Consider the following 57,671-nt stretch of genomic DNA (forward strand, 5'->3'; position numbering starts at 1 on the left):
AGACTAATTATACCATATTCTTCAGAGCAAAGGGTATAATCGTTTTGCGTAATTTTGTTATTGGTAGTCATGCCTTGATTCCGCCTGAGGGATGTTCCCATATTTAAGTTTGACGGGGAGGGCAGGGGAACACCCGCCCACGGTGCCTTTGGTCATTGGCAATAATTAAATCCATGTCCCACATAGCAAAGGCATTTCACTAACCATGAACGGCCTTGCTTAAATGGCCGTGCCGGTATGGGGCGGCACCTGAAACCTATCCCAATCAAAGAGGAAAGATAGCCATCGGGTCAGGGCCACAAACCACAATCTACCCAAAAAGCTTCTTCCACCAGGATACCTTTTCTTTCTTTTCCTCCAAGGGTTTTTGAGGTTCTTCAGGTTGGATTCCTAAGTATCGGTTCCGTCTCTCTTGGGTCTCTTCATAGAGAGTCTTCCCGGTAAAAGATATCACTACCGAAGGACGTTTCTTAGTGAAAGCTTCCATTCATCACACCCCCTGCCTTACCCCTTGGTTTTTGCTAGGTTTTTTATTGCAACTCTACAACAATTCTTTTACCATAATCAACTAAAAATATGAAATTATTTCATACTTGGCGCTGATCGGGAGCCTGTTGGCCATCTGGAAAGCCGGCTAGTTCGGCAGAGTCCCTCACTCAAAAGAATTAACGACAAAAATTGATCATGCTTAAACTTTGGGCTAATAATTAAAAAGTGTGAAAAATCAAGCAGGAGGAAACCAGTTGTCCAGAATTATTAAGCTTTTGTTAGCGTTAATGGTGATGGTTGGTTGCCTTGCTTATGGCCCTAGGATCCAAAATTGCCTGGCCGGCCCTCCGGCGCACCCCCAAAAGGGACCGCAATGGCACCCGGTAAAGGGGGTGCATGGGGTGGAATATGCTTCTGATTCGGCAGATTTGCCGGGCGATTTATTTCGCTATGGGAAAAAATACTATTATTATCATCAGGGTAACTGGTACCATGGGGAAACCTATCGGGGGCCCTGGAAAAGAGTGCAAAGGATTCCTCCCATTTTTCGCGAGATCGGCCCGGAATATTACAAGACCCCGCCAGGTTGGTCTAAGGGGAAGAAAACCGGCTGGGGCGGAGCCCCCATGCCTCCAGGCCAGATGAAAAAACAGCGGGTTACCCCGTGGCCATGGCGAATAGATAAGAAGCATAAATAAGCGGCTGGTTATTTTATGATGATAACCAATCCGCCTCGAGGAGGATATCGATAGAGTCCGCCGCCCCTCCAATAGCGATTCCAATTAGGACCGTAGTATTGGGGGCCATAGTGGAAATACGGTCTTCGGAGGTGGATGTCGCGGTTAGAGATAACGCCTCGGGGCTGGTAGTAATCAGGGCGTGGCCGGAAATGTCTATGGGGACGGGAATACCCTCTCCACCAGGCGCAAGCCGTCCCGGAGCTGGTCAGGATCAACAGTACGGCCAAAGCCCAAGCCCATTTTTTTGCCCTAATCAATACCCTCATCATGACTCCTGATTTTAAGTTTGATTAAAATATAGTCATGAATACCAGTAATGTCCATGGTACTTGAACGGCTCAGATAAGCAAGGGTTAAACCGCGCCAGACCTCGGTCACTACATGTATTTTACCAAAATTTGCTTGCCAAGGTAAAATAATCTGATAATTTGGAGTTAAGGGCAGGGATAAGTAACTCAGGAGAGCAAGCAATGAATATCCGGGCCTTGGTAGGCATTTTGCTTTGCCTGAGCCTGGGAAGTTGCGGGCCGGTGATCTCCCAGTCGATACTCAGCCAGGCTGACCGCAGCTTGAGTTTTGAAGAACTGCAAAGCCATCCCGATACATGGCGGGGGCAGGTGGTAGTCTTGGGCGGCGAGGTAATGGCGGTGACCTATGCCGATAGCGGCAGTTGGCTATGGGTCAGCCAACAACAATTGGGTCCGAAGTTCAGACCGTTGGATAATTCTCCGTCAGGCGGCCAATTTGTGGTCCATAGCCCCCAATACCTGAATACAAGCTATTACGTCAAGAACCGCAAGGTAACCGTGGCGGGCACGGTGAGCGGTCAGAAGGATAAAGCCCTGCTGCTCATTCCCAAGCAGATTTATCTTTGGGAGTATCCGTTTGAACTGTATACTGTGCCCCCAGAGTGGTTTCGGCCACCTTATAAGCACTGGTATGAGCCGCCATATTTTGATCCATATATTCACAGTTTTTAAGCTATGGTCAGAGGAAGGGTAAACCATGCAGATCGAAGCCTATGATTTTGGGCAGATCATCATTGACGGGCGGACCTACCGCCAGGATGTCCTGATCTTGCCGGACCGGGTCAGAGATGATTGGTGGCGTCAACACAGCCATCTGCTCCAGGTTCAGGATGTGCAGGAGGCCCTTAACGCCGGGATCGAGATCCTGGTGGTAGGCACCGGGATGCCAGGACGGATGCAGGTAGACAAGGCCCTGGAAGACTATTTGCGTAAGCACAAGATTAAATTGGTGACCCTGCCGACCCGGGAGGCTTGTGCCCGATTCAATCAATTGTCCGGCAGCCGCAAGGTGGCAGCCGCCTTTCATCTCACCTGTTGAGCGCTGGTCATGGCCCGCTACCGAATTATTGACAGTCACGTTCATTGTGGCGTGCAGAACGTCTCGTTGCCGTTTGAACAAATCCGCCCTTTGCTGATCAATGCAGGGTTTGCGGGAGTGGGCCTGATCCCGCCGGTGGAGGATATTTACGACCGCTTCGACTATTATTTTGAGGATAATCCGGCCTGGCAAGCCACACGGCGGCAAGCCAATCGTTACCTGCGGGACTTGCAGGATCCGGAACTGAAGTTATATCCTTATTTTTTTGTCTGGAACGACTTCGTCGAGGCCGAGCTGGGGCCAGAATTTTACGCCATCAAGTGGCATCGCCACGCCGATGAACCAGAATACCACTATGAGGATGTTCGCTGCGTCGCCTTTCTTGACCGGGTGCATGAGCTGGGATTGCCGATTTTGCTGGAAGAGACGGCCAGCAACACTATTTTTTTTATAGAGATCCTGGCTCCGGAGGCGACAGTGATTATCCCTCATCTAGGAGCCTTGAACGGCGGTTTCCGTCATTTAGAGCAGGCGGGCATCTGGTCTCATTCCCGCATCTATGCCGACACGGCTTTGGCAACTCTTGCTGACCTCAGGAGTTATCTCGACCGGCATGGCAGCGAACGGTTATTTTTTGGCAGTGATTACCCCTTTGGCCATCCCGCGTACGAACGGGACAAGATTTTGAGTTTGGGCCTGCCGCGGGAAGAGACCCAGGCGATTTTTGCCGATAACTGGCTGCGCCTGATGGATAAACGGAAAATTCCTTCTTAACATCTCCCTAGGTTAGAGAGCGGCCATTTGGGACTTGTATTGTTCCAGTAAGGGCTCGAATTGGCCTATTAAATTAGCCTCAAATTTACGCCACTCCTCCCGAAACTGGGGGGTGTGCTCCACATCAATTTTGACCTTCATGTGCATTTGGGTTTCGAGAGCTCGCTGAATATTATTTAACCCGCTGGCAAAACTGGCCTTGAGCTGCTCAAAGCTTTTTTGTCGGACCTGTTCAAAATTCTTGCATAACTGAGCCACTTCATTCAGCAGGCGTTGCATGGCTTTCTTATTCCGGGCGATTTGTAACATCCCGGCTTGGGCCCGTTGGGCGGTAAACTGAAGGACGTCCTCACGCGGCAGGGTAATATTGCGGAGCAACACCTCTTTTATGGTGGCCACCACCAGGGGGCGGGATTCAGGGGGGATCTTTTTGAGTTCCTCATCCAGTTCCAGTTTTTCCCGCAGAAAATCGGCGGCTAAATGACGGGCCCGCTCCCGGCACTCCGTCTCGTGCATTTCTTGTTCAGTGGCCCGGCCCAGACGCTCCGCCTTTTCCAGGGCCAGTTCCAGAGCGCTCTTGATTTCCGCCACAATAATGGTTTCCTTTTCTTACAATGAACCTCCGGCCTGGGCCGGGAGCAAGGTCCCGATTCAAACCGGGTTGATTATTTAAAATGGATATTTTTGTAAGACCTTAATTTATCAAGCCCTGCAGGGGCCCAATGAGTTGCGCCCCTACGGAAAAGGGAAAATAGTTTTTTGAAAGCAACTGGGCATTAGTCAGATTTTGCCGCCGGCGGTTTCTCGGGGGAATCCGGCGGGCTTGGTTCCGTCGGGGTTTCGCTGCTCTTGGCGCTCCCCGGGTTTTTCTGGTGGTAATCAGTCACATACCAGCCGCTGCCCTTGAGATGAAAGGAACTATGAGAGATGAGCTTGGTCAAAGGCCCGCCACAGCTTGGACAGGTGGTCAACGGTGGGTCAGAAAATTTTTGCCATTCCTCCACTACCTGACCACAAGCGCTGCACTGGTACTCATAGATGGGCATATCAACAAACCTCCTCCTCAACAACTTAAGAAATCACTGGGCTGATAGCGCGCCTTAGTGACTTCTTGATTTTTATAATAATTTAAAATTTCGGGCAGTTGTGGCATCTGCAAAGGAGCCAGGATTTGCTGGGTAAGGCGATGTACCCGGCTTTCCTCCTCAGTCTTCTCAGCCTCGGGAACTTCGAAGAGTTGGCAAAAATGTCCGAAGCGAACCACGTGGACCAATTCATGGGTAACCACATAAACCAACAGCGGCAACAGGCTGAAGTTTTCTCCTTCCGCTAATTTGCGGAGAATATTGTGATCCTGAAGGCAGATGCGGTATAAATCAAAGTAGGCTGATCTGAGCATCTGTCCGGGGCGACAACAATTATATTTTGCCACCAGGGCCAGGGCATGAGCGGATATTTCTGTCTGTCGTAAATTTTCCAAGGTAAGGATATCATAAGGAAATTGCCGCCACTGACTCCGAGACAGTTTATAGAAGTCGCTGGTCACTTCCTCAGCAATGACTACGGCCTCCCGGAGAATCTGTTTGTGCGCGGCATGAAAAGTGTGCCCGACCAATGCCCCTCACCTCCCCAAAGATAAAAGTTAACATTAATCCCTGTTCTGTCAATAGTTTTCCCTTAAATCAACCGAATTCTTTATATAAACGTCGACTTATGGCATAATATAGTTATTACTGGGATCATGTGACAGGTTAATTTGAGGAAAGGGCCGGGGGACCGGCGGCCCCACCTCCCAACCCCCCTTAAGGGATTGGGGGAGAGCCGGTTTTTTTCTGGCACAAACCGGAGCATTTACTAAATTGCCTCTACGGACTAGCCATTCTGGGACAACACCGGTGAATTTAAGGCAGATACAACATGGCGCACTGGTTTATTATCGTTTTGCTCACTATAATGGCTTCCCGGAGCTGGTGCACGGAATTTTTACCCGCCAAGGGGGAGTAAGCCAACCTCCTTACCACAGCCTGAATCTGAGCTTCTCGGTCGGTGATCACCCGCAGCGGGTGTCATACAACCGGCAACTTGTCCGAGAGGCGCTGGGTGTGGCGGAATTGTTGAGTGTGGGCCAGGTGCATGGCAAAAATGCCCTGGTTATTTCCACCCGCAAACGGCAAGTTTGGCAAAAAGAACCGCCGGGCATTGATATTCTCATTACCAATGTCCCCGGGCTGGGTCTGATGGTGAAACAGGCCGATTGTCAGGCAGTGTTATTCTATGATCCCGAGCAGCAGGTGATTGCTAATGTGCATTGCGGCTGGCGAGGCAACGTCCAGAACGTTCTGGGCCAAGCGGTGTATCTGCTTAAAGAAACCTTTGGCTCCCGGCCAGAAGCCCTGCGGGTAAGCATCAGTCCTTCCTTGGGCCCTTGCTGTGCCGAATTCGTCAATTATCGGCGGGAATTGCCCAAAAATTTCTGGGCTTACCAAACCCGGCACCGCTATTTTGATCTCTGGCGTCTCAGCCAGGACCAGCTGCAAGCCGCCGGGGTGTGTCCAGACCACATCCAGTTGGCCGGTCTTTGTAGTCGCTGCCACGCCGCAGAGTTTTTCTCTTACCGGCGCAATCAGAACACCGGTCGAAATGCTACGGTCATCGCCTTAAGGCTGGACCGGAAGTAAAGGGACGGGGCAAAAAACGCCCCGTCGTTTTCAAGCCATATAAGATTTGGCAATTATCGACAAAAGACAAACCAATGATATTAGGGGCGAGGCGGTTCCCCTTTTTTAGAGAATTTTTCTTTGAGATCATTAAAAATCTTCTTGCCTGATCCAACTACATTTTGAACCTGTTGGGGATATTTATAACCAACAAAAACTCCCACCAAAAAAGCAATGATTGCCAGCCACATGTCTGATGAACCCTTCCTTTCCTGATTAATTTACCAGCGCCAGTTTTCAGCTGCTGTTTGAACTGTACTCAAGATTCCAAGCGAGCCAGAGCTTCTCGGGCGATCTCCCCCACCGTGGTTTGCCGCAACTCCCCGTTTTCGTAGAGTTTCACTGGCTCGGCATCGCTGGCGAGCCGGGCCAGCGGTCCCACTCCCTCCCCGGCCCCATTTACTCCCAGGCACCAGGCGGCATGACCTCGCACTTGCGGATCGGCATCATGGAGAAACTCCATGATCTGGGGAATGGCCTCCCGGACTATCTCGGGGTGGGTCTGCCCCATGCGTCCCAGACCCCAGAGCATCGGCGATCTCGAAAACTCCTCATCCAAATAGGAAAACAGCATTTCAACGGTGTCGGCAACCAGACTGTAATTTCTACGGCCGATCTCACCCAGAACGGCCGGCGCCCCCCAGCCGAAACTGCCGGAGTCCTCGTTTAAGAGCCACCAAAGCCGGCCCAAAATGGTTTTTACCCTTTCAGGGTGAGCCTCAGCCAAGTATCCCAATCCTTCCACCGCCCGCCAACTTAAAGGATCATCCAGAGCAAAAGTCAGTTGGAGCAGTATTGAGCTCACCACTGGTTCCCGTCCCGCAAGCTCGACCAAGGAAGCAAAATCACCATTCAGCAGATAGGCAGTTACTTTTTCCCGTTTGATTTTGTGTTTGGTGGTCATAAATTCCTTTACCGGACGGTTTATAGAGATCTCTGGTCAGTGCTGCCAGAAACCCCTGTCTCTCAGAACGGGATGTCGTCTTCGTCCAGCGGCCCTCCCTGGGGAGGTGGGAAGGGCGCTTCCGCCTCCCGTGGTCCCGGGCGGTCCTGGGCGCTGCCCAGCATTTGCATATCCCGAGCCTCGATTTCTGTGGTATATCGCTTAACCCCATCCTGCTCCCAGGAACGTGTCCTTAGCCGGCCCTCGATATAAACCTGTTTGCCCTTCGACAGATACTGCCCGCAGATTTCCGCCAATTTCCGCCAAGCGACGATGCGGTGCCACTCAGTCCATTCCTGGCGGTTGCCATCTTTGTCTATGTAACCTTCGGTAGTGGCCAGGTTGAAGCGGGCTACCGCGGTGCCGTTAGCAGTATAGCGGAGCTCTGGATCAGCTCCCAGGTGGCCGATCAGAATAACCTTATTAATTCCTCTAGCAGCCATCTGGCCTCCAATAATTGTTGGGCCATAAAGAGTAAGTTACATTTATCACAAATACAATCATCTCTACCATAAATTTGTCAAACTGGCAAGAAACTTGTGGCTGAATGCCGATAACTAATTATAAAATTTATTGTAACCGAAAACCGAAAAGAGCATTAAGCCGCAGTGGATATTTTCCCAAAATCCCGTATCCGCAGTTCTTTCAATGGTCTGCCTTGGAAATGGGCCAGACGGGGACTGAAGGCCAGGTCTACCGAACCGCGTAAGGGATGGTAACTGGCTTTATCAAAGGCGATGGTGTCGATTTTCTCCGGCCCGGCCAGTTGCAGTTTGAGATGGCGGTCGCCCACCACCCAGGAATTCAGCACCTCGACTTCCAGGCAGGCTAACACTGGTTCGGGGTTACCCTGGCCGAAGGGACGGAGACGCTCCAGGTGGTGGAAGAATTCGTCATCCAATTCCTCTAAGCTAACCTGGGCATCGACCGGTAAGGTAGGACGTGGTAATTGCAGCCCCAGGGTCTTGATCACTGACTTCTCAAAGGCGGTCCGAAAGGCACCTAACTGGTCAGCCAGCAGGGTAAATCCGGCCGCGGCACTATGGCCGCCGAATTTAAGCAGATAGGGTTGACAGGCCTTGAGACCATGATAAAGGTGGAAAGGAGCAATAGAGCGGGCCGAGCCCTTGCCGACACCGTCCTGGAGTCCGACTAGGGCTACGGGTCGGAAATAGGTTTCGGCCAACCGTGCCGCGACAATGCCAATCACTCCGGGATGCCAACCTTCGCCCGCCAGTATCAAGGCCGGGCTTTTCAGTAACCCCTGTCGCTGAATCTGGGTTTCGGCCTCTTGCAAGATGGCTTCTTCCAGGGCCTGGCGTTGTTGATTGAGGTCGTGCAGATGGCGGGCCAGCCGCCGGGCCTGATCCAGATCATCGGTGAGCAGCAGTTCCAGCGCCAGCCGCGCCTGACCCAGACGTCCGGCGGCATTGATCCGGGGGGCCAGCCGAAAGACCACGTCCCGTAAACCCAGAGGCCGGCCCTCCAGCCCGGCCACCTCTTTCAGAGCTATCAGGCCAGGCCGGGTGGTTTCTTCCAGCACCTTGAGACCCTGGCTGGTCAGAATCCGGTTCTGGCCGATGAGCGGCACCACGTCAGCGGCGGTGCCCAGCGCCACCAGATCGAGATAGGCCCGGAGGTTGGGTTCGGGCCGGTTGGCAAACCAGCCCTGCTCTCTAAGCCGGGTACGGAGACCGATAGCCAGGTTAAGAGCTACTCCGACTCCGGCCAATTCTTTGAAGGGATACGGACAATCAGGACGTTTGGGATTGATCACCGCCGCGGCCGGAGGCAAACAGTCGGGCACTTCATGGTGGTCGGTAATGATTACCTCCAGCCCCAATCTTTGGGCTTGGGCGACCTCCGCGGCATTGCTGCTGCCACAATCCACCGTAATCAGGATCTGGGCCTGGCGGGCCAGATCGGCCAGTACTGTGCCATGCAAACCATAACCCTCAGTCAGTCGATCGGGAATATACCCCGTAGCAGGCAATCCCAGGCCTCGGAAAAATTGCAGCAATAAGGCGGTGGCGGTCAAGCCATCGGCATCGTAGTCGCCATAGACCACTACTGGTTGGCTCTGAAACACTGCTCGGGTCAAACGCTCCAGGGCCGGATCCAGATCACGGAGCTCCAGCGGCGATACCATCCGGTTAAGGGTTGGATCTAAAAAGGCTTCAATATCGTCGGCCTCTTCCAGACCCCGGTTAAGCAGAATCCGGGCCACCAGCTCCGGCAGTTGGTGACGCTCACTCAAAGCCCGGATCTGTTTCGGACAGCAGCTAGAGAATATCCAATCCTGTTGGCGGCGAATCATCTTCTCGTTTTTGAGGTTTGGTTTGCGGCTGCGAGGGGCGGAGCTTTATTCGACCGATTCCCCCGGTTTCAGGACCACCAATTGAACATCAGGCTGATCTTTAAGTAAGCTTCCCAGTTCTTCCGGAGTGCCGGTCAGCACCGGGAAAGTCCCATAGTGCATGGGGATGACAAACTTGGGCTGCAGCATCCGGCAGGCCACCGCGGCCTCTGCCGGACTCATAACGTAATGGCTGCCGATGGGCAGCATCGCCACCTCGGGCCGGTAAAGCTCTCGGATCAGTTCCATGTCTTTGAACACCGCGGTGTCCCCGGCATGATAAGCCCGGAAACCGTTGTTGAACTCTACCACAAAGCCCGCGGGATCTCCAGCGGGCAGGAGCTGGCCGCTCTCTTCCAGACTGGAGGAGTGCAGGGCCTGGGTCATGGTCACTTTCACCCCCGCCGCACTACAGGTTCCCCCTTTATTCATCCCGATGACCTGAGCAACCCCTTTCCCGGCCAGATAATACGCCAATTCGTGGATGGCCACTACCGTCGCTCCGGTCTGCTGGGCAATTTCGATGGTATTGCCCAGATGATCGGCATGAGCATGGGTCACCAGGATCAATTGCACCGCCCCCAACTTAGAAATCGGGGTCTGTAATAAGGGATTGTCTAGCCAGGGATCGATCAGGACCTTGCTTCCGGCTCCCGCCAGTTGAAAGGCGGACTGGCCGTAAAAAGTGATCTTCACCCCTTTGCCAATTACCGCGCTAGTCATGGGTTCCTCCTGTTGCAGAAACTGGAATCATCGGAAAAGGCCGAGCGCTGCCGTTCCAAAACTCAAGGCTTCAAAATCTCGGTCAGACGATCCAGGTTGTTCCGAGGGCCGATGGCAATCAAGGTGTCTCCCAACAGAATGGGGGTATCAGGCCGGGGATTGAACAGCATCTGGCCGTCGGCCCGTTTGATGGCCACAATGATCAGGTCGAGCTTTTGGCGAATGCCAGAATCTCTGAGAGGGAGACCGATGATCTCCGAAGTCCCTCCTACCGGGATTTCCTCCAAAGTCAGGTTCACCCCACCTTTCATGGCAATCTCAATGAAATCGACTACGGTGGGACGCAGAATCGTTTGGGCTAACCGATGGCCGCCGATCGCATGTGGGGCTACCACTTTATCGGCCCCGGCCCGAAACAGCTTCAGCTCCGAGCTTTCCTCTCGGGCCCGGGCGGCGATCAACAGTTGGGGGTTAAGGGTCCGGGCAGTGAGGACGATATAGACATTGTCAGCATCTGAATATACCGCCGCCACCAGCCCCCGGGCCCGATTCAATCCCGCGGTTTGTAAGACCTCCTCGTCCGTGGCATTGCCCGCGATATATAAATAGCCCGCCCGGTCTAATTTGGTGATGATCTCGGGGCGATTGTCTATCACCACCAGGGGAACCCCTGCTTTCCGAAGTTCCCCGACAATCACTTGCCCGAACCGGCCAAAACCGCAGATGATAAAGTGATTTTTTAATTTCTGAATCTCTTTTTCCAATCTTCGCCTTCCCAAGAATTCTCGGAGCTGTCCCTCCACGATCACCTGGGCCAGCGACCCGGTCACATAAACCAAAAAGCCCATACCTAAAAATATGAGCATGATGGTAAAAACCCGACCTGGTTTGGAAAGGGGGCTCACTTCCCCAAAACCCACAGTGGTCAGGGTGATGACCGTCATGTAAAGACCCTCAAAAAAGGCCCAGCCCTCGATTAAGACAAACCCCAGGGTACCCAGTAAGATGATGATGAGCAGAAAGGCAAGGCCGATGAGCGTCCGTTTGAAACTGGTCATCTTCGATTATTTTTTAATGCCCTTCTGCTTTCGAGTTATTCTTTTAACAATGCCTCGGCAACATAGGCGTCGGTAATCAGGACATTTAGGTACTTGCCTTTCAGCACGGCGCGGATAGCCTCTATCTTTTCCTGGCCCCCGGCCACCCCTACCACATACCGATCCGGACGGGCGGCGCGCTCCCGCAATTCCATCGGACTGACCCCGATCATTCGTTGGCTTAGGGTTTGTAAGGCTGGATCCTCAAAGGTGGTCAGGGGTTCGCCATCGGCCCCGATCGGATTATGGTTAATCTCCGCCACTATCCCCAGATCGGCCAACTGCGCCGCGCTCAAACCCAACTCCTGACTGGCCAGGGCAATGAAACCGGGGCTACGGACCTGGACCGAGCCGATGCCCACAAACATGATCTCGGCTTCCCAGATATCTTTATAGATATCAAATGTTTCTGGAGTGGACAGGAGCTGCTGTTCATATTCCTGCCGGGAGGCCACCGGATGAGAAGGTAAGTTATAAGCAGTGGCTTCTGGATATTTGGTCCCCATCATGCTTACCAGGGCATTGGCGGTCAGCCCCGGCATGGTGAAGATGGGGGTCATGGACAGCGGATATAGTTTGATCCCGGAAAATTTTCCAGGTTCCAGGAAGGTGATCATCGAATACAGCGTGCGGCCGCCGGAAATGGCCACCCGGATACCGGATGCAACAATCTTTTCGAGGTAATGGGCCGCTTCCCGGGCAATGCTTTTTTCGATGGCATCATAGTCGCGCAGACCCGGATCAACCACCCGGACTTCCCGAAGTTCCGGGTATTTTTGCTGGATCTGGGCTTCCAGTTCGGCGCGGCGGGGAAGAACTGATTTGGTAAAGATAAAAGCCATCACCTGAGGCAAAGTTGTATATTCCATATCCTGGAGATGGAGGCGATGGGGTTGGAAGGGGCCATGACGCCGCATATAATCGGCCACCAGATTGGCTTGGCGGCGGGCCTCATCAAAACTGGGGTCATCGAAGAGGTCCCGCGGCCCGATCAGTTTCCCGTGGCAGAGCTGGTAACCCGCCGCGATCACCCGGGGCGGTCCGTCAAACCGGGAGGGATTGGCATCTTTAAAGGCCACTGGCATGATCGGCCCATGATGGGAGCCGCGCATCCAACCCTCCACCAGATGAGGGAAGGCAAAGGTTTCCAAAATTTCCCCCAGGGCCGGAAAACCGGACTGTGATCGGACAATCAATACCGGGTCATCCTTACCAATGTAGCGGCCGGCGAGCAGTCCCAATTTCTGGGTAGAGGCAACGGCCCCGATCTCGCCGTCTTTTTTACGATAGATTGCCTCGATCAGATAACGGCCAGGGGCGCCGATCAGAACCAGCAGATCGTACATATCTTCAGGGCAGGAGAGTAGCCAGGTTTTGTGTTCAATAACATCCAACACCTGGAATCGGAAGCCACGATGCATAGAGGGATCAATAACCAGGCCGATGGTATTAAACGGGTCCGCAAAGATTTTAAACAGCGGCAGGTTCCAGGCTCCAGGAGAAGTCTTGTCAGCCATGAAGATGACCACCGGTTCACTGGGACGCTCCACAAAGCTCAGCTCAGCCACCCCCGGGCCCATGCCCTTGATGTTCCCGGAAAAGGTATCGGCTAACAGGTCCTGGCCGGCGCCGTAAAGTTTCATCTCTCTGGCCAGCTCGGTGAGCTGCTCAAAGGTGTTCCAGGCAAAGCGGTGAATTTCCGTGTCCTCGACCCCCCGGCGGTGGGTCATGATCAGCTGGACATCGTCACCGCAATGCAGCGCCTGACCATCGATCAGAAGTCCCCGCGCCACGGCATCTTGTAAAGCGTCCTGGGCGGCCTCCAGGACTCGCGGATGACAACTACTATGTCCAACATAGCCACCGATGTCAGCCTTGATTACCGAGAGAGTAAGTTTATCGCCTTCCATCGCTACCCCCTTCCGATCAGGAACCTAACCCTGTCTCGGCTGAATTGTTATATGTGTTTCCTCTTTTATATAACTTTTTAACAGGCATGGCAAATTCTTAAATCTCATCGATTGGGTTACAAAACTATTGTTGTTCCTGTATTATTCAGGGAATTCCTTGTCAAACTCTGGAATTTTATGATATGGAAAAGGACATGCAGCGAGCAATAATGGTGGTTATGATGTGTTCGGTGGCCTGTTGGGGATGCAGCCGGACCTGGCATCCTCAGATGCTTCAGGGGCTGCCGCTAGCCCCGGGCCGCTATCTGACCTTTTACTATCAGTCGCCCGATTTTAAGGCGGCCCAGGAGAGTTATCGCCTGGAGGATTTTGCGCTGGAAAAAGTGTCCGGGGTGGACAAGTCCCTGGCCGCCCGGATATTTCAGGAGGAATTGGTCTCCGCCCTGGAAAATAATGGCCTTACCCTTAAAGCTGAAGGTGCCGACTGTACGCTCTCCGGTCAGGTAGCACAACTCTACCTGCGGGGGCCGGTGCTCCGTTTGGTGAGTGGCAAGAGCTCCGCGGCTCTGAGCGTCGCCGGCGAGATTCGCCGAGGTCCGGAAGTCGTCTTCGCCTTTGCAGATCAGGTCCAGATCTCCCTGCCGATCAATCCCCGCTACCCAACCTCCATGGAGCCGGAGTTGATGGTGCGCCAAGTGCTACGTCGCTTTGCCGGCAATCTACTCAATGAGATGCTGCTGCCGCCGCCTGCCCCCCGGACAGACTCCATCCAGTCCGATCTGCCGGTGGATCAGGGAGTCTTGGCCGAAGACGGATAAAGATCCGCAAATACCCGCAGGATCAGGCGTGGCCGCTTGTCACTGCTGGTGGTGATGATAATTTTCCCCTTATACCTGCCGATCTGGCGATATTTGTTGCTCACCTGGATCACAAAGCTCTTGCCAGGATTCTCGGCTTCGATGGCAACGTTTATTTTATCGGGGATGTCAGTCTGGTAGCCGATGAGTTCCAACGGCGTCAGCAGGTTGGAAATGAGGCGGATTCGGGCCGTCTGGGGTTCCTCGACGTTCCCCCGGAAGCGGATGATGTGGCCGGGCTGGATCTCGATGAATGGTTTGGCATGGCCACAGAGCTCGATTACGACCACCGGCCGCTGGGGATCGTTGCTGAAGACCTCGGCCTTTTTGCAGAACTGATGGATTACTGAGTATGGCTCAATGGTCAGGGTAATTTTCCCGACTTCTCCCGGAGGCAGACGTTTATCATAATCAGTCGTGGTGCAAGCACAGTCCGGTTCGATGTGTTTGATCACCAAAGTCTCATCACCGGCGTTTTTGAACTCATAGGTATGGCTCAGAGGTTGATCTTCGTATACCTCGCCGATATTAAACCTGGTTTCCGACAGGACTATCTGGGGCCCCGGGTTGGCTGCAGCCGGACTGGCAGTTATTATCCATCCTGCCCAACAGATTCCGCTGATTACCCTTAGAAATGTCGACCTGGGGCTGAAAATCCTGAGCAATGGCATTCCTGATTAACTCCTGCTTTGGTATTTAGAATTATTACTCCGAGCCTTCAAAAGGTTAATTTGATGGGAAAGCCGGGGGACCGTCCCAGGCCAGAGCTGACAAAATATTAGAAATCTGAGTTAAATTTTTATATTATAAAAAGGCTGGGAAGATTACAACTAACTTTCCAAAGGGGAAGGAGACTGGCACCATGTCGCCGAAAGCCCGTGTTTACCGCCAGACCCGAGAGACCGAAATCGATCTGGAGCTGGAACTGGATGGTGAGGGGAAAGCGGAACTTGATTCCGGCATCCCCTTTTTGGATCATATGTTACATCTGTTTGCGGCCCATGGTTTTTTCGACCTGAACCTCAAAGCCCGAGGCGACTTGGAGGTCGATGATCATCACACGGTGGAGGATATTGGCATCTGTTTGGGCCAGGCCCTGCGGCAGGCGACCCAGGAACGTCCTGGCGTCCGCCGTTATGGTCGGGCCGTAGTGCCGATGGATGAAACTCTGGCCCAGGTAACGGTGGATCTGAGCAATCGCCCTTTGCTGGTCTACCAGGTAAACTTTTTGCCCGGCGGCGGCCGTTTTGACCCGCAGCTGGTCAAAGAATTCTGGCGGGCCGTGGCCCAGCATGCCGGCCTGACTCTGCACATCCAGGTGCCTTACGGAGAAAATACGCATCATATAATTGAGGCGATTTTCAAGGCCGCAGGCCGGGCGCTGGATCAGGCAACCTCCCCGGAGCCCAGGCTTGCGGGGGTGCCTTCCACTAAGGGCATGTTATAACTCTGGTTTCAAGCGGTTATAAAGGGGTAAGACCCATGCAGCGTCGGGAGTTCCTCAAAAAATTGGGCCAGGGCCTGGTAGCCGGGTGGCTGGCAAGCCGATTGCCTTATCTTTCCTGGGGGACGCCCCCGGCCTGGGCCAAATCGCCTCTGCGGCTAGCCTATCTATCTGATGCACACCTGGTCGACGGCCAGGCCCAGCGGCCCCAGGCCCGGGCCCTAATTCGGGCCGTTACTGAGATCAACGCCCTGCGGCCGCTGCCGGACCTGGTATTGTTCGGAGGAGACCTGGCCCATACCGGCCACCCTGAAGCCCTGGAATTAGGCCGGAAAATCCTTAGCGACCTCAAGGCCCCGCGGTGGCTGCTGATGGGCGAGCATGACGGCTCTTTTGGGCCTGACCAGCCCTGGGCGGTCCGCTTTGGCAGCCCGCGATTTTCCTTTAATTGCCAGGGCTTTCATTTCTTGGGAATCCATACGGCTTGGGAGGATGGCCCGGACGGAGGCGGGGGATTTCGAGTGGGCCGCGCCCAACAGCAATGGCTGGCGGCCGAACTGGCCCGGATTTCGCCCTCGACGCCGCTGGTAGTGTGCTCCCACGCCCCGCTCTATCTGCTTTATAAACCCTGGCACTACTGGACCGAGGACGGGCAGGAGGTCCAGGACCGGCTTTCCGTCTTTACCCAGGTGACGTTCCTGCATGGCCATGTCCACCATGAGCTGCAGAACCGGCAAAAGAACTGGACCTTCCAGGGAATGCCGGCCCTGGGCTGGCCGGGGCCTGATGTACGGCAAGGAACCCCGGCCCAATGTCCCGAGCCCCAGTTAGAGGTCTCTGATTGGGGTCATGCCGGCTGTGGTTGGGGGTTGCTGACCCTGTTCCCCGAGGGCAGGATAGCCGCCGTCAACCATCTGTGGCGGGTCTGACCAGCAACCTGGTTGATTTTCCCGGAAGCCTGGATAATCCCTTTGGTCCCGACCTAGTGTTATAAAAATGTTTGCCTTGCTAATAAAAGCATAAATAGATATAATCTTAATTTTAATAAAATTTGCGGCTTAACGGTAAAGGATCCAGAGAGTGTTGATTATTCCAGCCGTAGATCTTAAAGGCGGTAAGTGTGTCCGCCTGCGCCAGGGTGTCAGGGATCAAGAGACTGTTTATAGTGATGATCCGGTGGCCATGGGACGGCGCTGGGAGGACGAAGGCGCGGGCTGGCTGCACGTTGTGGACCTGGATGGCGCTTTTAGCCAGCGGCCGGTCAATCAAGCGGTTATCCGGCGGCTGCGGCAGAGCTTGCACATTCCTATCCAGTTGGGCGGCGGGCTGCGCACCATGGAAAGCCTGGCGGTCTACCTGGATCTGGGGATCGACCGGGTCATTTTGGGCACTGCGGTTTTAAAAGACCCGGAACTGGTAGCCCAAGCCTGCGCCCGCTATCCGGGGCAGATCGCCATTGCCCTGGATGCCCGTGAGGGTCGGCTGGCAGTGGAGGGCTGGACCGAAGATAGTGCTCGGGATGCGGTGCAGGTTGCCGTGGAACTGGCGCCTCTTAAACCGGCAGTACTGATTTATACGGATATTCAACGCGATGGCATGCAGACCGGCCCCAATATCGCTGCCACCCAACGTTTGGCCCAAGCCGTGCCCTTGCCGGTAATTGCCTCCGGTGGGGTGTCCACCTTGGAAGATATTAAGAATCTCCTCCCTCTGGAGGCCGATGGGGTCATCGGCGTCATTACCGGGCGGGCGCTGTATGCCGGCACCCTGGATTTCCGGGCCGCCCTGAAGCTGGCCGTCGGTTAATTAATTCCACACGCCAAACCTTTTATGGCATATAATATTCTAAAATTAATTCAAAACTTAGAAATCGAGACTCGAACCTCGAAACTCGACCAGCTGCTCGCCTTGGTACAGCGACCGACCCGCTATCTAGGCAGTGAAATTAATGCCGTCCACAAAGACCCCCGGGCCGTCAGCCTACGGGTCGCCTTGCTTTTCCCTGATCTGTATGAGATCGGCATGTCGCACCTGGGGCTGGGACTGCTCTATCAGATTCTCAACCGTGAGCCAGACATCTGGGCGGAGCGGGCTTATGCTCCTGCCCCGGATCTGGAACAGCAACTCCGCGGTCGGCGTCTGTTGCTGGGCAGCCTGGAATCCGGCACCCCTCTGCGGCAGTTCGATCTGGTCGGGGTCAGCCTGATGTATGAGCTGGGATATACCAACCTTTTGACCTTGCTGGAACTGGGAGGTATCCCCTGGCTGGCCCAGGAACGCCGGGGAAGTGATCCGGTGGTCATCGCCGGCGGACCGGGCTGTTTCAATCCGGAACCGGTGGCCCCGTTTTTCGACGCCATGGTCATTGGCGAGGGCGAAGAAGTCATTCTGGAACTGGCGGCGTTGGTGCGGGCCTGGAAAGAGGCCAGGGCCGGGCGGGCAGAATTATGGGCCGCCCTGGAGGAACTGGAAGGGGTCTATGTCCCAGCCTTTTTCGATATGGATTATGATGCTCAGGGTTACCTGAGGCAGATCGTGCCCCGCGGTCGTCGGGACCGGATCAGCAAGCGTCTGATTACTGATCTCAATCAGTTGCCGCTCTTGACCCGTCCGATAGTCCCTTATAACCAGATTGTCCATGACCGTTTGAGTGTCGAGATTGCCCGAGGCTGTACCCGAGGCTGTCGCTTCTGCCAGGCCGGGATGATTTATCGGCCGGTGCGGGAGCGCACCCCGGAAGCGGTTCTGGAATGGATCGAACAGGCCCTGGCCGCTACCGGTTATGAAGAAGTGTCGTTATTATCTCTTAGCACCGGTGATTATGGCTGTATCAATCCATTGCTGACCACCCTGATGGACCGGCTGGAAAAACGGCGGGTGGCGGTCTCCTTGCCCTCGCTCAGGGCCGATACCTTAACCGCCGAGCTCATGAGCCAGATCAACCGGGTCCGCAAGACTGGCTTCACCATTGCCCCAGAGGCTGGCAGTCAGCGGTTGCGGCAGCAGCTTAACAAAAACCTGACCGACGCCGAGATTATCGATACGGCCCGCCAGGCCTTTGATCTGGGCTGGAATCTGATCAAGCTCTATTTTATGATCGGCTTTCCGATGGAGACCCAAGAGGACCTGGAGGGCATCGCCGCTTTGAGTCGCCAGGTGCTGGCCACCGGCAAGAACAGTAATAAATCCTGTCACCTGCACGTCAGCCTGAACACCATGATCCCCAAACCCCACACCCCGTTGCAATGGGAACGCCAGCTTTCTCTGGCAGAAAGTCGGGACCGTCTCAATCTGACCAAGAACTTGGTGCAAGGCAGGAGCATCGCAGTCAAGTGGAATCCGGCCACCCAGAGCTGGCTGGAGGGGATCATGGCGCGGGGGGACCGTCGCCTGGCCCGGGTGTTGATGCTGGCTCATGGTTTAGGCTGTCGATTAGATGCCTGGACCGAACATTTTCACCTGCCCCGCTGGCAGCAGGCCTTTCAAGCAGCCGGGGTTGACCCGGATTTCTATCTTCGGGAACGCCAGATGAATGAGCTGCTGCCCTGGGATCATATCGACAGCGACCTGCGGCGGGAATTTTTGGTAACAGAGCGCCAGCGCGCCTGGCAGGGCCAGCCAACCCCGGACTGTCGGGGAGACAACTGTCAGGATTGCGGCGTTTGCGACCTGGACCGGATCCGGCCGCGGATTTTTGCCGACGTCGAGGAATGGCCCAAACCAGCATCGGTGCCGAGGTTGGTGGCCAGCCAGCCGGTGCGTTACCGCCTGACCTATGCCAAGCTCCATGAAGCTCGCTGGTTCAGCCATCTGGAGTTGGTAAATATCTTTCATCGCAGCCTGCGGCGCTCTGGTCTGCCAATTAATTTTTCCCAGGGCTTTCACCCGTTGCCCCGGGTCTCTTTCTACAGTGCTTTACCGGTGGGAGTAGAAAGTCTGGAAGAAACTTTAGATCTGGAATTAACACATAACATCCCGGAGGCCACCCTGCTAACCAGGCTTAATGAGGTACTGCCGCCGAATCTGAATATTCTGACCGCGACCCGGTTGCTCCACAAGGCCCCCCGGCCGGACCGAGAGTTGAGTGTTTATAAGGTTACCAGCCCGGAGGCGATGTTTACTTGTCAGAAACTGGAACACTTCCTGGAGCAGCCCCAATGGTTGGTAACCCAGCACAAACCCAAAAAGACCCGCCAGATCGATGTTCGTCCTCTGGTGGCGGGCGTCCGCCTTCAGGATGACAGGCATCTGGAACTGGTGCTCCGGCATCGCGACCAGGGAAATCTTAAGGCTTCCGAGATCATCACGGCTATTTTTGCCCTGCCTGAGGAGACGACACGGCAATTAAGAATAGTTAAACTAAAAAGTTCCTGAGGATGGTCAAACCCTCCTATCTGGCCGCTATCCCAGAAGCTTACTACAATCTTTCAAGATGATAACAATGGCCAACGAACTGGTCATCAACATATCCCCCTTTGAGGGCCGGGCGGCGCTGATCGAAAACGGCAATGTGGTGGAAATCTACATCGAGCGAGATCATGGCGGTCATCTGATCGGCAATGTTTATAAAGGCCGGGTACTGAAGGTATTGCCTGGCATGGGAGCCGCCTTTGTGGATATCGGGCTGGAACGCTCCGCCTTTTTATATGTGGCGGATGTGGTAGAAGAGCGCTACGATGAGCTTTTCCCGGAATGGACCCAAGAGGCCGAAAACGATATCCGGATGTCAATTAATAGTCAGGTAACCTCATCCCCGGCCCATATCGAAGATCTGCTCCAGGAAGGCCAGGATGTTCTGGTCCAGGTGGCCCGACCGCCTCTGAGCGGCAAGGGTGCCCGCCTCACCTCCCACATCACTCTGCCCGGACATTATCTGGTTCTGATGCCCACTGTTAACCATATCGGGGTTTCTCGTCGCATCGGTGACGACGTTGAACGGGCCAGGCTCAAAGAGGTGCTGTTGGCCATTAAGCCTCCGGAATGTGGACTCATCGCCCGGACCGCCAGTGAAGGGGCCAGCCTGGAAAAATTGGCCGGCGAACTGGAGTTCCTCTGGCAATTGTGGAATAATCTCTTGAAGAAAAAGGAGACCGCCCCCACCCCGGCCTTATTACACCGGGAACTGGACATCAGCCTGCGGGTGGTGCGGGATCTATTTACCAAGGAAGTCGACCGCCTGATCGTCGATGATCTGGCGGTCTATGATAAGATTTGCTCTTTTTTGGAGACCTTTAATCCCCGCTTGAAATATTTTGTGGAATTGTATCAGGGAGAAGAGCCGCTATTTGAGGTTTACGGCATTGAGCACGAATTACAGCGGGCCCTTGGAAAAAAAGTCTGGCTCAAATCAGGAGGCTATATCATTATTGAGCCTACCGAGGCCTTGGTGGTCATCGATGTCAACACCGGGCGTTATGTGGGCAAACATAATCTGGAAGAGACTATACTGAAGACAAATCTGGAAGCCGTCAAGGAGATCGCTTATCAATTGCGGCTCCGCAATATCGGTGGCCTTATCGTCATCGACTTCATCGACATGGAGAAGGAAGCTAACCGGGAGAAGGTTTACAATGCCCTGCGGGACGCCCTGAAAAAGGACCGGGCCAAAACCAGCGTGCTGCGCATGTCGGAACTGGGATTGATCGAAATGACCCGGCAACGCACCCGGGAAAGCCTCCACCATCTATTGACTGAACCCTGCCCTTATTGCGATGAACAGGGCTTCATACGTTCTCGGATTACTGTCGCGTATGATATTTTAAGGGAATTAATGTCGGAAGCCGGGAGTCTGCTCGGAGGACATATTATGGTGGAGGTTCACCCTGAGGTGGCCAAGGTATTATTAGACGAGGGTGGCCAGACCCTGGAAAGTCTGGAACAACAATTTAACAAAACCATTACCGTGCGCAGCAATCCGGAATTACATCTGGAACAGTACGGACTTAGTGTACAAGATTCCTGACCAAGTCAATGCCTAACCCTACAGCTACAGATTCGGTCCTTCCCCCCATTATTTTGGGCACCGCCGGACATATTGATCATGGCAAAACCGCGCTGATCAAGGCCCTTACCGGAGTGGATACCGACCGCCTCAAAGAAGAGAAGCTACGCGGCATAACCATTGAGTTGGGATTTGCCTCCTTGACGCTGCCCAATGGTCAACTCCTGGGTATTGTTGATGTGCCCGGGCACGAGCGCTTTGTCCGGCACATGGTGGCCGGGGCCTCCGGCATGGACCTGGTGGCCCTGATTATCGCCGCGGACGAGGGGGTTATGCCCCAGACCCGGGAACACCTGGAGATCTGCCAGCTCCTCAAGGTCAGGCAGGGGCTGGTGGTGGTGACCAAAACCGATTTGGTGGACCAGGACTGGCTGGATCTGGTGGAGGAGGATATCCTTAAATTCCTGCGCGGGACTTTCCTGGAACATGCTCCATTAGTTCGGTTTTCAGCGGTCACCGGCCAGGGGCGGGATGATTTGTTGGCTACCCTGAGCCGCTTGAGTCAAACCGTGGGGTCCAAACCAGCTACCGGGATCTTTCGGTTGCCCATTGATCGAGTGTTCACTATAAAAGGTTTCGGCACCGTGGTGACCGGCACTGCGATTTCCGGAGTGCTTCGGGTCGGAGAAACAGTCATGATTTACCCTCCGGGGCTGAAGGCGCGGGTGCGCAATCTGCAGGTACATGGGGCCAATGTGGAAGAGGCGCGAGCTGGGGCACGTACCGCTATCAATCTCCAGGGGTTAGAAAAATCAATCCTGGAGCGGGGTATGGTGGTGGCTACCCCTGATTCTTTGCAGCCCAGCCGGCGTTTGGATGCTCGTCTAAAAGTTCTCTCCAGTGCTCCCCAGCCTGTGAAAAACCGCCAACGGATCCGGCTGCATACCGGCACCGACGAGCAGACGGCGCAGATAATCATCCTTTCCCAGGAGGAATTGAAACCTGGGGAAGGTGGCTTTGTGCAATTCCGCCTGACCCGGCCACTGGCTCTTAAGCCCGGCGATCGTTTGGTAATTCGCCGCTTATCTCCGGCGCTTACTTTAGGAGGGGGCCAAATTCTGCATGTTCGTCCTCCCCACCATCGGCGGTTTCAGCCCGCGGTGCTGGAGGGCCTGACACTTCTGGAAACCGGCTCGGAGGCCGATCAGCTGCGCTTTTACCTGCAGGAGGCCGGGATCAGCGGCCGTTCTGGCCAGGAACTGGCCCAAGTGATCAATTTTGATCTCCAGGCTCTGAACCGGATGCTTGCTCAACTGGGTCAACAGGGACAGATTATCCCTTATGATGCGGAAAGCCGGCGATATGTTCTGGCCACCTGGGTCCAACAATTAAAGGATCAGATCCAGCAGCAATTGCATGAGTTTCACCAGCGGCAGCCTTTAAAAATGGGTCTGCCCAAGGAAGAGTTGCGCCGCAAACTACCGCCTGCCATGGACGTCCGACTTTTTAATTATATTTTGCAGGAGTTAGAACGCCAGCAACTGGTGGTGGTCGATCGGGAGCTGGTCCGTCAGGCCAGTCATCGCATCGTTTTGGCCGAAGAGCAGGAAAACCTGCTCCAGCTTTTGGAAAACCTCTATCAACAAGGCGGCCTGACTCCGCCCACCCTGAAAGATACCCTGGCTGTTCTCCATACCGACCAGTCTCGGGCCCAGGAGTTAATCAATCTTCTCGTTGCCCAGGCCCGGCTAGTCAAGGTCAAAGAAGGGCTGTTTTTCCATCAACAGACCATGGCTGCCCTCAAACATACCCTGGTGTGCTACCTTAAAGACCGGGGGGAGATCAGCGTGCCCCAGTTCAAGGAACTGACCAGCACCAGCCGCAAGTATACCATTCCCTTGCTGGAATATTTCGACGCAACCAGGATCACGGTTCGGGTCGGGGACTTGCGGCGGCTGCGTGAGGGCGGCTGAATTCTGCCAAATTAGCGCAGACGATAGCTGCGATGCCGGGACCAGGGCACCGAAAACGGGACCAGCGGACTGGTCCGCCGGCGGAGTTGTAAAGATTTTCGGGGCTGTGAGGGCTGAGGGAATGAGTCTTCCTGGGGATGATAATAACGCCGGGCTATCGCAATTGTCCGTTTGATCTGCCGGATGCGATCGGCGTCTGTGGGGTGGGTGGACAGAAATTGCGGCGGCTGGGGTTTTCCTTTCTTAGATTTCAGCATCCGTTGCCAAAACTCCAGGGCCTGGGCCGGGTCATAGCCGGCTTTGGCCATCAGAATTAATCCTACCCGATCCGCTTCGTATTCCTGGGTCCGGCTGTAGGGCAAAAGAACCCCTACGGTGGCCCCCAGGCCATAAGCCTGTAATATGGCGTCAGCTAAATAAGGACTCTGTCCCTGTAGAGCCACGTTCAAGCCTATGCCGCCCAATTGCATCAACAATGATTGGCTTAAACGTTCCCCAGCATGGCGCAGGATGGCATGGGCGGCTTCATGGGCCAGAACCGTGGCCATGCCCCCCTCATCCTTAGTATATTTCAGGATTCCGGTAAACACTCCAACCTTGCCTCCGGGCAGGCAAAAGGCATTGGCCATCTTATCATCCTGATAGACTTTAAAATCCCAGCGAAAATCCGGCCGCGCGGCCGCCCGGGCGATGCGGTGTCCGACCTTTTGGACCAGGGCATTGATCTCCGGGTCTCGGCAAGAGGGATATTTGCGGCTGATATCCTGAAAGGCCCGGTAGCCTAAAGCATTTTCCTGTGATTCGGAGGTCAGCAGCAGTTGCCGTCGTCCGGTAAAGGGAGCTCGGGCGCAGGCTGATAGCAGGAAGAACAACGCTGCCAGTCCGGCAGCCAAGAATATCTTAATATTTACGCGTCTTCGTTCAACCATAAGTTAATTTAAAAATTAAAGCCTTAACCAGGAATTGTCAAGAAAGGGAGCAAAAGACAAAATCCTTGACGGCAAGAGCAGATTATGGTTTGTTTGATTCATGTCGGACTTGGGTTCTAAAATTTATATAGCAGTTATTGGCGGTGGTGAGGTGACATCCGACCTGGCGGGTTTGGCACGCGAGGTGGGCCAGGAGATCGCCCGCCAAGGAGCCATTCTGCTGTGTGGCGGTCTGGGCGGGGTCATGGCTGCCGCGGCCCGCGGGGTCCAGGAAGCCGGGGGAGTCAGCATCGGCATCCTGCCCGGGGCGGATCGACAGGCGGCCAATCCCTACCTGACCTATTCAATCGTCACCAATCTAGGTCACGCCCGCAATGTTTTACTGGCCCATAGCGCCGATGCCTTGATTGCGGTGGACGGCAGTTATGGCACCGTCTCAGAAGCGGCTATCTCCCTTAAATTGCGCAAACCGGTGATCACTCTAAAGGTTAACTGGGAATTACCCGGGTTAATTCCGGCCCGCAACCCCAAGGAAGCGGTATCTCTGGCCTTGCGCTCTATTAAAGTCTGATTGGGCGATTATTACTCCGAGCATTCAAGAGTTTAATTTGAGGGGAGGACTGGGGGACCGCCGGCCCCCTCTCCCAAGAACCGTTTTTTAAATCCCAATTCATTTATTTTATGACCTGAGTAATAACTCAGTCAAAGGCAAATCAATGGAAAGATCATGCCTTGGCGTACTTGGCGTGAAATAGCAAAACCAGGTTATGGGAGAAAGGGCCAAATCCACTGCCCGAGTTTTTGGGGTTAGCCGCCGGAAAGGGCACGATGCTGCCGAATTTTACCACTGTCGCCTTTATTATGATCACCATTGGAGCAGTCCCTCGGTTTGGCGGGAAAACCCCATTCCGCCGAGGTCCTTGAACCGCCGGTTCTGCAAACGGTCTCTGGCGCCGCCCGAGGCTCGCCTTAAAAACGCCCAGCCCCGATTGCCATTTTATACTGAATCATTTTTGAATTGATTTTAACAAAAAAGGGAGGGTTGGACCCTCCCTGGTGGTTCCAGATGGCTGAAGATATTTAAATTTCCAACCAGGAATCGGAAAACAACGACGTGCCCATAATACAACGCACGGTTTTGATGTAATGTTGGATGTCCTGAGGGTAGTCCGCCAATTTTAAAGGCTCTCCATCCATGGCTTTATAAATGGCCTCTACTGCCTCCGGCCGTTGTCCGGAGGTAAGGGCCGCCAACTCATCATCCTCAAAGTCGACAATCGCCGAATACATGCCATAACGCTGCAACATGACGATATAGGTTCGGTTGATGATGGGCCGCAGATGGTCGGGAACGCCATTGCTGGCATTCGACAGACCACAGGTGGATAAGGAGCCGGGGGCTATATCCGGCAGCATTTTCATAAATTCTAGGTTAGCCACCAATTGCTGTTGCTGAATGTTCAAAGGCGCTACAATCGGATCAAACCAAATATCTTCATTTTGGATATCGTATTCGGCGGCTTTGGCCAGGATATCAGCGGTCAACATCCCCCGTTCGTGTTCATCCCGAGGCATGCCCTCCGGGCCCCAGAGCAGGCCGATCATATAGGCGTCATATTTTCTGACCAGCGGCATCATGCCGTCCATGCGCTCCGGGCGAGCCATGATGGAGTTGATCAGAGCTTTCCCCTTGTGAACTTTAAGGCCGGCTTCCATCGCGGCGATGTTAGAAGTATCGAGAGCCAAAGGAATATCGGGAACTACCTCTTGGACCGTCTGGACGATCCAGGTCATTAACTCCTCCCCACCCTTGCGGGCCGGACCGATATTAACATCAATATAATCCACTCCTTTGGCGGCCTCGGCCTCGACCAACTCCTGGATGGGTTTTTTATCCCGATTCTTCATCGCCTCGCCGTATCGTTTGGTCACCACATTAAGGTTCTCACCGATGCGGATCAGACGCTGAGTCATATTTCTCTCCTTTCTTTGGAGAAGGATTGATTGAAGGAGGCCGGAAAGCCTCCTAATTTTAGGGTCTTCTCAAGTTATATTTGGCGGATTACAAATTCTTTAAGAAGGCAGGAATATGGGCCGCTTCCCGCGGTCCGATAAGAATCTTCCAATCCGGCAGTTCCTCTTCCAAATCTCCGCTAATGGCCGCAGCATAACCAGGGATGATCAGGGTGCGGGTCTTGGCCTTTTCGGTGATCCCAGATTTTTTGACAAACATACCGACCGCATCACCGACGAATTTACCCGCGGCCCAAGCGGTCATCACCGACAATCCTTCGGTGTCCATGATCAATAACCAGGTGGGCACCTTGCTGCCTTCGATCTCACCGGAGACAATAAAGTAAGTCAGCGCAAAATTGGTGGTAATGGCAATGGGCGAATTCTCATCCGGATTATTCAGTGGGTAGATTCCCTGAGTGACAATCATCGGCCGCTGCGGATCGGTATAGATGTTGAGCCGCTCCAGCAACAGGGGGAATACCGTATGAGGCGCAAAGTCTTTTAAGACCACAATCCCACCATATTTGGCAATAAACACCGCCGCATAAAGGGTTTCCTTCATAGGATCGTCGGTCATCTCACAGGGCAAGGTCACGGTCGGGAACCCAAAGGGCTTGAATTTGGCGGTCAGGGGAGCCCGTCGGATGACGATTTGGTCTTGTAAGGCCTGTTTCAAGGTCCGACTGCCAGAATCCAGGATCAGATCTTTGAGGCCCATCTCAGTTAGTTTGGAAGTTAAAGCGGCCAGATCATCATAGTTATCAGCCTTGGCAACTAAGGGTAAATCTAGTTCTTTGGCCAAGTTACCAAAGTCTTCGGCATTTTGGGGAGTGGCCGCGTAAAGAACGGGACGGCGTTCCTTTGCTACTTCAGCTCCCGCCTTTAACACCTCGGGCTTGTCGCTCATAAGCATCAGGGCGGCGTCGCTTTTCTCCATTACCTGCTTGACCAGTTCGGCAAACTTACCGGCATCGCCGCTCACATCTTTGACGGCAAACATCTCCGGACGCAGATTGAGGCCGACCCGCTCAAATTGGAGTTTGCTGAATTTGTCAATTTTAGCATCAACATCGCTGCTGCTCATATCGGTGGTAAGCAGTTCGGCCAGAAGAGTCGGGTTATAAAAGGTCTTATCGTGGCGAAACATCACCAGTTCGCCGCCGATGGTTTTTTCTGCGTCCTTCATGCCAATCTTTACCGGCCGGATGGGAGGCGCAGACGCCTCGGCCAGCTTTTCTTTGGCCTCTTCTGATACATAAGGACAGGCCGCCAGCTCCGCCTTACCCGAAGCCAGAGACATGGCAAAGGCTAGGCAGGTGGGGAAGCCACATTCCTTACAATTGGTTTTGGGAAGCATTTTGAAGATTTCAATTCCAGTTAACGCCATATCTTGTTCTCTCCTTATCCATGGCTAACAATTACGTTAAGGTTATTTGAAAAAAAAGTTTTTACCTCGTTCAGAATTGCCATTCTTAAGATAACCGCCCGGCTGGCGCAGTGCCGGGCGGTCATAAATTACAGGTCTAGATTTAGGCCAGGATGGATTCCATCTTCAAGGCCGGGTGGCCCTTTTCTTCCAGGTACGGATAGATTTCGTCTTCGGTGACGCCTACGGTTTCGTCGGCGATCATGTCGATTAGATTGGGGTACCCCAGCTCTTCGCCCCGCTTCCGCAAGCGTTCCCCGATTTCCTCTTTCAGGCTGGTAGGCATCCATACCATCCTTAACAGACCACCGTCACCCAGGATAAACTTGCGCTGGCAGATATTGTACTTGCTGTGGCCCACAAAGCCCGGGGTCACCTGTCCACCGCCAATCACGCCGGCCAGGGTGGTGAACTTCATGCCACAGGGGGTTTCACCGGTATAATCCCGGTTCACCGTCATGATGCCGTTACACATGGGCAGTACCGCGGCGATGCACTCGCAGCAGCCGCAAGTGGTCATGGGCTCATGGACGATGCTATAGAAGTTATAGCGCTCCACCGCCTGCCGGGAGGCCTTGTAAACGAAATCATTGACTCCCTTCCATTGCCCATATTTTTCGTCCAGGGTCTCGCCTTTCTCAATGGGCTGGTTGGGGCCGGTAGGATTGATCTCGTAAGAGGCCTTGCAGTCCATCCAGTTATAAGCGCCACACAGGCCGGTCCGTTCCGGGCTGATGACGCAGACGTGACTGGGCGCAAACGACTGGCACAGGGTGCAGGAGTAATAGATTTCGGTGGTCTCGTCGGTCATACCCTCGATCCGGGCATCACGTTCGGCATAGATTTTCCGGGCCTGTTCGGTGATCTCTTTGACTTTGTCTTCCTCAGTATAGATCTTCACCTGGCATTTATCAAAGATAGCCCCGAAGTCCTGATGGTACTTGGCATGCAGCAGGGCGCCGATATGTTTCAGCTCAAAGCCTTTTTCGATCGCTGCCTTGCCAAAGCGATACCAGGCAATATCCCGCTGGCCGATATGCATGACGCCTTGGGCATAGTTGACCAGGTGGTGAATCTGGCGTTCCAGGATGGGCTCAAAGTCGGGCTGCATGGCACGCCCGGCGACTTCTACCACCACTGCCATAGGCAGACGGGAACCTTCCTTGATATCCTTAACATCCGGGCCGATGACCTCGATTTTGCCGTCCTCGACCTCGTCCATGCGTTTGGAGGTGACCAATTCCACGGCCTGCGTCTTGCCGCCACCGCACTCCAGGTAGAGATCGCCCTTGCGCACCCGCTCACCCTCGAAGGCCGGGCCATAGGACACCGGCACTGGCACCTCGGTAATAGTAACCTTCAGACCGCGCACTTCGATGGACTTGGACGCCAGCTCCTTCATGGGGACGTTGCTGACCACGTGCTCATAGGTACATATTCCGGTAGGTAAAATCTCCGGAATGTCCTGGTTGGTAATGGTGGGGAAACCCCAGTTGATGGCCCCGGCCGCATTGGCGTACCATTCGTCCGGAATTTCCGACACCGCATTGATAAAGGCGAAAATCCGGTCTTTGTTGTATAACAGGTTGCGGAGGGCCTGGCCTTTCTTCAAGCCACCAAAGGACAACGCCGCCCGGCAGGCAAATCCCAGAGCAAAGACCGCGGCGGAGATTTCCGGTCCGAAGGGCACGATCCGGGTGGGCCAGCCGATCTGCACGCCGCCTTCCAGCAGCTGTTCGGCTACCGAGGTCTTGCCCTCGATATCCCGGGCCGCTAAGAAGATGTAGAGGTTTTTGGTCTGGTATTCATGGACCAGGTCAACTGCCTCTTGTACCGAGGGCGCGGCCCCGACAATGGCGGCAAATCCCGGAGCAGAACCATCCACGAATTCGATACCGCGTTTCCGCATGATGACGTCATCCGCAGGGCCGGCCCAGATTTTTTCAGCGCCTTTTTCGATCAGATCTTCACCGAAGTAGTAAAAATCGGGCTGTTCCAGGATGCGAATGGCTTCATAGATTTCCTCGGCAAACAGGGTCGCCAGACCAGCGTCCAGCCCCGGCCCCAGATAGGGCATGTAAAATTTCTCCGCCGGTACGGGGGGCAACAGCTCTTTGCACCGCTTCATGACCGGAAGGGCATCTTTGAGGGTTTTGATTTCGATTCCCATCAAGGAATAAATGATGGGAAGATAATACGCCGTGTTAGGATAAGAGATCTCTTGATTTTCACCATATTTTTGGACCGCTTCGTCTAACTTGGCAGCGCACTTGTCAACGATCTTGTGAGCACCTCGGATAGCTGCAGATAGAATGAACTTCGACACAGCCTAATCCTCCTTTCCTCTTCATAAGGAAGTTTTGATTATCAGACTCCCTGGCCAACAATAGCCAGGAAAGGCCTCTTGGGGCGACCCGATGAGGTCGCCCTTACACTTAATATTAAACGGTTTATTCTTCGCCCGCGGCTGCGGCTTTCTCTTCCATTTCGCGGCGCATGGCCATATCGTAGAGCACCCGCTCCCGAGCCTTGTCGATGCCCAGGGCCTTACGTTTCTTGTCGATGTGGGCGATCATCTTCTGGGCCGCGGCAATCGGATCGGGATCGAAGTCCCACATGCCGCCCAGTTCTTCCTCCAGGCCCTTGAACAAGTAGTCGCACATAAGTTCCGACCCGGTAGTAGGGAAGGTGACCCCAAAGATGGTATAAACCCCAGAGGACACAAAGTAATGGCCGATGGAGATGGCCTTTTCACTCATCCACTCGGGGGCCGCGCCTGCCACGGGCAGATCACTGATGTCGGTTCCCAAACCACCGGCCTTGACACAGGCGGTGGCCGCCATCAGAATGCGGGCGTTGTCCACGCAGGAACCCATGTGCAACACCGGCGGGATACCCACTGTTTCACAGACTTCCGCTAACCCGACGCCGCAATATTTAACCGCCGCTTCCGGAGTTAACAGTCCCTCTTTGGCGCAGGCAATGGCATTGCAGCCGGTTGTCAAGACAATAACATCATTTTTGATCAGTTCCTTGACCATGGTCAGATGGGCATTGTCATGCATCTGGCGCACGTTGTTGCAGCCTACCACCCCGGCTACACCCCGGATGCGGCCGCCAATGACATTATCATTGAGGGTGTAATAGGTGCCCCGGATCGACCCGCCCAGCAGGTAGCGGATGGTTTCGTAACTGAAGCCCACCACACACGGATATTTAATGTCGGGTATAATCACCGGGGCCCGCCGGTTGGGGAAGTTGTCAATCGCCTCCCGCACCACTTGGCGGGCAATCTCCGGGGCGTGGTGATCGTCAAAGGGGATGTACATGGTTTCCTCTTCGATGCGGCCCCGTTCATCGGTAGTGATCAGCTTGGTATGGAAGCATTTGACTAGTGGGCCCAGGGATTGGAACTGGCACTGCACATCCACCACCATGGCGTCCACCGCGCCGGTGATAATCGCTAATTCTTGCCCCAAGAAGTTAGCCGCCACCGGGATGCCGTGGCGCATCAGGATCTCATTGGCCGAACAGCAAATGCCGGCCAACTGGATGCCCTTAGCGCCCTTACTTTTGGCATATTCCAGCAACTCGGGATCCTGACTGGCGACGTTGATCATCTCCGGCAGCAGCGGCTCATGGCCGTGGATAATAATGTTGACATGATCCTCTTTCAGCACTCCCAGGTTGCTGTCCCCCAATACCGGCACCGGGCAACCGAACAGGATGTCCTGAAGGTCGGTGGCCAGCATGGATCCGCCCCAACCATCGGAAATGGCGCAACGGGTGCACTGGTGGATGATGTTTTTGTAATCCTGGTCCACCCCCATGTGGGTACGGTGCATGATTTCAACAATTTCCCGGTCTAGGCCGCGGGGCATGACCCCTAGTTCGCGCCATCGTTCAATCCGCTTTTTGGGAGGGCGTTTGCTGGGGAAGACCAGTTCCCCACTTTGCTGGCCAAATTCCGCCAGCACTTTGTCGGCCAGTTCCTGGGCGATTTCCTCTTTGGGGCGTGGTTTCTTCTCGTCGCCTTCACCGACGGTAAGTGGCACATCATAATCACGGGCTACCTGCCTTAATTTGGCGACGTCCTTAAGCTCATAGCCCGGGGCCCGGCCGTGGGCGACTTCTTTGAACAGATGCGCCACCCCCCGAGCATGATCCGTGTGGGCCGCGGATCCGGCGCACACCATGCGGGCGAAATTACGGGCGATGATAGTCTCGGCGGTGGCCCCGCATAAGCCCATGCGGGCTTTCTTCTCCGCGGGTTCTTCTTCACCCTTTTTCTTTTTGGGCATCGGCACCCGGCAGGGACCCTGCGAGCAGATGCGGCAACAGGAGCCCTCAGCGCCGATCGGACAGGGCTTCATTTTGTCGGCCCGATCCCAGATGGTCTCGATCCCCTCGGCCTGGGCTTTTTTCAACATTTCTTGTTCGGCCGGATCTACGGTCCGAGATTCAACTTTTACAACCTCTTCAGCCATGGAATTCCTCCTTAATAACTCACCGGGTTACCTTCATGGCCCCGTTGTTGGTAGGTAGCCGGTTTAAGGTCTCCATGTCTACTCACCATCATAGACACTGCCTTCCGGCTCTATGATTTGTTGGTTACCAGATCTGTAATATTTATATAGATTATAAAAGGCCGATTTTGTCATCGGCCTGGACGGTGTTTACCCCGTTAGTTCTTCAATTATCCCCTTGGCAAGTTTAGCTGCTTCGGGATGGCGCATAATCAGCAGGTCTGATCCGGCCAGCAACAACGATACCGCGGTCACCGCCTCCATCAGGATGCCCCGGGTGATCTGATCACCTAACTCTGGCGCCTCTTCATTGCCCAGCTTGCACTCTTTGACCTTCCAGACTTCCTGGCCGATATAATTCACAATAGGAAGTTGCAGTTTCTCGTCTTCCTGAGTAAGGGCTGCCATCCGGTCACGCTCCATCACCGAATAACTATACTCCATGCCATAACCCAGGCCGCCGGTAGTGGGATCGACCAGAATTCTACTATCCGGCACCCCCAGATTACCTAAAAGGATGTTCAACTGTTTGGCTAAATTGACGTCGATCGGGGTGTTGGCGACTACAGTGTGCTGGTAGCCTAGAGCTGCAGCACCGATCTTCTTGTAATTCTTATCTTGCACCGGCCCCAAAATAACATTATGACCTTGGCAAGCCTCGGCTACCGCGGCCAGGACCTCGGCGTCCTTTTCCATTGCCGAAGTGCCATAGACGATCAGAGGGACATCAATGGCCTCCGCCACCTTTTTGGCGGTCTGGGCCGCCGACTCCGGGGAAGCATCATCACCGTTCGGATCAGTGCTGGCCAAGATCAATGCAATGGCTTCGGCGCCAAAATCATTAACGCATTTTTGGGCCCAGGCGACTGGATCATTTAAAACATCCTTATAAACCTCCAAGACCGGCGCGGCCCAATCTTCCCCGGGGTTCTTATCCCAAACTTCGAGAGCGATCCGGGGCTTATTGGGCATTACGCCTTCAAATAAATAAAACGGGTACGACGTTTCCCCTCCCAGGGTTATGGCTTTGTCACCTTTGCCAATAGTTACCGGTTTAATCGCACCGGAATATGGTTGTTTTGGAATTTCAAAGGCCAATGTCAAATCCTCCTTTATGTCGATGGGTTAACATACCCTTCTCTTGCTCGGCCTAATGAGTTAGGGTTTTTGTGAAAATAATTATTATCTGGGGTTAAAATATCGCTATTTACTTAAAGCTGTCAAGAAAAAAATTATTATCCTGGCTAGTGGTTAGACTAATAATTTGTGAGGAGCTCAGGACATTACCAGAATTGGCTTTTTATCCCCATTTTGAGAGATTTAGGCGGGACGGGAATAGGGGGATGGGTTCCGGCGCTTGACAAATCCACGTTCCGGTATGTTAACCTATAATCTTACTTGCCAGTATTTCCCAGAGGGGTTATGATTATTTTGGGTATTACATGGCCCATAAACCTAATTCACCCTGATTCGATCTAGCATGAAAGTCTTGCTCATACAACCTTCCCGGTTTCGGAATCATGGCAGGTTAGACAGGCGCAAAAAACGCTGGCTGCTGGGCATGACCCTGCCCTATCTGGCCGGCTTGATCCCGCCCGATATTAAGGTTCAAATCAAAGACGATCTTTTAGAGGAGATTACCTTTAAAGAAGACTGTGATCTGGTGGCGATCTCCTTTATGTCCCACCAGGCACCGCGGGCCTATCAACTGGCGACCGGTTTCCGCCAACGTGGAAAAAAGGTGGTGATGGGCGGCTTTCATGTAACTCTGGCCCCGGAGGAGAGCCAACAATATGCCGATGCTCTGGTTTTAGGTGAGGCGGAGGAGACCTGGCCCCAACTTCTGCGAGATTTCCAGGCTGGCCGGATGCAACCCCGCTACCAAGCCGAGCAACTCTCTGATTTGCAAAATCTTCCGGTGCCGCGCTATGAACTTTTGGATTTGAAGAGATATAAACTGCTGAATATCCCGGCCCAAACCACCCGGGGTTGCCCTTATGCCTGCAATTACTGCGAAGTCACTCAGGTCTATGGCGGCAAATTCCGGCACCGTCCGGTGGATCAGGTTCTGCATGAAATCAAGGAAATCCAGCGCCTGACCGGAAGTAAATTTATCTATTTCGTCGATGACAATTTCGTTGCCAATCGCGGCCATGCCATGGAAATCATGGAAAAGATCATCCCCCTGGGGTTGACCTACGGTTGTCTGGCCACCATCAATATCGGCAATGACCTGGAGTTACTGGCTCTGATGCGACGCAGCGGCTGCCTTCACGTCAATATCGGCATGGAGACCATCAGTCCGGAAAGCATTCAGGCCATAAATAAAAAACAGAATAAAATAAAAGATTACGAACGCCAGTTCAAGGCTCTCCAGCAGCATGGCATCGGCTATTCGGTCAATGTCATGTTTGGTTTGGATGGGGATCATCCTTCGATTTTTGACAGCACCGTGGATTTCCTCATTCGCGTCCAGGCCCCGGTGTCCTTTATGTTTATTCTGGCCCCCCGGGTGGGGACCAAAATCCGCGAGCAGCTGCAACAGCAAGGGCGGATCATGGATAATGATTGGACCCATTATTGCGGTTTCAAGGTGGTTTATCATCCCAAATATATGACCGCGCAGCAGCTGCAAGAGGAATATTGGCGGGCCAACCGGCGGTTTTATTCCTTCGGTTCGATTCTGAAGCGGCTGGTCTGGCCGCCGCGGTTATATAATCTACATATGCTGCCCTTTAATCTGATCTTCGCCTGGTGTGTGCGGCACCGGGTTCAGCCGTTGGACTATTTTTAAGCGGTTAAGATAAATGCCAGTCTCGCAATTTGTCCATTTGCATGTGCACACGGCCTATAGCCTGTTGGATGGGGCAATTCGTTTGGATGACCTTTTTCGGCGGGTCCAGGAATTCGAGATGCCGGCCGTGGCCATCACCGATCACGGCAACCTGTTCGGCGCCCTGGAATTTTACCAAAAGGCCAGAAAGGCTGGCATCAAACCGATCATTGGCTGCGAACTCTACGTGGCGCCTCGCAGTCGGCTGGAGAAAAGCGGCAAAGGCAAGGCGGAAAATTATCACCTGGTCGTGCTGGCCGAAAACGAAACCGGTTATCATAACCTGCTCAAGCTGGTGACCCAGTCGCATCTGGAGGGCTTTTACTACAAGCCCCGGGTAGATAAGGAATTATTGGGCGACCTTCAGGAAGGACTCATTGCCCTGAGTGCCTGTTTACATGGCGAGGTGGCCAGCCACCTGCTGGCCGATGACGTTGAGAATGCCCGCCGCGCCGCGCAGGAATATGCCGACATCTTTCCCGGACGGTTTTATTTAGAGGTCCAGGCCAATGATCTTCCCGAGCAGTCCAAGGTCAACGCCGCGCTGCTGGAACTGGCCCCAAAGTGGGGGCTGCCGGTAGTGGCCACCAACGATTGTCATTATTTAAGACCGGAGGATAGCCGGGCCCATGATGTGTTGTTGTGCATTCAAACCGGCAAGACAGTAAATTCCCCGCAACGGATGCGCTTCCGCACCGAGCAGTTATATTTTAAAAGTCCGCGGGAGATGACCCAGGCCTTTCCCCATCGGCCTGATATACTGGCGGCCAGCGGCGAAATTGCCGCCCGCTGCTCCCTGGAGCTATTCCTGGGGGAACTCCACTTCCCGATCTTTCCTCTGGATAACGGGCAGACTATGGAAGAACGCCTGCACTCCGAGGCCTGGAAGGGACTTGAGGCCCGGTTTAAGGTCATGGCGGCCAAACATGAGCTGTCTGACCAAAAGGCCGCTGAATACCGGGCCCGCTTGCAGACTGAGCTGGACTTGCTCTGCCAGATGGGGCTGGCCGGTTACTTTCTGGTGGTGGCCGATTTTATTCAATACGCCCGGAAGCGTCAGATTCCGGTAGGGCCTGGTCGGGGTTCAGCGGCTGGCAGCCTGGTGGCCTATGTCCTGGGCATAACCGACCTGGACCCGATCACTTATGGCCTGCTGTTCGAGCGTTTCCTCAACCCGGAACGGAAAAGCATGCCGGATATTGACGTGGATTTCTGTTATGAACGGCGGGGGGAAATCATCGAGTATGTGACCCGGAAATATGGCAAAGATCTTGTGGCCCAGATTACCACCTTTGGGAGCATGAAAACCCGGCAGGTCATCAGGGATGTGGGCCGGGCCTTGGAAGTACCTTATGCCGAGGTCGATAAGATCGCCAAGCTGGTGCCGGAGCAGCTTAAAATCACTCTGGCGACCGCATTGCAAAAAGAGGCACGGCTCAAAGAGTTATACGATAATAACGACACCGTTCGGGAGATTTTGACTATTGCCGCGGCGCTCGAAGGTCTGCCCCGCCACGCCTCCACCCATGCCGCCGGAGTGGTCATCGCCGACCGGCCCCTATGGGACTATCTGCCGTTATATAAGGGCAGCCGGGGTGAACTGGTAACCCAGTTCGACATGAAAGGGGTGGAAAAGGTCGGGCTGATCAAATTTGACTTTCTGGGACTGCGCACTCTGACCGTGCTGGAGACCGCGGCCCGGCTGATTCGTCAGAATTATCAGCCCCGGTTCGATCTCCGGGAATTGCCTCTGGATGACCACCTAACTTTTAGCCTGTTGCAGTCGGGGAACACCGCCGGGGTCTTTCAACTGGAAAGTCCAGGGATGCGGGACGTGCTGATCCGCCTCAAACCTAACTGTCTGGAGGACCTAATTGCCCTGGTTGCCCTGTATCGTCCGGGACCGCTGGAAAGCGGCATGGTGGACGATTTTATCCGCCGTAAACACGGGGAACGGCCGGTGCTTTATCTCTTGCCGGAACTGGAGCCGATCCTTAAGGAGACCTATGGCATCATCCTTTACCAGGAGCAGGTCATGCAAATCGCCGCCCTGATCTCCGGTTATTCCCTGGGGGAAGCGGATATCTTGCGGCGGGCCATGGGCAAAAAAGAACCGGCGGTGATGGCCGCCCAACGCCAGCGCTTCTGCGACGGCGCGGTTCAGCAGGGTTTTCCGGCCGACAAGGCGGAAACCTTGTTTAATCTTATCGAAAAATTCGCCGGTTATGGCTTTAATAAATCCCATAGCGCGGCTTATGCCCTAATCTCTTATCAGACCGCCTATGTCAAGGCGCACTATCCCCTCGAATTTTTGGCCGCCCTGTTTACCAGCGAAATCAATAATACCACCACCCTGACCAAACACATTCAGGAGGCCCGGGACCAGGGAGTGATTCTTTTGCCTCCCGACCTCAATCGCAGCGAGCGTGATTTTGTGGTCGAAAACGGTCAGATCCGCTTTGGCCTGGCCGGAGTCAAAAACGTTGGCGAAAATGCCATCCGGGCCATTTTAGAGGCTCGGAAAAAAGGGCCGTTTACCTCTTTTCAGAATTTTTTGGCCCGGGTCAGTCAAAAGCGGGTCAACAAAAAAGTCCTGGAGGCCCTGATTCAGAGCGGCGCAGTGGATTCCCTACAACCCAACCGGGCCCGCCTGTTTCAAGGGCTGGAATCGATTCTGGAGCGGGTGCAGGCCTATCAAAAGATCAGGGCCACCAAACAGATGGACATGTTTGGCGGCCTGACTGATGATGCGGCGGAATCCGAGGATTGGCTGCCAATGGTGCCGGACTGGGACGAAGCCGAGAAGCTGAGCCGGGAAAAAGCCGCTCTGGGAGTCTATCTGTCCGGACATCCGCTGGCCAAATATCGCCGGGAACTCCAGGCCCTGGCCGATCTGAGCATCAATGGCCTGGAGGAATGGGCCGGGAACGGTTCCGTGGCCCTCGGAGGCCTGGTCACGGCCCTCAAGGAGACCGTCACTAAAAAGGGCGACCGCATGGCCTTTGTGACCCTGGAAGATCTGGAAGGCTCCGTCGAAGTAGTGGTCTTCAGCGATCTTTATGCCAGGGTCGAGTCTTTACTAAAAGAACCGGCCCTGCCGCTCCTAGTCAGAGGCTCGGTCAGCCAGGAAGAGAAAGGTCCCAAACTGATCGCCCAGGAAATTTCCTCCCTGGCCGCGGCAGGAGCCCATCTGCCGCCGCGCCTTGATTTCCGCCTGCACGCCGCCAGCCTGGAGCGCGAGGATTTGCTGCGCCTGCGCGACCTCTTAACCCGTTATCCGGGCCCGATCCCGGCCTTTCTGCATCTGGTGATCAACAACAGCCCAGAAGAGATCCTGGCGCTGCCTGAGGCCTTCCATCTCAAACCCTGCCGCTCTCTGGCCGACGAAGTCAACCGCCTGTTCGGGTACACGGTCTTGGACTTTTGAACAGTTACTTTGAAAATTGATTCGCCTTAAGAAATGCTTTAACATGGTTGAAAGCACCAAACTCATCTTCGACAGCAAGAAAAAAACCGTATTGCGATAACAAAAACTTAAATAGTACGAAAATGTTTTCGGCACTACAAGGTTTCCGGGTTGAGGGGTTTAACCTGTCAAGCGCAGGAACCAAGGGCTGTCCAGTTCGATAAGGACAGATTGCACCAGGATCAGGTCCCGCACCAGGTCCGCCAGGAAACCTTAATTTCGCGCTCTTCCAGGCGTTGTTGCAGGTCCACCTCCAGGCGCAAGGCCAGGAAGCTGGCCACAATGTGACCGATGCAGGTATCATCCCGCTGATGATAGATAGGGCGGACTTCCAGGGTGGATTTCTGCTCCCGGAAAGTGCGCTCCACTCGCCACAGGCTCTTATAAGTCTTAGCCACCTCCTCGGCGGGCAGGTTAGTGTTGGTAGTCAGGACGAACTTGCCGTCCAGGCGGGCAGGCCGCTTCATGGCCTCGTCGTCAATGGCCACACTCCCCTTGGCCACCTTGAGAAAGCGGGCATAGCCCCGGTTGCCGATAACCGCTTTGGCACCCTATTTTTCCCACGGGCGACCAAAGACCAAGGTCGGTCCCCCCGGTTTCGCCGTCCGGGCGGCAAGCCCCGCGTTGCGCACCGCTTCCACCACCCGCAGGTTCTCGCTGAATTTAGCCAGACCGTGCAGCAGGCCGTCCAGCGCCCCCGAGGCGATCAGCCGGTCGCGGCGGCCCAGGCTGGCAAGCACCTGTTGGCGAACCCGGCCCCCTTCCCGGTAAGAGCGGGCAACCGGCAGATATTCATAGGCAGTGCCATTCCGGACACTACGCTTGCTCCGCACGAACATGGCAATAATATGCCAATCATTAATGCAAAATGCAAATTGTCAATATTTTTCCTGGCTGGGCAGGTACTTTTTAGGCATTACAAATTTAATTTCTGAAAAAATTGTATGAATAGAGACTTTACCTATTTTCCTTAAACGCTGTTCAGGAATCGCCGTGGGTGAGGCGGAAGGCAATGGGGACAATAATGGTGAGCCGGGTTTTATGGAGTGTCGGCGGAAAGGGCGGGAACGGCGCGGCGGCCAGGACGCATTCCCGGGCCTGGCGGTCCAGCAGGTGGTGGCCGGATGAGCTTACTATCCGTACACCACCCATCAGGGTGCCACTGGGGGCCAGGGTGAAGGAGACCCGGACTACACCTTCGTGACCCCGCTGGCGGGACAGCGCGGGGTATTTTTTATATTGTTGGAGCCGGGCCCGAATCCGACCCAGGTAGCGGCGTTCAGCATTGATCACCCCCCGAGAAGGTCCCTGGCCGGGCAGACCTGGGGGACCATGCGACCCCCGTCCTCGACCGCCGGGAATTCCGCGGCCGGCAGTTGGAGCCAGGCCTGACCCTGGGGCTGAGCCAGACTGCGACAGGATAGGGGACTTAGATTTAGGAAGCGGACGGACCCGGGGTTTAGGTGGAGCAGGTGAGAGGATTTTTCTGATTTTACGGGGTTGGGGGTGAAGCGCCTTCTTGACTTGGGGCCGGGTTTGGGGTGGGGGGGTTGCGTCTGGAGCAGGGGCGGCTCCTCCCAACTTATTAATAGAACTCCGAGAGGCAGTCAGCTTCAGCCGGTGGACCCTGACCGGAGGGACCGGTTTTTTCAGAGAACATACCCCGGTCTCTAGCAAAGCGATATGGAGGCCCAAGGAAAGAGCCAGAAACCAATAGATCGGATTATGGTAACGACTCACGGGACTTTCTCCCGGTCGTGGACCAGGCTAATGTCCTCAACGCCCAGTTCCTGGGCCAGGTCCAACACTTTAACAAAGTTGTGGTATTCGCTTCTGGCATCACCCCGGAAGGTGAGGCGTTTTTCTTTAAGTGCGGCCAGCCGGGTTTGGAGACGGTCCCTTAAATGGTCCTCTGGCACCGGCTCCTGATTGACATAAAAATTGCCCTGGCGATCGACCGACACCACCAGTTCCTGGGGCGGTGGATATTGTTGATTACGGGCCTGAGGCAGGGTTAGCTTCAGGGCCGGCATGACAAAGGTGGAACACAGCAGAAAGAAAATCAGCAACAAAAACACCACGTCCACCAGTGGGGCGATGTCAAGGCTGGGTAGACTGCGGCGGCGACGCAAAAAGGTCATGGCGATTTTTTCGGCGACAGGGGGAGGTACCCGGCCTTCCCGGAGTTTGGTTGGAGGCGTTCTCCTGACATCATCAAGGCTTCTTTGAGCCTTACCACCACGAATTCCATGTGATTCGCCATGCGTCCGGCCAGACTGTCAAAGTAATGGTAGGCCGCCAGGGTAGGCAGCGCCACCAGCAGGCCGAAGGCGGTGGTCAACAGGGCCTCCCAGATGCCGCCGGCCAGGGCGGTGACGTCGGCCTGGGTACCCAGTGCCTGCAATTGCCGGAAGGCCTGGATCATGCCGGTGACGGTGCCGAAGAGCCCCAACAGCGGGGTCAAATAACCAATGGTAGCCAGCCCCCGCAGGAAGCGCTCCACCCGTTCCATCTCTTCAGAGCCGCGTAATTTCACGATCTCCGATTGTAGTTCTGGTGGTTGCTGATAGGTCTCCAAGTAAGTCTGGGCCATGACCGCCAGAGGATCATGCCGTTGGCGGCAGAAATTCAGGGCCGAAGCCGGATTCTGGTCCTGCAACTGGGCCAGCAATTGGGCCATAAAACTCTTATAGTTATTCGAATAGCGCAAGAAGAAATAGGCCCGTTCTAGAATGATGGCCAAGGCCAGGATGGAACAGGCCAGAATCGGCCACATGATCGGACCGCCCTTGTCAAATAACGAGATCAATCTTTCTGCCTCGCCTCCCCAAGTCGTGGGAGATAATTCTCTATATTAAAAAAAATCCTTGAGTCTGCGACTCAAGGATTGCACCCAGCTTGCTTGATCCTTGGAGCTCCTAAGTTTACCATCCTCGGAGCCTGGTTTGCGCCTCATCCAACGTGAGGGCTGAAACCGAATTTACAGGCAGGTCTTCTGACTCCCGGATCACCCTAATCCCTGCGCCTTCCCCTGGCCCTATCCAGACAAGAGTGGCGGTTGAGCAGGTTTCGTTCCCGGTTACAGCGGCGGGACCATGCCGGACTCGCACCGGCTTCCCTATTAAGCCCTTAATGGCACCTGTAAAACTATATTTTAAATATCGACAAGATCCGGGCTGCTTGTCAAGCAAAAAAACTCTGAGATAGTTATCCGGCCGGCTTCCGAATTCCTAATACCGGCCCCTCAGGGTGCTGATTAGGCCTGGGGCCCCTAATTGACCATCGATGTTGAATTTCGGTCCCAGAAATTGCTCAATGACGAAGATGTTGGTCAGCAGGTGGGAGGTGATTTCTTCAGTACGAATAACTGAGGGGTCTTTAGCCAGGCCCAGATAAAGCACTATCTGGTCAGCCAGGTGGCAATCGACCGCGGCCCGTCGGGACTGGAATTTGAAGAAAGCATCGGCCACCTCATCGGCTACGGTCTCCGCCCGTTTACCCCGCGCTCCCAGGGCCGAAAATCCGGCTTGAGGACCCCAGAGAAAAACCAGACTGCCCGGGCCTGGGCTGGGGGCCTGAACCGGTTCGATCGGCACCGGCCAGCCCAGTCTGGCTGTTAATCGGTCCCGTTGGCGGTTAATCACGTGCTCTGGCAGGTTGGCAGCGGCAGATAGGCCCCGGAAAGCGGCGGTCTCCGGGGGCGTGGTCCAGTAGGCCGATTGGAAAGCTTTGGCGGGCTGGATATGCACCCGGATTTCACCCCCACCACGGGGATACCAACCCCACTTAAGCAATTCTAACCGGACCGACAGGCCCAGTTCCTGCAAGGCCGGAAAAAAAACCAGGGACAGATAATGCGCCGGAGGGCTCCAGGGCACATGGGTGCCGCCTTTCAGAGTCAATACTGCTGGGCTTGCAGCCAAGGCTAGGGGGGCCAACAAGGCTTGGGCGACCAGGGTGACTGAACCGGCACTCCTGGTGCGTTCGGCGACATCGAAGCTATAGTTGCCCGGAATGACGCCCCGGGGCTTAAAAGTGAGATCGGTAGAGCCGATTTCCGCGCCCCTGATTTCGGCCTGGGTAATGCGGGCCAAGGCCTGCACCGCGGTCAGATGCTGCGGCCGTAGTCCCGGTTTCGGACGGCGAGCGCGAATATTTTCAATCCTCACTGACTGGCCCCGCAGGGCCGCCAAAGAAAGGGCGGTCCTCAAGATCTGACCGCCCCCTTCGCCATAAGAGCCGTCTACAACTAACATAAATCAGGGAGAATTAATCTTCCAAAATAAAAATCACTTCCATCCGCACCCGGAAGGCATCTATTTTACCTTCCTTGACACTCACCCGTTGTTCCGCAATCCGCAGACCAGTAATGCCCCGCAAAGTTTTATTTGCCCTTTCAAACCCGACCCTGACAGCATCTTCAAAGCTGGTAGGGGATTCGGCGATGATGTGAGTCACCCGGGCCACATTATTCTGATTTGCCATCTGGTTGCCTCCTTTGGGTGGTTGCCTTGCCAACAGCAAGGTTGGCCTGGAGATCTTCCTGAATTTTGCCTCACTAACTACAGACAACATAAGAATCATGAAATAAGATGGCAAGAGGCAAAATCCAATAAGGACCGCATTAGAAAATGTCCAGGCAAAAACGGCAGGCTGAAATCAGAATTTTACCACCAAGAAATTATTACTGTTTGCGGTGATCCTCCAGAGATGGAGACGAGGATTCCGGTGGGGAATCGAGATGGGGCTGGTTCGGATCATCGGCTGTCGGAGTCAAGTGTTCCGCAGCATTGTCCAAGACCCGGGCCTGACGTTCTGCCATGTGGAGCAGATACTGATATTCCATGGCTTTCTTTTGCAACCGGTAACGCAGAATCAGGTTGAGGGGGAAGTACAGCAACCCCAGGGCGAGAACGCCGATGACCAAATAAGTGGCCCAGAGACCCAAAAAGGTAAAGATTTGCCTTAATATCGGCAGCACCCGATCCAGCCGTACTAAGGCGTAAATAACCGATATTAAGAATACCAATCCCAGCAGGTAAGAAACTCTGGACCATTTGCAGGCCAGCCAGTGGTAGCGCCTGGCCTGCTGATCTTTAGGGAGGGTTTCCGAAGAGGAATTGAAGGTATCGAAGCCTTTGACGATTAACCCAAAAAGAAACATCATCACAATGGGGGCAGTGAAGGCCGCCACCAGGTATTCCTTCCAGGGAAAAGGGACTACCGTCACCTGTTCCGAAAACACCCCGGCGTCGATCTGCCAGATCAGGGTTACCAGGAAGATGAGTAACTCGACGATGATCACCAGGATGATGAAACTATTAAAGATATATTTCTTCTCAACCGGGTCATGCAGGTCAAAAAACCTGCCCATAATTTTCCTTCCGATAAATGTTCTTAAAATATTTTTGACTGAGAACCGAAACCAAGAACTGTTTTTTTCTAACCCCGATTCATTTATTTAATACATGAGTAATAATTTATCAATTTGTATCATGCGGGGGGCGGAACTTCAAGGGCAATCCCTGGATCGGAGTTCGCTGACAGGTTTGATTGGCCCAAGCAGCCCAAGAAGAATTATCGGGCAGGCAATATTTTATTTATTTCCATCAGGTAGAGCCAGGCGGCCAGGGCCAACAGCAGTCCGTCTTCCAACATGGCCAGGAACCCGACCTGCCTCTCGGAAAACAATCCGCAGCCACAATCGATATTCAGACCCCGCAGCATGGTGACGGCCAGGACGATCATGAAAATTACCAGTACCGTCTGAATCAACAGCAGGCAACTGCGCGGTTTGATACCCAGGAGCAGCAGGGCACCGCTGACCATTTCCACCCAGGGTACGATGGCGACGGTCAGGCCGACCAAGGGGTGAGGCAGGAGTTGGTAGGCCATTACGGTTTCGGTAAACTGGTAAGGGTAAGAATATTTTTGCAATCCGGCATAGACAAAAACGCTCCCCAGGGCCAGTCGCAGCAAGAAGGTTAGGAAGCGTTTAGTACCCGATGTCAACCGGGTACCCGGCCTCATCCCAGGCACGAAATCCCTCCAAGAATGCCATAACGTTAATAAAGCCTCGGGCCTGGAGAACCTCCGCCACTTCCAGACTGGCATCGCAGTTTTTCTGCCCACAATATACCACGATCTGACGCTGCCGGTCGATACCTGCTAAGGTATCGACACCCTGGTGGTTCAGACGGTCGGCGGTCAGGTTGACGGCTCCGGCGATGTGCAGTTCATTAAATTCGGGCTCTGGGCGAGCATCGATGAACACCGTGTCCCCTTGGCGGTACAGGGCGTAGGCCTGCTCCAGGTTGACGGTTTTAATCTCTGGGAATTCTGACTGCCGATACTGCTCCCGCCAGTGCTCCAACCGAGCCGCCAGATCGCCCTGGAATCCATGACGCACCAGTGACCAGTGGGCCATGAGGCCCAACGCCGCGGCTACCAAGAATATAAATATTCCCCAGGTCAAATCCTGGGCCAGCAATCGACGCCACAAAGTCAGTTACTACCCAAACCAGATTCTGGGTTAGAATCCCTTGGGTTGCCAATCTGATCAGGGCTGGCCTCGCTGGCGGCATAGAATTTTTTGCCCTGAAAATAGAAGCGCAGGGGGATAAAACCCTCGGCTTCCCGAGGCCAACCGCCTTCCTTGCTATGCCGGAAGTAACGCCATACCCGGCCGTCTTTGAGATCGGCCAAGAAGGTCTGGTTGTTCCCCGAGATCAGCAGGAAACGATGACTCTGAGCCATGGAGGGAGCACCTTGAATCTCGGCTCCGCTGCCTTTCAGCGCCTGAATACTAAATTCTTTGTTTTTTAAGGCTGCTTCTATCTGATTGGCCACCTTTTGATCAAGAAAAGGGCTATACAGCCAAAAAACCGTGGTGCCTACAATGCCCAACAGTATGGCCAAAAAAAATGTCCATCCTGTGCTTTTTGCCACGATACCCCCTTTTCCAGTTCAGGGGCCTGAACTGGATGACATTAAATATTTCACTTTACAATTTTACTTTCTGAGGATAATCAATCCAAGGAACTTAATGAAAAAGTAGATGATCAGCAGTCAATTTATAATAAAAATCAAAGAGGCCCTTATGCATCCTGAGCGCAACCGGCCCGTTTCGGCCCTGGCCTTTGATTTAGGTAATGTCTTGGTTCGGGTCGACCAGATGAAACTGGCCGGCTGGTTAGCCCCACACACCCAAGCCGCCCCAGAGGAGATATTAGCCCTGACTTTTGCCAGTTCCCTCAAAGCCGATTATGATTGCGGTCGTTTATCCTCCCAGGTATTCTATCAGCAGCTAATGGACCGCTTAAATTGTTTACTGCCCTATGAGCAATTCTGCCAGTATTGGACCGGCATTTTTTCCCCCTGGGAGGGCATGCAGACGGTAGTGGCCCGGCTACAAGAACGGTATCCTTTATTTATCGTTTCTAATACTGATCCTCTCCACTTTGAGTATGTCTTAGCCAATTTTCCGGTGCTACGCCATTTCAGCCGCTTTATTCTTTCTTATCAACTGGGTAGCCAGAAGCCGGAGCCAGGTATTTACCAGGCCCTGATTGCAGCTTTGGAAACCTCCCCGGAGCAGTGCCTGTTCATCGACGACCAGCTCCCCAATGTCGAGGCGGCCCGACAGCATGGCCTCCAGGCCTGGCAGTTTTTTTCCGCTGCCGATCTGATTGATCGTCTTTCCAATCATGGACTGTGGTAGGCTGCTGCTCTATTTTACCAATTACACCAGGGATACCAGTCATTATCTAGTAGGGGGTACCAGTTGCCTTTTCTAACTGGGCCATTGCCACCTTATGGTCATAAAGGCTGCGGATGTGTTTCAATTCAGAATCATAAAATTGGACCTGGGCATCAGTCACTTCAATAATAGAACCAACCCCGGCCTGGTAACGTCCCCGGGCCAGCCTCAGGTTTTCTCTGGCGGCCTCCAGGGCCTTGGCCGTGGCCCGGATTTTTTCTGCTGCAGCTATTAGGTCCAGGTAACTCTGCTCGACTTCCTTGGTGATATCCTGCCGGATCACCTGTTCCTTGGCTTCCACCGACTGCAGTGTTGACCTGGCCCGACGAACATCGTTTACAGTTGACAAGCCCTCGAATAAGGGGAAGGTAACCCCCACCCCGATGGTCCAGCCCTCTCGCAATGGGTAATCGCTGCCTCGCCAGCTATGGGTTCCGGCAGCGCTGAGGGTAGGAAAATATCCGGACCGGGCGATCTGGACCGCAGCTTTGGATGATTCTTGCTGGGAAAGATTTTTCAGGAGTTCCGGACGCCTTTGGAAGGCTAACTTTTTGGCCTCCTTCAGGCTAATGGGAATAGGTTGAACATCCAGGATATCTTTTAGATCGCTGTAGGGCCAGGTCTCGAGTCCTAAAGCGTTCATCAATTCCACTTTGGAGAGCTTGAAGGTGTTTTTGGCCTGGATCAGGGCCGACTCGGCATCGTAAAGGTTGGCTTCGGCTTTGGCCACGTCGATTTTGGCCCTGATGCCCACTTTATAAAAGCCCTGGGCCTGCCGTACCAGTTCCTGATTAAGCACAACGTTTTTTTGGCTCACCTCGGCGGCCCGTTTGGCGGCTAAGTAGCCAAAATAAGCGGTCTTGGCCTTGAGCACTACCTGTTGCCGGGTATTGGCGTAGTCCTGATTGGAGGCCTGATAATTGGCCTGGGATTCGGCCACCTGACCGGATGTTTTACCAAAATCGTAAAGCAACTGGTTCAGGGTAAAGCGATGCGAAAAATAATCTCCCGGGCCTCCCCCTCTGGAGGGCAGATAAAAAGAGCCGGCACCGGAAGGGCTGCTCAGAAAGGTGGTGTCGAAATCAGTAGTTCTACCCCCATACAACGTCCCATAGTCGTATCCCGAAGTATATTTGAGCTGAGGAAAATAATTGGCCCGCGCAATGCCGATCTGGGCCTTGGCGGCCTGGGCCTTTTCCCGGAATTCGATGATCGACGGGTGGTTTTTTAACGCTACCTCAATGGCCTGTTTTAAAGTCAGCATTTCGTCCGATTGCCGGGGCTGGGGCCAACCTGGAGTACAACTCCCCAACCATAGCCAGACAGTGAATCCAATAATTAACAGCCTCACGCTTCCCTCGCCGACAAGCTGAAAATTTTAGGAAAACACTTGATTAAGATACTTGGTTAGAAAGGATAGTCAAGCTTTTTCTGAGGATTAGCGGGTATTCCGGTTTCTCTCTAAGCCTGCCTGGTTATGCCCCTGGAATGCAATGAACGGTTAATCCAGGGTCTGACGGTAAAGCTTCAGCCCCACTGCCAGGGTGCCGATCAAAAACAGGGCAATGGGCCAGATGTGGGGCCAAGCCTCACTCAGCCCATTGCCTTTGAGCAGAATGCCCCGCACCAACCGGAGGTAATGAGTCAGAGGTAAGATTTCACCAAGCCATTGCGCCCACCTAGGCATGCCCCGGAAAGGGAACATGAAACCAGAAATCAGAACAGATCCCCAAAGGCAATATAGGCCAGCCGGTGACATCTTTGGGCTTCATCCATGTAATGGGTGCTGATCAGAGCGGTGATGCCTTGGGAGGACAAGTTGTGTGTCTCATCCCAAAAATCCCGGCGGGCCCCGGGATCTATCGCGGCAGTAGGTTCGTCTAGCAACAACAGCTTAGGTTCATGCAAGATGCAACTTGCCAATGCCAAACGTTGTTTCCAGCCGCCGGCGGCCCGCATCAGGAAGCAGCAACCCGCAGAGCATGCGAACGTCGATCACCAGTTCCGTTTCAGTCAGGCAATGCTCTGGTTTAACCAGCGATACATCCACCGGTTGCCCGGGGTGAAAGCGAGTGGCAACCTCGGGTTCGGGTCGGGCCTCGATCAGAAAGACCAGTTTAGCCCGGCTCTGGCTGGAATAAATCACCGGCGGGGCCCCACTCACCCTGATAATATAATGGTCAAAAACCAGTCCGGCCTGGGGAGCCGTCTGGATTTTTTAATCCAGGTTCCACTGCAGTTGGGCCAATCTGGCCCGGGCTGCCTTGACCTCAGCCTGTGTTGCTTTGACAGCGTCGCTCCGGCCACCAAGATGGCCGGTTTTTAGGTCGGCCTCTACTTCCTTAACCTGAGCACGGTCTCTTTCTTATTGGCTGCACGCCTTGTCCAGGCTTTCCTTAGCAATGGTGCGTCTCTGATAAAGCTTTTGCCGCCCTCAGGGCCAAGTTAAACCAAGCCGCCAGCCCAATTAATACCATCACTAGCAAAAATATCCAGGAAAGACAATATCTTGCCATTTGCTCAGGGTGGGCCGCCCTCAATCCCGGATCGACTCCAGGGCAACCGCCAATCGCTGTAGCACCTCCTCCTTGCCCAGAATATCCATGATCTCAAAGAGTCCGGGGCTGGCGGTTTTGCCGGTTAAGGCCACCCGCACCGCCTGGGCTAGAGCCACCATCTTGAGGCCGGAGCGCTTTTGCACCTCAGTAAAGATCCGATTGAGGTCTTCTTCCCGCAATTCAGGCAGGGTCGCCAGTCGGGTCCGGATCTCGGCCAGAACCGGCCGGATTGTCGGGGTGAGGAATTTCTGGGCCGCTTTTTCCTCATAGGGCCGGGGATCCCGAAAATAGAACCGTGCCATTTCGGCCATTTCCACCAGGGTGTGGGCCCGGGGCTTCAAGGTCGCCACCACCCGGGTCAGATAATTTACATCATTAGTTAGTATACCCTGCTGAGCCAGGAAATTTCTCAATGACCGGGCCAGTTTGTCATCCGCGGTTTCCCGGATATAATGGCCGTTGAGCCACAGAAGTTTGTCGGCGTTGAAGATTCCGGCGGATTTGCTGACCTGATCCAGGGAAAAGTAGTTGATCAACTCCTCTCGGGAAAAGATTTCCTGATCGCCATGCGACCAGCCCAAACGGGCCAGATAATTGACCAGGGCCTGGGGCAAAAAACCCATGTCCCGGTAAGCCAGCACCGACAAGGCGCCATGGCGCTTGGAGAGTTTGGCCTTGTCCGGCCCCAAAATCATCGGGATGTGGGCAAATTGGGGGCAAGCCGCGCCCAGGGCCTGATAGAGGAGTATCTGCCGGGGAGTGTTGGGAATGTGGTCATCCCCCCGGATAACATGGGTTATCTCCATGGTGAGATCATCGACCACCACCGCAAAATTGTAAGTCGGAATGCCATCGGCCCGAAGCAGAACCAGATCATCAAGCTCCTGATTATCAAAGGCGATGGGGCCTTTAGTCAGATCGTGCCAATGGGTGCTGCCTGTCTGGGGAGAGCGGAAGCGGACCGCAGTATTGGCGCTCGGCCCCAGGTTCCGATTACGACAGTGGCCATCATAGCGGGGATTCTCGCCCCGGGCCAAGGCGGCCCGACGTTTTTCCTCCAACCGCTCGGGTGGACAGTCACAGTAATATGCAGCCCCCGCAGCTAATAAGCGTTTGACGAAATCGTGATAGAGCTCGAGACGGGAGGATTGGTAATAGGGGCCTTCATCCCAGTCCAGACCCAGCCATAGCAGGCTTTCCAGGATGTCTTCTTCATAACGCGCTTCGGAGCGGGCCACATCGGTATCTTCGATACGCAGCACGAAGACTCCCTGGTGGTGCCGGGCAAAGAGCCAGTTAAACAGGGCGGTGCGCGCCCCGCCCAAATGAAAGTAGCCGGTGGGACTGGGAGAAAAACGGGTTCGAATGAGGGCCATATTGCTGAACTCCCTGAACAGGCAAAAATTGCATGGCCTATTTATATCATAACGCGTCGAGGGTAAACAAATAATACGATGATCTCTTAAACTCTGCCCTGAGAGAGGTTTAGGTAGGGGACCCGCAGATCAGCCTGAGCTGTTTGCCTTCCATTGCTCTTATTAATTCCAAATGATGGAAAGTGATATTTCAAATTGAAATAAACCATTGACCTTAACTTTTGGTTCAAATAAAATAGATGACAGAAACAGTCTCCAGTTTATCGAAAACTATCAGGATTTTTAGAGGAGAAGACTATGGCGGCTCGCCGTTCCCCATCCCCCCAGATCACTGAATTGATTTTGGACAGCCTAGCGGAAGGGGTATTTACGGTGGACAAGGATTTTACCATTTTGAGTTTCAATGCCGCGGCTGAGGAGATCACCGGCATCTCCCGGCAGGACGCCCTGGGCCAGAAATGCTATGAGGTGTTGCGGGCCAATATCTGTCAGCAGCGCTGTCCTTTGGAAGAGAGCATCGCCAGTGGCCGGGCCCGGTTAGAAGTAGATGTGGACATCCTGGACAGCCAGGGCCGCCGGGTACCCCTGAAAATCTGCACCACGGTGTTAAAAAATCAAAACGGTCAGGTAATCGGTGGGGTGGAGACCTTCCGCGATCTGTCGGCCCTAGAGTCGCTGCGCAAAGAACTCACCAAGCAATATACCATTCAGGATATTCTGGCCAAAAGCCCGGCCATGCAAGATATTCTGGCCATTTTGCCCGATCTGGCCCCGAGCGACGCCACCGTGCTCTTGGAAGGGGAATCCGGCACCGGCAAAAATTTGGTCTCCCGGGCTTTGCATGAGTTGAGCCACCGCCAGACTGGGCCGTATGTGGTGGTCAACTGTAGCGCCCTGCCCGATCCCTTGCTGGAATCCGAGCTTTTCGGTTATGTCAAGGGGGCCTTCACCGATGCCAAACAGGACAAACCGGGACGCTTTGCCGCGGCCCAGGGCGGCACCCTGTTGCTGGACGAAGTCGGAGAATTGTCGCCCGCCATGCAGGTCAAGCTGCTGCGGGTGCTGGACGACAAGGAATATGTCCCCTTGGGGAGCAATACCCCTATCCGGGCCGATGTCCGGGTGATCGCCGCCACCAACAAGGTCTTGAAGGACGAGGTGCGCCAGGGGCGCTTTCGCCCCGACCTATATTATCGTCTCAATGTGGTGCGGCTGCGCCTACCTCCGCTCCGGCAACGGCGGGAGGATATCCCGCTGTTGGTTGACTTCTTCATTCGTAAACATCGCGCCTTGAAAGGCAAACGGCTGACCGGGGTGACTCCGGAGGTTTTGGAACGGTTGTTGCGCTATGAGTTTCCCGGTAATGTTCGCGAACTGGAAAACATCATTGAACATGGGGTGGTGCTGTGCCGGGGGGAACGCCTGGAACTGCGCGACCTCCCGGAGGAATTGAGGGAGCTTTCCAACCCCGCCACCGGGTTAGGGTCCACGGCTTCGACCCTGGCGGCCTCAGAGGCCCGACTCATTGCCGACACCCTGGCCCAATACCAGGGCCAGCGGGGGCGGACTGCCCAGGCGCTGGGCATTGCTCCTTCCACCCTGTGGAGAAAAATGCAAAAATACGGGTTGCTGGCCCCGGCTTCCAGTTCCCGTCACCGCAGTAAATAATTCATAATGAATTAAATTAATTCATTATGAAATAATAATTTCTCGCCAGTAATTTTGAGACGATTATTATTAAATAATATGGCCTAGTTACAAACAGGTTTCTTTGGTCTTAAATTTGCATTTCCTTAATAAATGTGAGGCGTTTTTTAAAAGTGGCGATTCCGGTATTTCGCGGCCGGGTGGCACCAAGATTTGACCATGCCCGGGAGGGTTGGGTTTTTACCTTGTCACCGCGGGGCTATCATGATTTGCAGGTGCTTTATTGGGGAGCCGAAAGTGAGGCGGAACGGGTCCGACAACTGCGCCAGACAGGGGTTCGGGTATTAATCTGCGGAGCTATCGAAGACTGGCTCCTGGGCTATGTGCGGCACTGGGGTATGGTGGGCATACCTTGGGTGCAAGGCGAGGTCTATACCGTGTTACAAAAATTTTTGCAGGGCTGCTGGTGGGGGCAAGACCCCCGACTGGAGGCCTGGACAAGGAGGTTTACGATGCCCGATGGTAGAGGGAGGGGTCAGGGACCGGGTCCTAAAGGTGGTGGCGGTCCGGGGCGTGGTGGGGGCCGTGCCGGCGGCTTTGGTGCCGGCCCGGGAGGCTTTTGTATCTGCCCCGCCTGCGGCCAGAAGGTGCCGCATCAATTGGGAGTTCCTTGCTTTGAAGTCAAGTGCCCCCAGTGTGGCACTGCGATGACCCGGGAACGCTAGATTGGTGGAAAGAGATTACTGGCAGATTTCAAAAATGGCTTTCGACCGTGAAGGTCTTAACATAAAAAAAACATGGAGGTAGGTTATGCCATTCTTTGATGGAACCGGTCCTTGGGGCCGGGGTCCGGGCACCGGCTGGGGCCGCGGCCCCTGTGGCATGGGCCTGGGCCGCGTGTATGGCTGGGGCGGCGGGGGCCGTCTCTGGAGCAGAGGCTGGGGCTGGCGAGGCCGCGGTTGGGGTTATGGCCCTCCGGGCTGGGGATATGCTGGAAGACCCTACCGGGGTTACCGCTTCGGCGGTTGGGGCCCGCCCTGGGGTTTTGATCCCTGGGGGCCCGGCTATACGGGGGGGGGCGCGGCCCCCTACTATTCCACTCCCCAAGAGGAGATGGCTGATCTCAAGGAAGAACAATCGTTCTTACAGAGTCAGTTAGAAGCCATTCAGAAACGCCTGGCCGAACTAGAAGAAACCCAGGCTCAGGAATAATGCGAATTGAGAGGCCCGCACCGACGACCAGCTCGGCAGCGGGCCTCAGTCTAAACTAAGGAAGAGAAAACCGCCGGATGCCGGAGAATCAGGCCGAACCGATAATAGAGACCTATGACTGGGCCCACTTTATTATCCAGAGTATTCCAGTAGGAATCTTTACGGTGGACAGTCAGATGCGGATTACCGATTTTAATCCCCGGGCGGAAGAACTCACCGGTTATCCGCGTTCTGAGGCTTTGGGTAAATTTTGTGCAGATATTCTGCGCAGCAATCTGTGTCATACCGATTGTCCACTCCGGCAGGCCATGGCTCAGAAAACCGCTTTGGAGCGAGAAGCCGTCATTGAAAACCGTGATGGCAAGAAGATTCCGGTTACCCTTTGTACTGCCGCCCTGCGCAATGATCAGGGAGAGTTGCTGGGGGGAGTGGAGACCTTTCGAGACATCACCTTATTAAAGAAGCAGGAGGAAGAACGCCGCAATCTGGTGTCCATGTTTGCCCATGACCTCAAAACTCCGGTAGTGGCTATTGGAGGACTTACCAACCGTCTCCGACGAGGGAAACTTGGACCCCTATCCGACAGCCAAGCTTCCTATCTGGAGACCATCGACCAGGAAATGCAACGCCTGGAAGACCTGATCAACAACTTTTTAGAGTTTGCCCGGCTCCAGTTGCACGAAATCAAACCACTACCGAGCAGCATCCAGGTGGAAAAGGAATGCCAGGAAGTGCTGGCCTTGTTGGAGCCTATAGCGGAGTCCCGGGGAGTTACCCTGATCGCCGAATATCCGGAGGAAATCCTGGTAATTGAAGCCGATCCCCAGCTTTTCCGCAGGGTGTTGGAAAACCTGCTAGAGAATGCCATTAAGTATTCGCGGCCCCAGACCGTGGTTACGCTGACGGTCCAAAGTCTAGACCAGGAGATTGTTTTCCGGGTTCAAGATCAGGGCACCGGGATCCCCCCTGAGGATTTATCGCATCTCTTCGAGATCTTTTTTCGGGGAACGGACCCCAAACGGCCCAGGGGTTTTGGCCTGGGGCTGGCGACGGTTAAGACCATCATCGAGGCCCATGGCGGGAAGATCTGGGTAGAAAGCGAGCCAGGCCGCGGCTCGATATTTTCCTTTTCTTTACCTCGTCTGATGTAGGATTTGCTAGCGGATCGGAGTTATTTGTCGCTATCTCTGGAAGGCATTACGGCTAAAGAGATAACCTGGCAAAATCTCAAAAGTTAATTTCGGCAATGGAATATTTAAAAATCATCAGAAAACCAATCATTCACAAACGATCATAGGTTCATTTTATACTATTGACCTGAAAGAGTATGTGAGGTATAGTAATAACCTTGCTAGATAACAGCAGGGATTCTGGGCCAAGCAAATTGGCAGGGCTCGGCAAGGCAGCTGTAGGGGTTTGATTTGTTGTTTACGGTTATTTTCTATATTTATCATCATTAGGTGATTAAACAAAAAGGAGGAACTACCATGTCGCGGATTGCCATTATGTCTTGCCAAAATGTCAAAGACAAAATGTGTATCGGGTGTATCACCTGTTTCAAGGCCATGAAACGCAAGGACGGCGAGTTCGCCCGTTATAAAGATGACATCGAGGTTGTGGCGATGTGTGATTGCGGCGGCTGCCCCGGCTTGGCCATGCCAAAATTAAACCTGGTCAGGCATATCTGTAACCAAAACGGGGTGGACTTTGACACCTTGCATATCGGCACCTGTCTGGTTAAGGCTACCAAAACCTCGGGCTGTCCCATCGACCTCGATAAGCTCAAGAAAATGATTGAGGAGACGACGGGTAAAGAGGTGGTTATCGGTACACACAATTATTAATCTAAGGAGGTTTTTTTATAAATATTATGCGAGTTTGCATAAGTAGCGAAGGTAATACGCTGGATTCCCGGGTTGATCCCCGATTCGGCCGCTGTAACTATTTTATCCTGGCCGACCCTGACACCATGGAATATCAAGCCTATCCCAACCCGGCGCGCGACGCTATCGGGGGGGCTGGAATTCAAGGGGGGCAATGGGTGGCCAATCAGGGAGTCCAGGTGGTCCTCACCGGACGGGTCGGTCCCAATGCCCAGCAGGTTTTCGCAGCCAGCGGCATTAAGGTGGCCCTGGATGTCGAAGGCACAGTGGGCGAGGTTCTGGAAGCCTTAAAGGCCGGACGTATCGTTCCCCAAGAGATTAACCCCGCCGCAGTGGGACCGGGTATGGGACCAGGGCGAGGTATGGGGGGCGGTCGCGGTATGGGCGGCGGCCGCGGCATGGGCCGCTGCTGGCGGCCCGGTGAACCAGCCTATGGCCCGGGACCTGGTTTTGGGCCTGGACCACCTCCAGCCGGGGGGACCTGGGCACCGTCTACCAGCCAAAACGAGATTTCCCAGCTTCGAGAGGCGGCTCGCAGCATTGAAAAGCAGTTACGACAGATTCAGGCTCGACTTCAAGAATTGGAAAAAAAGAAAACTACTTAGGGTAAATAATTCAATCATAAAGGCCAGGAGGAGGCTATGAGGTAACGGTTGGAGCTTGATTAGCCCTTGATCTGTTAGGTAGCCTTCTCCCTTCCCAATAATTGTTGTTCTACGTCGACAGGGGAGGGCATCTGATGGCGAGTTCCATGAAAATTGTGGTTGTAGGCGGGGTAGCTGCAGGTCCCAAGGCCGCGGCTCGGGCCCGGCGTTGTGATCCTCAGGCGCAAATCACCCTATTTGAGCAGGGAGAATTTGTGTCATACGCCGGCTGCGGTCTGCCTTTCTTCATTTCCGGGGCTATTCCCGATATCAAAGAACTCCTGGCCACCCCGGTAGGAGTGGTTCGGGATGCGGGATTTTTCAAAAATGTCAAAGGCTTTGACCTCAAGACGGGCAAACGGGTGACGGCAATTGACCGGGGCCAAAAAACCGTGGAGGTGAAAGATGTCAAAACCGGCGAAACGGAAACCGTCCCGTATGACCGGTTAGTGTTAGCGACCGGTGCACAGCCGGTACGGCCGCCGATTGCAGGTATTGACCTGGAAAACATCTTTCCTCTGCAAAGTCCCAAGCATGCCTTGGCCATTCGGGAAGCGATTGAACGCGACCAGCCTAAAAAGGCGGTATTGATCGGGGCTGGCTGGATCGGCCTGGAAGTGACCGAAGCCTTGGCCCATCAGGGAATCGAGGTCACCCTGATCGAAGCCCTGGATTTTGTAGCTCCGAATCTGTTAGATTTTGAAATCGCCGCCTTGTTAACCCGTCATTTAAACGAGAAAGGCGTGGCGGTTCGCACTCAAGAACGGGCGGCCCGTTTTGTTGGCACGGCAGAGGGCAAAGTCAAGAAGGTGGTCACCGATAAAGGTGAATATGACGCCGACTTAGTCCTGATTGCCATTGGCGTGCGTCCCAATGTGGAGCTGGCCCGCCAGGCCGGGCTGGAGCTGGGCCAAACCGGGGCCATCAAGGTGGATGATTACCTGCGGACTTCTGATCCCGATATCTATGCTGGCGGCGACTGCGTGGAAAGCAAACATCTGCTGACCGGCAAGCCAGCCTTTGTCTCTTCCGGCCAGTTGGCTAATATTCACGGCCGGATTATCGGTACCAACGTCACTGGTGGACAGGAGACCTTCAAGGGTTTCGTCGGTACTTCGGTAGCCAAGGTCTTTGATTTTAACGTGGGAGCTACCGGACTTAAAGAGTCGGTAGCTCGCGAGTTGGGCTTTGAGGTGGTCACGGCCCTGGTTCCAGGCCCGGATCATGCTCATTATTATCCCCAAAGCGGCGTGGTGGGCCTCAAAATGGTGGCCGACAGCAAAACTCGCCGCCTCCTGGGGGTGCAGGTGGTAGGTCCCGGCGATGGTTCTAAACGGCTGGATGTGGCGGCTACGGCAATGACCTTGGGGGCTACCCTGGATACCGTGTCGCAGCTCAATCTGGCCTATTCTCCGCCCTTCTCGTCGGCCCTTGATAACCTCCTGGTGGCCGCCAATGTCATGCTCAACAAACTGGAGGGCCGGGCTCCTTCCATCACCCCCATGGCGGTCCAGGAAATGACCGAGCAGGGCAAAGATTTCATGCTCTTGGATGTCCGCACGCCGCAGGAATTCCAAGAGGTCCGTCTCAAAAATCCGCACACTTTTCTCATGCCCTTAGGCCGCTTACGGGAAAAGGCGCCAGAATTCCCAAAAGACAAAACCATTATTCCCTTCTGCAAACTGAGTCTGCGGGGTTATGAGGCCGTGAAAATTCTGGAAGGACTGGGATTTAAAGATATCATGTTCATGGATGGCGGGGTCGTGCAATGGCCCTATGAATTGGAAAAGTAACATTAATCTAATACCTTACTAAAAATTAGCCCCAAGCTCCGGGTCTGGGTGGCTTTCTTCAATTTGTAAGGCAGCCGGGGAGCAGCGCCGTTATTGCTTATCCACTGAGTGCGGCGCTGCTCCAGCCTAGTTTAAGCAGTCAGGCCCGCGGACGTAAATGGTGGCTTATCGGAGGGAAAAAATTAATATTTTCCCGCTGGCCCTTCAGCTGCCCATCACCTATCATGTTGGAATAAAAAGCTTTTATACTTTCCCTGTGCCGTACCGTCTTGACAGGCGAATTTTCGGGTAA

At 54.2% G+C, this 57,671-nt stretch carries 55 protein-coding genes, 1 pseudogene and 1 riboswitch; of the genes and pseudogenes, 23 read left to right on the plus strand and 33 right to left on the minus strand.

The window, feature by feature from the left end; translation table 11 throughout:
- Nucleotides 1–310: 310 nt before the first annotated feature.
- Nucleotides 311–487, minus strand: a complete 177-nt coding sequence (locus tag JRG72_00005; protein MBW2133604.1) for a hypothetical protein — start codon at nucleotides 485–487, stop codon at nucleotides 311–313.
- Between the two features lie 256 nt (nucleotides 488–743).
- Here JRG72_00005 and JRG72_00010 point away from each other — a divergent pair, with 256 nt between their 5' ends.
- From JRG72_00010 to JRG72_00025, 4 genes are all read left to right on the plus strand, one after another.
- Nucleotides 744–1,187 carry a hypothetical protein gene (locus JRG72_00010; GenBank protein MBW2133605.1) on the plus strand — a complete coding sequence of 148 codons (444 nt, stop codon included), beginning with the start codon at nucleotides 744–746 and terminating at the stop codon, nucleotides 1,185–1,187.
- Between the two features lie 512 nt (nucleotides 1,188–1,699).
- The gene (locus JRG72_00015) at nucleotides 1,700–2,209 is read left to right on the plus strand and encodes a Slp family lipoprotein (GenBank protein ID MBW2133606.1); all 510 of its coding nucleotides are present in this window, start codon (nucleotides 1,700–1,702) and stop codon (nucleotides 2,207–2,209) included.
- Between the two features lie 25 nt (nucleotides 2,210–2,234).
- Entirely contained in the window at nucleotides 2,235–2,576 is a 342-nt protein-coding gene (locus JRG72_00020; protein MBW2133607.1) for a hypothetical protein, read from the plus strand.
- Between the two features lie 9 nt (nucleotides 2,577–2,585).
- On the plus strand, nucleotides 2,586–3,350 hold the full coding sequence (locus JRG72_00025) for an amidohydrolase family protein (GenBank protein ID MBW2133608.1): 765 nt from the start codon (nucleotides 2,586–2,588) through the stop codon (nucleotides 3,348–3,350).
- A 12-nt stretch (nucleotides 3,351–3,362) separates the two neighbouring features.
- Here JRG72_00025 and JRG72_00030 read toward each other — a convergent pair whose 3' ends face one another.
- From JRG72_00030 to JRG72_00040, 3 genes are all read right to left on the minus strand, one after another.
- Nucleotides 3,363–3,941 (minus strand): hypothetical protein, encoded by a 579-nt coding sequence (locus JRG72_00030; protein ID MBW2133609.1) that lies wholly within the window; start codon nucleotides 3,939–3,941, stop codon nucleotides 3,363–3,365.
- A 185-nt stretch (nucleotides 3,942–4,126) separates the two neighbouring features.
- The gene (locus tag JRG72_00035; protein ID MBW2133610.1) at nucleotides 4,127–4,396 is read right to left on the minus strand and encodes a zinc ribbon domain-containing protein; all 270 of its coding nucleotides are present in this window, start codon (nucleotides 4,394–4,396) and stop codon (nucleotides 4,127–4,129) included.
- A gap of 17 nt (nucleotides 4,397–4,413) precedes the next feature.
- Nucleotides 4,414–4,965 carry a hypothetical protein gene (locus JRG72_00040; GenBank protein ID MBW2133611.1) on the minus strand — a complete coding sequence of 184 codons (552 nt, stop codon included), beginning with the start codon at nucleotides 4,963–4,965 and terminating at the stop codon, nucleotides 4,414–4,416.
- A gap of 280 nt (nucleotides 4,966–5,245) precedes the next feature.
- Between JRG72_00040 and pgeF the strand changes: the two genes are divergently transcribed.
- The gene (pgeF, locus tag JRG72_00045; GenBank protein ID MBW2133612.1) at nucleotides 5,246–6,028 is read left to right on the plus strand and encodes a peptidoglycan editing factor PgeF; all 783 of its coding nucleotides are present in this window, start codon (nucleotides 5,246–5,248) and stop codon (nucleotides 6,026–6,028) included.
- A gap of 298 nt (nucleotides 6,029–6,326) precedes the next feature.
- On the opposite strand, the gene JRG72_00050 is transcribed toward pgeF, so the two are convergent.
- From JRG72_00050 to JRG72_00075, 6 genes are all read right to left on the minus strand, one after another.
- Entirely contained in the window at nucleotides 6,327–6,971 is a 645-nt protein-coding gene (locus JRG72_00050) for a HEAT repeat domain-containing protein (GenBank protein ID MBW2133613.1), read from the minus strand.
- 62 nt (nucleotides 6,972–7,033) lie between these two features.
- Complete coding sequence (locus JRG72_00055) at nucleotides 7,034–7,453, minus strand: single-stranded DNA-binding protein (GenBank protein MBW2133614.1); 420 nt, start codon at nucleotides 7,451–7,453, stop codon at nucleotides 7,034–7,036.
- A 155-nt stretch (nucleotides 7,454–7,608) separates the two neighbouring features.
- On the minus strand, nucleotides 7,609–9,267 hold the full coding sequence (gene recJ / locus JRG72_00060; GenBank protein ID MBW2133615.1) for a single-stranded-DNA-specific exonuclease RecJ: 1,659 nt from the start codon (nucleotides 9,265–9,267) through the stop codon (nucleotides 7,609–7,611).
- 105 nt (nucleotides 9,268–9,372) lie between these two features.
- A complete protein-coding gene (locus tag JRG72_00065) occupies nucleotides 9,373–10,089 on the minus strand; it encodes a metal-dependent hydrolase (GenBank protein MBW2133616.1) in 717 nt (238 codons plus the stop codon).
- A 62-nt stretch (nucleotides 10,090–10,151) separates the two neighbouring features.
- Nucleotides 10,152–11,147: a potassium channel protein gene (locus JRG72_00070; GenBank protein ID MBW2133617.1), complete on the minus strand. Its 996-nt coding sequence runs from the start codon at nucleotides 11,145–11,147 to the stop codon at nucleotides 10,152–10,154.
- A gap of 35 nt (nucleotides 11,148–11,182) precedes the next feature.
- On the minus strand, nucleotides 11,183–13,096 hold the full coding sequence (locus JRG72_00075; GenBank protein MBW2133618.1) for a fructose 1,6-bisphosphatase: 1,914 nt from the start codon (nucleotides 13,094–13,096) through the stop codon (nucleotides 11,183–11,185).
- Nucleotides 13,097–13,290: 194 nt separating this feature from the next.
- On the opposite strand from JRG72_00075, the gene JRG72_00080 reads away from it, so the two are divergent.
- On the plus strand, nucleotides 13,291–13,914 hold the full coding sequence (locus JRG72_00080) for a hypothetical protein (GenBank protein MBW2133619.1): 624 nt from the start codon (nucleotides 13,291–13,293) through the stop codon (nucleotides 13,912–13,914).
- Here JRG72_00080 and JRG72_00085 read toward each other — a convergent pair.
- Nucleotides 13,887–14,624, minus strand: a complete 738-nt coding sequence (locus JRG72_00085) for a DUF1573 domain-containing protein (GenBank protein MBW2133620.1) — start codon at nucleotides 14,622–14,624, stop codon at nucleotides 13,887–13,889. The two genes, JRG72_00080 and JRG72_00085, sit on opposite strands and share 28 nt — an antisense overlap.
- 191 nt (nucleotides 14,625–14,815) lie before the next feature.
- On the opposite strand from JRG72_00085, the gene hisB reads away from it, so the two are divergent.
- The 6 genes from hisB to selB all read left to right on the plus strand — a co-directional run bounded on the left by hisB (nucleotide 14,816) and on the right by selB (nucleotide 23,311).
- Nucleotides 14,816–15,400 carry an imidazoleglycerol-phosphate dehydratase HisB gene (gene hisB, locus JRG72_00090; protein ID MBW2133621.1) on the plus strand — a complete coding sequence of 195 codons (585 nt, stop codon included), beginning with the start codon at nucleotides 14,816–14,818 and terminating at the stop codon, nucleotides 15,398–15,400.
- Between the two features lie 35 nt (nucleotides 15,401–15,435).
- Nucleotides 15,436–16,326: a metallophosphoesterase gene (locus tag JRG72_00095; GenBank protein MBW2133622.1), complete on the plus strand. Its 891-nt coding sequence runs from the start codon at nucleotides 15,436–15,438 to the stop codon at nucleotides 16,324–16,326.
- Between the two features lie 151 nt (nucleotides 16,327–16,477).
- Nucleotides 16,478–17,203, plus strand: coding sequence for a 1-(5-phosphoribosyl)-5-[(5-phosphoribosylamino)methylideneamino]imidazole-4-carboxamide isomerase (gene hisA, locus JRG72_00100; protein MBW2133623.1), 726 nt, complete (start codon nucleotides 16,478–16,480; stop codon nucleotides 17,201–17,203).
- A gap of 24 nt (nucleotides 17,204–17,227) precedes the next feature.
- Nucleotides 17,228–19,771, plus strand: coding sequence for a TIGR03960 family B12-binding radical SAM protein (locus tag JRG72_00105; protein ID MBW2133624.1), 2,544 nt, complete (start codon nucleotides 17,228–17,230; stop codon nucleotides 19,769–19,771).
- Nucleotides 19,772–19,838: 67 nt separating this feature from the next.
- Nucleotides 19,839–21,359 (plus strand): Rne/Rng family ribonuclease, encoded by a 1,521-nt coding sequence (locus tag JRG72_00110; GenBank protein MBW2133625.1) that lies wholly within the window; start codon nucleotides 19,839–19,841, stop codon nucleotides 21,357–21,359.
- 8 nt (nucleotides 21,360–21,367) lie between these two features.
- Nucleotides 21,368–23,311 (plus strand): selenocysteine-specific translation elongation factor, encoded by a 1,944-nt coding sequence (gene selB, locus JRG72_00115; protein MBW2133626.1) that lies wholly within the window; start codon nucleotides 21,368–21,370, stop codon nucleotides 23,309–23,311.
- Between the two features lie 11 nt (nucleotides 23,312–23,322).
- On the opposite strand, the gene JRG72_00120 is transcribed toward selB, so the two are convergent.
- Complete coding sequence (locus JRG72_00120; protein ID MBW2133627.1) at nucleotides 23,323–24,240, minus strand: M48 family metallopeptidase; 918 nt, start codon at nucleotides 24,238–24,240, stop codon at nucleotides 23,323–23,325.
- Between the two features lie 100 nt (nucleotides 24,241–24,340).
- Between JRG72_00120 and JRG72_00125 the strand changes: the two genes are divergently transcribed.
- The gene (locus JRG72_00125; protein ID MBW2133628.1) at nucleotides 24,341–24,811 is read left to right on the plus strand and encodes a TIGR00725 family protein; all 471 of its coding nucleotides are present in this window, start codon (nucleotides 24,341–24,343) and stop codon (nucleotides 24,809–24,811) included.
- 509 nt (nucleotides 24,812–25,320) lie between these two features.
- Here the strand turns inward: JRG72_00125 and JRG72_00130 are convergent.
- The 5 genes from JRG72_00130 to JRG72_00150 all read right to left on the minus strand — a co-directional run bounded on the left by JRG72_00130 (nucleotide 25,321) and on the right by JRG72_00150 (nucleotide 33,306).
- Nucleotides 25,321–26,214: a dihydropteroate synthase gene (locus JRG72_00130; GenBank protein MBW2133629.1), complete on the minus strand. Its 894-nt coding sequence runs from the start codon at nucleotides 26,212–26,214 to the stop codon at nucleotides 25,321–25,323.
- An 88-nt stretch (nucleotides 26,215–26,302) separates the two neighbouring features.
- Complete coding sequence (locus JRG72_00135) at nucleotides 26,303–27,643, minus strand: acetyl-CoA decarbonylase/synthase complex subunit gamma (protein ID MBW2133630.1); 1,341 nt, start codon at nucleotides 27,641–27,643, stop codon at nucleotides 26,303–26,305.
- Between the two features lie 142 nt (nucleotides 27,644–27,785).
- Nucleotides 27,786–30,008 carry a CO dehydrogenase/CO-methylating acetyl-CoA synthase complex subunit beta gene (gene cdhC, locus JRG72_00140; protein MBW2133631.1) on the minus strand — a complete coding sequence of 741 codons (2,223 nt, stop codon included), beginning with the start codon at nucleotides 30,006–30,008 and terminating at the stop codon, nucleotides 27,786–27,788.
- 124 nt (nucleotides 30,009–30,132) lie between these two features.
- Nucleotides 30,133–32,169 carry an anaerobic carbon-monoxide dehydrogenase catalytic subunit gene (cooS, locus tag JRG72_00145; protein ID MBW2133632.1) on the minus strand — a complete coding sequence of 679 codons (2,037 nt, stop codon included), beginning with the start codon at nucleotides 32,167–32,169 and terminating at the stop codon, nucleotides 30,133–30,135.
- A 189-nt stretch (nucleotides 32,170–32,358) separates the two neighbouring features.
- Nucleotides 32,359–33,306, minus strand: a complete 948-nt coding sequence (locus JRG72_00150) for an acetyl-CoA decarbonylase/synthase complex subunit delta (GenBank protein MBW2133633.1) — start codon at nucleotides 33,304–33,306, stop codon at nucleotides 32,359–32,361.
- A 382-nt stretch (nucleotides 33,307–33,688) separates the two neighbouring features.
- Between JRG72_00150 and JRG72_00155 the strand changes: the two genes are divergently transcribed.
- A complete protein-coding gene (locus JRG72_00155; protein ID MBW2133634.1) occupies nucleotides 33,689–35,002 on the plus strand; it encodes a B12-binding domain-containing radical SAM protein in 1,314 nt (437 codons plus the stop codon).
- Between the two features lie 13 nt (nucleotides 35,003–35,015).
- Nucleotides 35,016–38,468: a DNA polymerase III subunit alpha gene (gene dnaE, locus JRG72_00160; GenBank protein ID MBW2133635.1), complete on the plus strand. Its 3,453-nt coding sequence runs from the start codon at nucleotides 35,016–35,018 to the stop codon at nucleotides 38,466–38,468.
- 221 nt (nucleotides 38,469–38,689) lie between these two features.
- Here dnaE and JRG72_00165 read toward each other — a convergent pair whose 3' ends face one another.
- The 11 genes from JRG72_00165 to JRG72_00215 form a co-directional block, all read right to left on the minus strand.
- The gene (locus JRG72_00165; GenBank protein ID MBW2133636.1) at nucleotides 38,690–38,995 is read right to left on the minus strand and encodes a transposase; all 306 of its coding nucleotides are present in this window, start codon (nucleotides 38,993–38,995) and stop codon (nucleotides 38,690–38,692) included.
- 63 nt (nucleotides 38,996–39,058) lie between these two features.
- Nucleotides 39,059–39,346: a hypothetical protein gene (locus tag JRG72_00170; GenBank protein MBW2133637.1), complete on the minus strand. Its 288-nt coding sequence runs from the start codon at nucleotides 39,344–39,346 to the stop codon at nucleotides 39,059–39,061.
- 142 nt (nucleotides 39,347–39,488) lie between these two features.
- Nucleotides 39,489–39,800, minus strand: a complete 312-nt coding sequence (locus tag JRG72_00175; protein ID MBW2133638.1) for an energy transducer TonB — start codon at nucleotides 39,798–39,800, stop codon at nucleotides 39,489–39,491.
- A 443-nt stretch (nucleotides 39,801–40,243) separates the two neighbouring features.
- Entirely contained in the window at nucleotides 40,244–40,648 is a 405-nt protein-coding gene (locus JRG72_00180) for a biopolymer transporter ExbD (protein MBW2133639.1), read from the minus strand.
- Nucleotides 40,645–41,316 (minus strand): MotA/TolQ/ExbB proton channel family protein, encoded by a 672-nt coding sequence (locus JRG72_00185; protein ID MBW2133640.1) that lies wholly within the window; start codon nucleotides 41,314–41,316, stop codon nucleotides 40,645–40,647. Before JRG72_00185 ends, JRG72_00180 begins: the two co-directional genes overlap by 4 nt.
- 158 nt (nucleotides 41,317–41,474) lie before the next feature.
- Nucleotides 41,475–41,665, minus strand: a riboswitch (cobalamin riboswitch).
- 72 nt (nucleotides 41,666–41,737) lie between these two features.
- Nucleotides 41,738–42,763, minus strand: coding sequence for an RNA 3'-phosphate cyclase (gene rtcA / locus JRG72_00190; GenBank protein MBW2133641.1), 1,026 nt, complete (start codon nucleotides 42,761–42,763; stop codon nucleotides 41,738–41,740).
- 13 nt (nucleotides 42,764–42,776) lie between these two features.
- Nucleotides 42,777–42,992, minus strand: a complete 216-nt coding sequence (locus tag JRG72_00195) for a dodecin domain-containing protein (GenBank protein ID MBW2133642.1) — start codon at nucleotides 42,990–42,992, stop codon at nucleotides 42,777–42,779.
- 199 nt (nucleotides 42,993–43,191) lie between these two features.
- A complete protein-coding gene (locus JRG72_00200; GenBank protein MBW2133643.1) occupies nucleotides 43,192–43,881 on the minus strand; it encodes a hypothetical protein in 690 nt (229 codons plus the stop codon).
- A 203-nt stretch (nucleotides 43,882–44,084) separates the two neighbouring features.
- A complete protein-coding gene (locus JRG72_00205) occupies nucleotides 44,085–44,519 on the minus strand; it encodes a DoxX family membrane protein (protein ID MBW2133644.1) in 435 nt (144 codons plus the stop codon).
- A complete protein-coding gene (locus tag JRG72_00210) occupies nucleotides 44,503–45,009 on the minus strand; it encodes a rhodanese-like domain-containing protein (GenBank protein ID MBW2133645.1) in 507 nt (168 codons plus the stop codon). The genes JRG72_00205 and JRG72_00210 overlap by 17 nt, the downstream gene beginning before the upstream one ends.
- Nucleotides 45,010–45,011: 2 nt before the next feature.
- The gene (locus JRG72_00215) at nucleotides 45,012–45,425 is read right to left on the minus strand and encodes a hypothetical protein (protein MBW2133646.1); all 414 of its coding nucleotides are present in this window, start codon (nucleotides 45,423–45,425) and stop codon (nucleotides 45,012–45,014) included.
- Between the two features lie 181 nt (nucleotides 45,426–45,606).
- Between JRG72_00215 and JRG72_00220 the strand changes: the two genes are divergently transcribed.
- A complete protein-coding gene (locus tag JRG72_00220; GenBank protein MBW2133647.1) occupies nucleotides 45,607–46,227 on the plus strand; it encodes an HAD family phosphatase in 621 nt (206 codons plus the stop codon).
- Between the two features lie 46 nt (nucleotides 46,228–46,273).
- Here the strand turns inward: JRG72_00220 and JRG72_00225 are convergent, their stop codons facing one another.
- From JRG72_00225 to gltX, 5 genes and pseudogenes are all read right to left on the minus strand, one after another.
- A complete protein-coding gene (locus JRG72_00225) occupies nucleotides 46,274–47,530 on the minus strand; it encodes a TolC family protein (protein MBW2133648.1) in 1,257 nt (418 codons plus the stop codon).
- Nucleotides 47,531–47,767: 237 nt separating this feature from the next.
- A complete protein-coding gene (locus tag JRG72_00230) occupies nucleotides 47,768–48,025 on the minus strand; it encodes an ABC transporter permease (GenBank protein ID MBW2133649.1) in 258 nt (85 codons plus the stop codon).
- Nucleotides 47,989–48,216, minus strand: a pseudogene (locus tag JRG72_00235) (ATP-binding cassette domain-containing protein). Before JRG72_00235 ends, JRG72_00230 begins: the two are co-directional and overlap by 37 nt.
- Nucleotides 48,167–48,412, minus strand: a complete 246-nt coding sequence (locus tag JRG72_00240; protein MBW2133650.1) for a hypothetical protein — start codon at nucleotides 48,410–48,412, stop codon at nucleotides 48,167–48,169. Before JRG72_00240 ends, JRG72_00235 begins: the two are co-directional and overlap by 50 nt.
- A gap of 390 nt (nucleotides 48,413–48,802) precedes the next feature.
- The gene (gene gltX / locus JRG72_00245) at nucleotides 48,803–50,200 is read right to left on the minus strand and encodes a glutamate--tRNA ligase (GenBank protein MBW2133651.1); all 1,398 of its coding nucleotides are present in this window, start codon (nucleotides 50,198–50,200) and stop codon (nucleotides 48,803–48,805) included.
- A gap of 297 nt (nucleotides 50,201–50,497) precedes the next feature.
- On the opposite strand from gltX, the gene JRG72_00250 reads away from it, so the two are divergent.
- From JRG72_00250 to JRG72_00280, 7 genes are all read left to right on the plus strand, one after another.
- The gene (locus tag JRG72_00250) at nucleotides 50,498–51,868 is read left to right on the plus strand and encodes a sigma 54-interacting transcriptional regulator (protein ID MBW2133652.1); all 1,371 of its coding nucleotides are present in this window, start codon (nucleotides 50,498–50,500) and stop codon (nucleotides 51,866–51,868) included.
- A gap of 491 nt (nucleotides 51,869–52,359) precedes the next feature.
- Nucleotides 52,360–52,572: a hypothetical protein gene (locus JRG72_00255; GenBank protein ID MBW2133653.1), complete on the plus strand. Its 213-nt coding sequence runs from the start codon at nucleotides 52,360–52,362 to the stop codon at nucleotides 52,570–52,572.
- Between the two features lie 85 nt (nucleotides 52,573–52,657).
- Nucleotides 52,658–53,059 carry a DUF5320 domain-containing protein gene (locus JRG72_00260; GenBank protein ID MBW2133654.1) on the plus strand — a complete coding sequence of 134 codons (402 nt, stop codon included), beginning with the start codon at nucleotides 52,658–52,660 and terminating at the stop codon, nucleotides 53,057–53,059.
- A gap of 77 nt (nucleotides 53,060–53,136) precedes the next feature.
- The gene (locus JRG72_00265; protein MBW2133655.1) at nucleotides 53,137–54,210 is read left to right on the plus strand and encodes a PAS domain-containing sensor histidine kinase; all 1,074 of its coding nucleotides are present in this window, start codon (nucleotides 53,137–53,139) and stop codon (nucleotides 54,208–54,210) included.
- 336 nt (nucleotides 54,211–54,546) lie between these two features.
- Nucleotides 54,547–54,903, plus strand: a complete 357-nt coding sequence (locus JRG72_00270; GenBank protein MBW2133656.1) for a CGGC domain-containing protein — start codon at nucleotides 54,547–54,549, stop codon at nucleotides 54,901–54,903.
- 26 nt (nucleotides 54,904–54,929) lie between these two features.
- Nucleotides 54,930–55,547: a NifB/NifX family molybdenum-iron cluster-binding protein gene (locus JRG72_00275; GenBank protein ID MBW2133657.1), complete on the plus strand. Its 618-nt coding sequence runs from the start codon at nucleotides 54,930–54,932 to the stop codon at nucleotides 55,545–55,547.
- 134 nt (nucleotides 55,548–55,681) lie between these two features.
- Nucleotides 55,682–57,379 carry an FAD-dependent oxidoreductase gene (locus JRG72_00280; protein ID MBW2133658.1) on the plus strand — a complete coding sequence of 566 codons (1,698 nt, stop codon included), beginning with the start codon at nucleotides 55,682–55,684 and terminating at the stop codon, nucleotides 57,377–57,379.
- The last annotated feature ends 292 nt before the right edge of the window (nucleotides 57,380–57,671 follow it).

The sequence above is a fragment of the Deltaproteobacteria bacterium genome (assembly GCA_019309545.1).
GTDB lineage: Bacteria > Desulfobacterota > Desulfobaccia > Desulfobaccales > Desulfobaccaceae > Desulfobacca_B.

Coding starts and splice junctions, on each gene's coding strand:
- JRG72_00180 (MBW2133639.1), bottom strand. CDS start 40,648: ATGACCTTTTTGCGTCGCCGCCGCAGTCTACCCAGCCTTGACATCGCC.
- selB (MBW2133626.1), top strand. CDS start 21,368: ATGCCTAACCCTACAGCTACAGATTCGGTCCTTCCCCCCATTATTTTG.
- JRG72_00035 (MBW2133610.1), bottom strand. CDS start 4,396: ATGCCCATCTATGAGTACCAGTGCAGCGCTTGTGGTCAGGTAGTGGAG.
- JRG72_00120 (MBW2133627.1), bottom strand. CDS start 24,240: ATGGTTGAACGAAGACGCGTAAATATTAAGATATTCTTGGCTGCCGGA.
- cooS (MBW2133632.1), bottom strand. CDS start 32,169: ATGGCTGAAGAGGTTGTAAAAGTTGAATCTCGGACCGTAGATCCGGCC.
- JRG72_00095 (MBW2133622.1), top strand. CDS start 15,436: ATGCAGCGTCGGGAGTTCCTCAAAAAATTGGGCCAGGGCCTGGTAGCC.
- JRG72_00085 (MBW2133620.1), bottom strand. CDS start 14,624: ATGCCATTGCTCAGGATTTTCAGCCCCAGGTCGACATTTCTAAGGGTA.
- JRG72_00220 (MBW2133647.1), top strand. CDS start 45,607: ATGCATCCTGAGCGCAACCGGCCCGTTTCGGCCCTGGCCTTTGATTTA.
- JRG72_00005 (MBW2133604.1), bottom strand. CDS start 487: ATGGAAGCTTTCACTAAGAAACGTCCTTCGGTAGTGATATCTTTTACC.
- JRG72_00280 (MBW2133658.1), top strand. CDS start 55,682: ATGGCGAGTTCCATGAAAATTGTGGTTGTAGGCGGGGTAGCTGCAGGT.
- JRG72_00050 (MBW2133613.1), bottom strand. CDS start 6,971: ATGACCACCAAACACAAAATCAAACGGGAAAAAGTAACTGCCTATCTG.
- JRG72_00105 (MBW2133624.1), top strand. CDS start 17,228: ATGGCATATAATATTCTAAAATTAATTCAAAACTTAGAAATCGAGACT.
- JRG72_00125 (MBW2133628.1), top strand. CDS start 24,341: ATGTCGGACTTGGGTTCTAAAATTTATATAGCAGTTATTGGCGGTGGT.
- rtcA (MBW2133641.1), bottom strand. CDS start 42,763: ATGTTAGTTGTAGACGGCTCTTATGGCGAAGGGGGCGGTCAGATCTTG.
- hisB (MBW2133621.1), top strand. CDS start 14,816: ATGTCGCCGAAAGCCCGTGTTTACCGCCAGACCCGAGAGACCGAAATC.
- JRG72_00075 (MBW2133618.1), bottom strand. CDS start 13,096: ATGGAAGGCGATAAACTTACTCTCTCGGTAATCAAGGCTGACATCGGT.
- dnaE (MBW2133635.1), top strand. CDS start 35,016: ATGCCAGTCTCGCAATTTGTCCATTTGCATGTGCACACGGCCTATAGC.
- JRG72_00110 (MBW2133625.1), top strand. CDS start 19,839: ATGGCCAACGAACTGGTCATCAACATATCCCCCTTTGAGGGCCGGGCG.
- JRG72_00200 (MBW2133643.1), bottom strand. CDS start 43,881: ATGGGCAGGTTTTTTGACCTGCATGACCCGGTTGAGAAGAAATATATC.
- JRG72_00015 (MBW2133606.1), top strand. CDS start 1,700: ATGAATATCCGGGCCTTGGTAGGCATTTTGCTTTGCCTGAGCCTGGGA.
- JRG72_00055 (MBW2133614.1), bottom strand. CDS start 7,453: ATGGCTGCTAGAGGAATTAATAAGGTTATTCTGATCGGCCACCTGGGA.
- JRG72_00270 (MBW2133656.1), top strand. CDS start 54,547: ATGTCGCGGATTGCCATTATGTCTTGCCAAAATGTCAAAGACAAAATG.
- JRG72_00135 (MBW2133630.1), bottom strand. CDS start 27,643: ATGGCGTTAACTGGAATTGAAATCTTCAAAATGCTTCCCAAAACCAAT.
- JRG72_00170 (MBW2133637.1), bottom strand. CDS start 39,346: ATGTTCGTGCGGAGCAAGCGTAGTGTCCGGAATGGCACTGCCTATGAA.
- JRG72_00070 (MBW2133617.1), bottom strand. CDS start 11,147: ATGACCAGTTTCAAACGGACGCTCATCGGCCTTGCCTTTCTGCTCATC.
- JRG72_00260 (MBW2133654.1), top strand. CDS start 52,658: ATGCCATTCTTTGATGGAACCGGTCCTTGGGGCCGGGGTCCGGGCACC.
- JRG72_00130 (MBW2133629.1), bottom strand. CDS start 26,214: ATGACTCAGCGTCTGATCCGCATCGGTGAGAACCTTAATGTGGTGACC.
- JRG72_00195 (MBW2133642.1), bottom strand. CDS start 42,992: ATGGCAAATCAGAATAATGTGGCCCGGGTGACTCACATCATCGCCGAA.
- JRG72_00255 (MBW2133653.1), top strand. CDS start 52,360: ATGCCCGATGGTAGAGGGAGGGGTCAGGGACCGGGTCCTAAAGGTGGT.
- JRG72_00155 (MBW2133634.1), top strand. CDS start 33,689: ATGAAAGTCTTGCTCATACAACCTTCCCGGTTTCGGAATCATGGCAGG.
- JRG72_00230 (MBW2133649.1), bottom strand. CDS start 48,025: ATGTCACCGGCTGGCCTATATTGCCTTTGGGGATCTGTTCTGATTTCT.
- JRG72_00025 (MBW2133608.1), top strand. CDS start 2,586: ATGGCCCGCTACCGAATTATTGACAGTCACGTTCATTGTGGCGTGCAG.
- JRG72_00225 (MBW2133648.1), bottom strand. CDS start 47,530: ATGCTGACTTTAAAACAGGCCATTGAGGTAGCGTTAAAAAACCACCCG.
- JRG72_00020 (MBW2133607.1), top strand. CDS start 2,235: ATGCAGATCGAAGCCTATGATTTTGGGCAGATCATCATTGACGGGCGG.
- JRG72_00065 (MBW2133616.1), bottom strand. CDS start 10,089: ATGACTAGCGCGGTAATTGGCAAAGGGGTGAAGATCACTTTTTACGGC.
- gltX (MBW2133651.1), bottom strand. CDS start 50,200: ATGGCCCTCATTCGAACCCGTTTTTCTCCCAGTCCCACCGGCTACTTT.
- JRG72_00080 (MBW2133619.1), top strand. CDS start 13,291: ATGCAGCGAGCAATAATGGTGGTTATGATGTGTTCGGTGGCCTGTTGG.
- JRG72_00275 (MBW2133657.1), top strand. CDS start 54,930: ATGCGAGTTTGCATAAGTAGCGAAGGTAATACGCTGGATTCCCGGGTT.
- JRG72_00250 (MBW2133652.1), top strand. CDS start 50,498: ATGGCGGCTCGCCGTTCCCCATCCCCCCAGATCACTGAATTGATTTTG.
- JRG72_00265 (MBW2133655.1), top strand. CDS start 53,137: ATGCCGGAGAATCAGGCCGAACCGATAATAGAGACCTATGACTGGGCC.